The 57,671-nt window shown below is 63.4% G+C and carries 53 protein-coding genes and 1 tRNA gene (2 of these 54 only partly in view); 16 read left to right on the top strand and 38 right to left on the bottom strand.

The window, feature by feature from the left end:
• Positions 1-93, bottom strand: the beginning of a protein-coding gene (locus tag F8G81_RS06805) for a PhoH family protein (RefSeq protein WP_267278246.1). Its footprint begins 1,332 nt before the window's first position; only the first 93 of its 1,425 coding nucleotides appear in the window; its start codon is at positions 91-93; its stop codon lies beyond the left edge, outside the window.
• Between the two features lie 308 nt (positions 94-401).
• Positions 402-1,163 (bottom strand): isoprenyl transferase, encoded by a 762-nt coding sequence (locus F8G81_RS06800; protein WP_267279142.1) that lies wholly within the window; start codon positions 1,161-1,163, stop codon positions 402-404.
• A gap of 212 nt (positions 1,164-1,375) precedes the next feature.
• Here F8G81_RS06800 and trhA point away from each other — a divergent pair, with 212 nt between their 5' ends.
• Positions 1,376-2,038: a PAQR family membrane homeostasis protein TrhA gene (gene trhA / locus F8G81_RS06795; RefSeq protein ID WP_267279141.1), complete on the top strand. Its 663-nt coding sequence runs from the start codon at positions 1,376-1,378 to the stop codon at positions 2,036-2,038.
• An 11-nt stretch (positions 2,039-2,049) separates the two neighbouring features.
• On the opposite strand, the gene F8G81_RS06790 is transcribed toward trhA, so the two are convergent.
• The 3 genes from F8G81_RS06790 to mca all read right to left on the bottom strand — a co-directional run bounded on the left by F8G81_RS06790 (position 2,050) and on the right by mca (position 5,880).
• Positions 2,050-4,443, bottom strand: a complete 2,394-nt coding sequence (locus F8G81_RS06790) for a thioredoxin domain-containing protein (RefSeq protein WP_267278245.1) — start codon at positions 4,441-4,443, stop codon at positions 2,050-2,052.
• The gene (locus tag F8G81_RS06785) at positions 4,421-4,813 is read right to left on the bottom strand and encodes a hypothetical protein (protein ID WP_267278244.1); all 393 of its coding nucleotides are present in this window, start codon (positions 4,811-4,813) and stop codon (positions 4,421-4,423) included. The genes F8G81_RS06790 and F8G81_RS06785 overlap by 23 nt, the downstream gene beginning before the upstream one ends.
• Positions 4,814-4,974: 161 nt before the next feature.
• Positions 4,975-5,880, bottom strand: coding sequence for a mycothiol conjugate amidase Mca (gene mca, locus F8G81_RS06780; RefSeq protein ID WP_267278243.1), 906 nt, complete (start codon positions 5,878-5,880; stop codon positions 4,975-4,977).
• 134 nt (positions 5,881-6,014) lie between these two features.
• On the opposite strand from mca, the gene F8G81_RS06775 reads away from it, so the two are divergent.
• Both F8G81_RS06775 and greA read left to right on the top strand, forming a co-directional pair.
• Complete coding sequence (locus tag F8G81_RS06775; protein WP_267278242.1) at positions 6,015-6,482, top strand: DUF4307 domain-containing protein; 468 nt, start codon at positions 6,015-6,017, stop codon at positions 6,480-6,482.
• 142 nt (positions 6,483-6,624) lie between these two features.
• Positions 6,625-7,119, top strand: coding sequence for a transcription elongation factor GreA (greA, locus tag F8G81_RS06770; protein WP_267278241.1), 495 nt, complete (start codon positions 6,625-6,627; stop codon positions 7,117-7,119).
• 97 nt (positions 7,120-7,216) lie between these two features.
• Here the strand turns inward: greA and F8G81_RS06765 are convergent, their stop codons facing one another.
• The 4 genes from F8G81_RS06765 to F8G81_RS06750 are packed head-to-tail and all read right to left on the bottom strand — an operon-like array spanning position 7,217 to position 11,443.
• Complete coding sequence (locus tag F8G81_RS06765) at positions 7,217-7,834, bottom strand: rhomboid family intramembrane serine protease (protein WP_267278240.1); 618 nt, start codon at positions 7,832-7,834, stop codon at positions 7,217-7,219.
• Positions 7,835-7,842: 8 nt separating this feature from the next.
• Positions 7,843-9,081 (bottom strand): threonine ammonia-lyase, encoded by a 1,239-nt coding sequence (gene ilvA, locus F8G81_RS06760; protein ID WP_267278239.1) that lies wholly within the window; start codon positions 9,079-9,081, stop codon positions 7,843-7,845.
• 3 nt (positions 9,082-9,084) lie between these two features.
• Entirely contained in the window at positions 9,085-10,443 is a 1,359-nt protein-coding gene (locus F8G81_RS06755; protein WP_267278238.1) for an AI-2E family transporter, read from the bottom strand.
• Between the two features lie 40 nt (positions 10,444-10,483).
• Entirely contained in the window at positions 10,484-11,443 is a 960-nt protein-coding gene (locus F8G81_RS06750) for an aldose 1-epimerase family protein (protein WP_267278237.1), read from the bottom strand.
• Between the two features lie 133 nt (positions 11,444-11,576).
• Here F8G81_RS06750 and F8G81_RS06745 point away from each other — a divergent pair, with 133 nt between their 5' ends.
• Genes F8G81_RS06745 through galK form a run of 3 tightly spaced genes read left to right on the top strand, consistent with a single transcriptional unit; the run spans position 11,577 to position 14,835 of the window.
• Positions 11,577-12,455 carry a DeoR/GlpR family DNA-binding transcription regulator gene (locus F8G81_RS06745; protein WP_267278236.1) on the top strand — a complete coding sequence of 293 codons (879 nt, stop codon included), beginning with the start codon at positions 11,577-11,579 and terminating at the stop codon, positions 12,453-12,455.
• A 2-nt stretch (positions 12,456-12,457) separates the two neighbouring features.
• Entirely contained in the window at positions 12,458-13,648 is a 1,191-nt protein-coding gene (gene galT / locus F8G81_RS06740; RefSeq protein ID WP_267278235.1) for a galactose-1-phosphate uridylyltransferase, read from the top strand.
• Positions 13,645-14,835: a galactokinase gene (galK, locus tag F8G81_RS06735; protein ID WP_267278234.1), complete on the top strand. Its 1,191-nt coding sequence runs from the start codon at positions 13,645-13,647 to the stop codon at positions 14,833-14,835. The genes galT and galK overlap by 4 nt, the downstream gene beginning before the upstream one ends.
• A 152-nt stretch (positions 14,836-14,987) precedes the next feature.
• Here the strand turns inward: galK and F8G81_RS06730 are convergent, their stop codons facing one another.
• A complete protein-coding gene (locus tag F8G81_RS06730; RefSeq protein WP_267278233.1) occupies positions 14,988-15,932 on the bottom strand; it encodes a Bax inhibitor-1/YccA family protein in 945 nt (314 codons plus the stop codon).
• Positions 15,933-16,438: 506 nt separating this feature from the next.
• On the opposite strand from F8G81_RS06730, the gene F8G81_RS06725 reads away from it, so the two are divergent.
• From F8G81_RS06725 to F8G81_RS06710, 4 genes are read left to right on the top strand one after another with little or no spacing between them, the layout of a single operon-like run.
• On the top strand, positions 16,439-17,734 hold the full coding sequence (locus F8G81_RS06725) for a branched-chain amino acid ABC transporter permease (protein WP_267279140.1): 1,296 nt from the start codon (positions 16,439-16,441) through the stop codon (positions 17,732-17,734).
• Between the two features lie 9 nt (positions 17,735-17,743).
• The gene (locus F8G81_RS06720) at positions 17,744-18,712 is read left to right on the top strand and encodes a branched-chain amino acid ABC transporter permease (protein WP_267278232.1); all 969 of its coding nucleotides are present in this window, start codon (positions 17,744-17,746) and stop codon (positions 18,710-18,712) included.
• Positions 18,709-19,830, top strand: coding sequence for an ABC transporter ATP-binding protein (locus F8G81_RS06715; protein WP_267278231.1), 1,122 nt, complete (start codon positions 18,709-18,711; stop codon positions 19,828-19,830). The genes F8G81_RS06720 and F8G81_RS06715 overlap by 4 nt, the downstream gene beginning before the upstream one ends.
• Positions 19,827-20,612: an ABC transporter ATP-binding protein gene (locus F8G81_RS06710; protein ID WP_267278230.1), complete on the top strand. Its 786-nt coding sequence runs from the start codon at positions 19,827-19,829 to the stop codon at positions 20,610-20,612. Before F8G81_RS06715 ends, F8G81_RS06710 begins: the two co-directional genes overlap by 4 nt.
• A 215-nt stretch (positions 20,613-20,827) precedes the next feature.
• On the opposite strand, the gene F8G81_RS06705 is transcribed toward F8G81_RS06710, so the two are convergent.
• From F8G81_RS06705 to F8G81_RS06585, 25 genes are all read right to left on the bottom strand, one after another.
• A complete protein-coding gene (locus F8G81_RS06705) occupies positions 20,828-22,180 on the bottom strand; it encodes an ABC transporter substrate-binding protein (RefSeq protein WP_267278229.1) in 1,353 nt (450 codons plus the stop codon).
• 222 nt (positions 22,181-22,402) lie between these two features.
• A tRNA-Leu gene (locus F8G81_RS06700) sits at positions 22,403-22,476 on the bottom strand.
• Positions 22,477-22,496: 20 nt separating this feature from the next.
• Positions 22,497-23,441 (bottom strand): N-acetyltransferase, encoded by a 945-nt coding sequence (locus F8G81_RS06695; protein ID WP_267278228.1) that lies wholly within the window; start codon positions 23,439-23,441, stop codon positions 22,497-22,499.
• Positions 23,442-23,619: 178 nt separating this feature from the next.
• A complete protein-coding gene (locus F8G81_RS06690; protein WP_267278227.1) occupies positions 23,620-25,110 on the bottom strand; it encodes an NAD(P)/FAD-dependent oxidoreductase in 1,491 nt (496 codons plus the stop codon).
• Positions 25,111-25,144: 34 nt separating this feature from the next.
• Positions 25,145-26,524, bottom strand: a complete 1,380-nt coding sequence (locus tag F8G81_RS06685; RefSeq protein ID WP_267278226.1) for a S8 family serine peptidase — start codon at positions 26,522-26,524, stop codon at positions 25,145-25,147.
• Positions 26,525-26,542: 18 nt separating this feature from the next.
• Positions 26,543-27,490 carry a Ppx/GppA phosphatase family protein gene (locus F8G81_RS06680; RefSeq protein WP_267278225.1) on the bottom strand — a complete coding sequence of 316 codons (948 nt, stop codon included), beginning with the start codon at positions 27,488-27,490 and terminating at the stop codon, positions 26,543-26,545.
• Positions 27,487-28,179 (bottom strand): DUF501 domain-containing protein, encoded by a 693-nt coding sequence (locus F8G81_RS06675; RefSeq protein WP_267278224.1) that lies wholly within the window; start codon positions 28,177-28,179, stop codon positions 27,487-27,489. The genes F8G81_RS06680 and F8G81_RS06675 overlap by 4 nt, the downstream gene beginning before the upstream one ends.
• Positions 28,180-28,207: 28 nt before the next feature.
• On the bottom strand, positions 28,208-28,906 hold the full coding sequence (locus F8G81_RS06670) for an FtsB family cell division protein (protein WP_267278223.1): 699 nt from the start codon (positions 28,904-28,906) through the stop codon (positions 28,208-28,210).
• A gap of 128 nt (positions 28,907-29,034) precedes the next feature.
• A complete protein-coding gene (gene eno / locus F8G81_RS06665) occupies positions 29,035-30,315 on the bottom strand; it encodes a phosphopyruvate hydratase (RefSeq protein WP_267278222.1) in 1,281 nt (426 codons plus the stop codon).
• A 130-nt stretch (positions 30,316-30,445) separates the two neighbouring features.
• A complete protein-coding gene (locus F8G81_RS06660) occupies positions 30,446-31,042 on the bottom strand; it encodes a MazG nucleotide pyrophosphohydrolase domain-containing protein (RefSeq protein ID WP_267279139.1) in 597 nt (198 codons plus the stop codon).
• Positions 31,043-31,124: 82 nt separating this feature from the next.
• Entirely contained in the window at positions 31,125-32,279 is a 1,155-nt protein-coding gene (locus tag F8G81_RS06655; RefSeq protein ID WP_267278221.1) for an adenosine deaminase, read from the bottom strand.
• 39 nt (positions 32,280-32,318) lie between these two features.
• Entirely contained in the window at positions 32,319-33,047 is a 729-nt protein-coding gene (locus F8G81_RS06650; RefSeq protein WP_267278220.1) for a DedA family protein, read from the bottom strand.
• Positions 33,048-33,102: 55 nt separating this feature from the next.
• Positions 33,103-33,234, bottom strand: coding sequence for a hypothetical protein (locus F8G81_RS06645; RefSeq protein WP_267278219.1), 132 nt, complete (start codon positions 33,232-33,234; stop codon positions 33,103-33,105).
• A 9-nt stretch (positions 33,235-33,243) separates the two neighbouring features.
• Positions 33,244-33,873 carry a DedA family protein gene (locus F8G81_RS06640; protein ID WP_267278218.1) on the bottom strand — a complete coding sequence of 210 codons (630 nt, stop codon included), beginning with the start codon at positions 33,871-33,873 and terminating at the stop codon, positions 33,244-33,246.
• Positions 33,874-33,878: 5 nt separating this feature from the next.
• Positions 33,879-35,201: a thymidine phosphorylase gene (locus tag F8G81_RS06635; protein ID WP_267278217.1), complete on the bottom strand. Its 1,323-nt coding sequence runs from the start codon at positions 35,199-35,201 to the stop codon at positions 33,879-33,881.
• Positions 35,198-35,623 carry a cytidine deaminase gene (locus F8G81_RS06630; RefSeq protein WP_267278216.1) on the bottom strand — a complete coding sequence of 142 codons (426 nt, stop codon included), beginning with the start codon at positions 35,621-35,623 and terminating at the stop codon, positions 35,198-35,200. Before F8G81_RS06630 ends, F8G81_RS06635 begins: the two co-directional genes overlap by 4 nt.
• A 5-nt stretch (positions 35,624-35,628) precedes the next feature.
• Positions 35,629-36,954: an ABC transporter permease gene (locus tag F8G81_RS06625; protein ID WP_267278215.1), complete on the bottom strand. Its 1,326-nt coding sequence runs from the start codon at positions 36,952-36,954 to the stop codon at positions 35,629-35,631.
• Positions 36,951-38,324 carry an ABC transporter permease gene (locus F8G81_RS06620; protein ID WP_267278214.1) on the bottom strand — a complete coding sequence of 458 codons (1,374 nt, stop codon included), beginning with the start codon at positions 38,322-38,324 and terminating at the stop codon, positions 36,951-36,953. Before F8G81_RS06620 ends, F8G81_RS06625 begins: the two co-directional genes overlap by 4 nt.
• Positions 38,317-39,936, bottom strand: a complete 1,620-nt coding sequence (locus F8G81_RS06615) for an ABC transporter ATP-binding protein (RefSeq protein ID WP_267278213.1) — start codon at positions 39,934-39,936, stop codon at positions 38,317-38,319. The genes F8G81_RS06620 and F8G81_RS06615 overlap by 8 nt, the downstream gene beginning before the upstream one ends.
• A 175-nt stretch (positions 39,937-40,111) precedes the next feature.
• On the bottom strand, positions 40,112-41,218 hold the full coding sequence (locus F8G81_RS06610) for a BMP family lipoprotein (protein ID WP_416377110.1): 1,107 nt from the start codon (positions 41,216-41,218) through the stop codon (positions 40,112-40,114).
• A gap of 310 nt (positions 41,219-41,528) precedes the next feature.
• A complete protein-coding gene (locus tag F8G81_RS06605; RefSeq protein WP_267278211.1) occupies positions 41,529-42,563 on the bottom strand; it encodes an NADP-dependent oxidoreductase in 1,035 nt (344 codons plus the stop codon).
• Complete coding sequence (locus F8G81_RS06600) at positions 42,560-42,991, bottom strand: organic hydroperoxide resistance protein (protein WP_267279138.1); 432 nt, start codon at positions 42,989-42,991, stop codon at positions 42,560-42,562. The genes F8G81_RS06605 and F8G81_RS06600 overlap by 4 nt, the downstream gene beginning before the upstream one ends.
• Before the next feature lie 73 nt (positions 42,992-43,064).
• Positions 43,065-43,499 (bottom strand): MarR family winged helix-turn-helix transcriptional regulator, encoded by a 435-nt coding sequence (locus F8G81_RS06595; RefSeq protein WP_267278210.1) that lies wholly within the window; start codon positions 43,497-43,499, stop codon positions 43,065-43,067.
• A 111-nt stretch (positions 43,500-43,610) separates the two neighbouring features.
• The gene (locus tag F8G81_RS06590; RefSeq protein WP_267278209.1) at positions 43,611-44,810 is read right to left on the bottom strand and encodes an amidohydrolase; all 1,200 of its coding nucleotides are present in this window, start codon (positions 44,808-44,810) and stop codon (positions 43,611-43,613) included.
• A gap of 72 nt (positions 44,811-44,882) precedes the next feature.
• Entirely contained in the window at positions 44,883-46,016 is a 1,134-nt protein-coding gene (locus F8G81_RS06585; protein WP_267278208.1) for a mannose-1-phosphate guanylyltransferase, read from the bottom strand.
• Between the two features lie 301 nt (positions 46,017-46,317).
• Here F8G81_RS06585 and sdhC point away from each other — a divergent pair, with 301 nt between their 5' ends.
• The 6 genes from sdhC to F8G81_RS06555 all read left to right on the top strand — a co-directional run bounded on the left by sdhC (position 46,318) and on the right by F8G81_RS06555 (position 54,840).
• Complete coding sequence (gene sdhC, locus F8G81_RS06580) at positions 46,318-46,653, top strand: succinate dehydrogenase, cytochrome b556 subunit (protein ID WP_323809237.1); 336 nt, start codon at positions 46,318-46,320, stop codon at positions 46,651-46,653.
• A gap of 3 nt (positions 46,654-46,656) precedes the next feature.
• Complete coding sequence (locus F8G81_RS06575; protein WP_267278206.1) at positions 46,657-47,136, top strand: succinate dehydrogenase hydrophobic membrane anchor subunit; 480 nt, start codon at positions 46,657-46,659, stop codon at positions 47,134-47,136.
• A 104-nt stretch (positions 47,137-47,240) separates the two neighbouring features.
• The gene (gene sdhA / locus F8G81_RS06570) at positions 47,241-49,049 is read left to right on the top strand and encodes a succinate dehydrogenase flavoprotein subunit (protein ID WP_267278205.1); all 1,809 of its coding nucleotides are present in this window, start codon (positions 47,241-47,243) and stop codon (positions 49,047-49,049) included.
• A 1-nt stretch (position 49,050) separates the two neighbouring features.
• The gene (locus F8G81_RS06565; protein ID WP_267278204.1) at positions 49,051-49,833 is read left to right on the top strand and encodes a succinate dehydrogenase iron-sulfur subunit; all 783 of its coding nucleotides are present in this window, start codon (positions 49,051-49,053) and stop codon (positions 49,831-49,833) included.
• Between the two features lie 180 nt (positions 49,834-50,013).
• Complete coding sequence (locus F8G81_RS06560; RefSeq protein ID WP_267278203.1) at positions 50,014-50,784, top strand: alpha/beta hydrolase family protein; 771 nt, start codon at positions 50,014-50,016, stop codon at positions 50,782-50,784.
• A gap of 165 nt (positions 50,785-50,949) precedes the next feature.
• Complete coding sequence (locus tag F8G81_RS06555; RefSeq protein WP_267278202.1) at positions 50,950-54,840, top strand: galactose oxidase-like domain-containing protein; 3,891 nt, start codon at positions 50,950-50,952, stop codon at positions 54,838-54,840.
• A gap of 9 nt (positions 54,841-54,849) precedes the next feature.
• Here F8G81_RS06555 and F8G81_RS06550 read toward each other — a convergent pair whose 3' ends face one another.
• From F8G81_RS06550 to trpS, 3 genes are all read right to left on the bottom strand, one after another.
• Positions 54,850-55,842, bottom strand: a complete 993-nt coding sequence (locus tag F8G81_RS06550) for a YihY/virulence factor BrkB family protein (RefSeq protein ID WP_267278201.1) — start codon at positions 55,840-55,842, stop codon at positions 54,850-54,852.
• Positions 55,843-55,936: 94 nt separating this feature from the next.
• Complete coding sequence (locus F8G81_RS06545) at positions 55,937-56,530, bottom strand: 2'-5' RNA ligase family protein (protein WP_267278200.1); 594 nt, start codon at positions 56,528-56,530, stop codon at positions 55,937-55,939.
• A 4-nt stretch (positions 56,531-56,534) separates the two neighbouring features.
• Positions 56,535-57,671 carry the 3' portion of a tryptophan--tRNA ligase gene (gene trpS / locus F8G81_RS06540; RefSeq protein ID WP_416377109.1) on the bottom strand. Its footprint extends 9 nt past the window's final position, so only the last 1,137 of its 1,146 coding nucleotides appear in the window; the start codon falls outside the window, past its right edge; it ends in the stop codon at positions 56,535-56,537.

The raw sequence follows: 57,671 nt of genomic DNA, 5'->3' as shown, positions 1-57,671 counted from the left end.
CGCACCGGTCTTTGAGGTAGCTCGCATGGCGCGAGAGGAAGCTTTCTCTCCCTGGTCGGATACGACCTCGGGCAGTTGCTCAGAAGTAGCCACATCGACTCCAGCCCCGGGCGAACCCGGATTTGTTATTGGTGAGGCGGCTCGGCCTGAAGGCCGGGCTCGGCCTCCCATACAATCGGTGCGAAACTTCGCTCCATGTATTGGCCTCCCCGATCAGCCGGCGGTTTTGCCTGCTGATGGTTACAACGTAAGACCAGCTCGAGGAATTTCCGACTTCATCCGTCGGCGATTCCTGTTGCCGTCGTGTGAATTGCGGATGAACGACGGCGGCAGGCGCCGCAACAAGAGCAGGCTACAGATCTCCAGCGGCCGGATTCGGCCAGGACTGCGTGCGAAAGGCCTCAGGCTCCGAAGCGGCGCTGCCTGCCTGCATAGTCGCGGAGCGCGCGGAGGAAGTCCACCTTGCGGAATGCGGGCCAGAGGGCCTCGCAGAAATAGAACTCGCTGTACGCGCTTTGCCACATCAGGAAGCCGGAGAGCCGCTGCTCCCCCGAGGTCCTGATGACGAGGTCCGGATCCGGCTGGCCCCTGGTGTAGAGAAAGCGGGATATGTCGTCGACGCACAGGTTGTCCGCCAGGGTGGTGATGTCGGTCCCTTTGGCGACGGCGTCATGCAGCAGTTCCCGGACGGCATCAACGATTTCGCGGCGGCCGCCGTATCCCACCGCCACATTGACATGGATCTTTTCCCGCACCGGCGTGCGGGCTGTGAGTTTGTTGAGCCGCTCGGCCAGGTAGTCGGGGAGCAACTCGGGGGCACCCATCGCGTGGACGGAGATGTTCACGTCCTCGTCGAGCCGGTCAAGGGTGTTGGCAATGATCCCCATGAGGAGGTCGAGTTCTTCGCTGGACCTGTTCATGTTGTCCGTGGACAGCATGTAAAGCGTCACCACCTTGACGCCCAGTTCCTGGCACCAGCCCAGGAACTCATGGATCTTGTCCGCTCCGGCCTGGTGGCCCTGGCTGGTGGGTGCGTTGAACTGCCTGGCCCAGCGCCTGTTGCCGTCCACCATTACGCCGATGTGTTCAGGGATGCGGCCTCCGGAGAGGTCCCTGAGCAGCCTGCGCTCGTAGACGCCGTAAAGGAACCCTGGCAATTCCACCCGGAGACTCACCTGACTTCCTTGCTGTACGACGGCATTGCACATCCTAGGCTACCGTCCGCAGCAGGATGGACCGCCTCCGTGAACGCGCTCCCGGGACTCCCACTTGTTACTGGGCGGTAACTTACTGACGCGTAGGTTATTCTGGAAGCATGACCAGCGAGACTCCACCAGGCCCCCGCAACCCGGAACTGGAGCCAGGACAGAGCGCTATGGATGATGCCGCGGTCCGCCTTGCAGAACTCCTGATGATCAAGCCCAAATGGCGCGGCTGGATCCATACTGTTACGGCGCCGCTGGCGCTAATCGCGGGCGTTGTCCTGGTGGCGCTGGCCCCCACAGCAGACCGAAAAATCACCTCAGCGATCTACGCTGCCACGGGCGTCCTGCTCTTCGGGATCAGCGCGGTGTATCACCGGGGCAACTGGACTCCCGGTGTGAAGATGGTGCTGAAGCGGCTGGACCACACCAACATCATGCTGGTCATCGCCGGAAGCTACACGCCCCTTGCCTGGTCATTGCTGGACCGGCCCAAAGCCATCCTGTTGCTCTGGGTCATTTGGTCTGGAGCCATCCTGGGAGTCCTGTTCCGGCTCCTGTGGACGAACGCGCCCCGGTGGCTGTACGTACCCATCTACATCGCGCTGGGCTGCGGGTCCCTCTTCTACCTTCCGGAGTTCTTTGCTGCCAGTGTCCCGGCTGCTGTTCTCATCTGCGCGGGAGGGGTCCTGTACATCGCCGGCGCCATCTTCTACGCCCTCAAGAAGCCCAACTTCAGCTACCGGCACTTCGGTTTCCACGAACTCTTCCACGCCCTCACGGTCCTTGCCTTCGGAGCGCACTTCACCGCCATCGCCATCGCGGTGCTCAGCTGACTCGTTGGGTGTTACAGCACCCCGCCGGGGCCTGGAACCGTCATCGCCGCCAGTCGTCGCCGAAGCTCTGCCACACTGCTGACCGGCATCTCACAGACCATGTTCCGGCACAGGTAGACCAGAGGGGTGCCGCCGGGCCCACCGGCCCTGCCAGCGAGCAGGGGCACCTGCACGTCCCCTGAAGGCGTACCGGACGGACTCGCCGGCCCACCGCCGTCGTCCCCCACCGCGATCACCAGCCCCGGACTTGGAGAGTTGAGCAGTTCACGGTGCAGCGCAGTCCTTTCAGGACTGTCAGGCCCGACGACGGCGGCCTCCACCGGTCCCGCCAGCGCCGCCTGGGCGGTGGCCAGCAGCCAACCGACGGCGCCCGGCGCCCGGACCGCAAGGGGCGGCAGGAGGGACAGAATGTGTCCGGCCATGGCCCGGTGTTCGGCAGATCCGGAGAGGGCAGCGTAGCTGAGGAGGACTCCGGCGAAGGCTGATGCACCGCTCGGGGTAGCCCCGTCATAGGGCTCGAGCCCCGACTGGCCTCCCTGTGCTGAACTGACCTGCGCCGCCCCCTCGGAGGTATCCACCAGCCGGCCGGAGACGACAAAACGGCTGCACGCGGCCTGAACCAATTGTTCGGCGAACCCGTACCAGTAGGGCTGGCCGCTGACGGCGTACAGCGCGAACATACCCTCGGCACAGAAGGCATAGTCCCCAAGGAGTCCGCCGATCCCGCGGGCTGTCCCGGCATGCGAAACCCGCATCAGCAGCGGTGGAACGTGCGCAGGATCTTCCTGGCCGCTTATTGGTGCGGGCGGGCTGGGCTGCCAGTGGACGCGCTCCAGGTATGCAGCGATGGATTCGGCCGCGGACACAAAGTCCCTTCGGTCAAGCACCGCGCCCGCTTCGGCCAGCGCGGCAACAGCCAACCCGTTCCAGCCGGCCACAATTTTTTCATCGCGCGCGGGCTGGGGGCGGAGCCGGCGGGCGGCCAGGAGCGCGGGCCGGGCCTGGTCCCACAGCTTCGCCTCAGTCGCGGTTAAAGCCCGGGCAGGGTGGAGGGGCGAGCCGAACTCCGAGACAGTGCCTTCCGGTCCCACGTTCATCAGCTGCGCCACAGCCGCGCCTGCGTCCGGGCCGAGCACGTCCTGGAGCGCGTTGATGGTCCAGAGGTAGGTTGCCCCTTCATGGTGTTCGCCGTCCACCACTGAATCGGCGTCAAGCGAAGATGCCAGCGCGGCGACACGCGGTTCCTGCGCTCCCGCTCCTTCCGCCGAACCGGCGTCCGGCAGGCCCAGGGAGTCCAGCATCCACTCTGCGGTGCGGGCGGCCACTTCCGCCGCCTCGCCGGCCGGAAAATCCTCGTTTCCGCCAAGCCGGATCCAGTGCACGTAGACGCGCAGCAGCTGGGCATTGTCGTAAAGCATCTTCTCAAAGTGAGGGACGGACCAGTCCCTGGTGACCGAATACCTGGCAAAACCGCCGTCCAGCTGGTCGAACAGGGCCGAACGTGCCATGGCGGCCAGTGTCCTGCCTGCCATACTCCCGGCGGCATCAGCGGTATCGGAATGGGCAGTATCGGAAGGGCCCGGACCGGACGGATCGGGATCAGGTTGGGCCGCTTTGGATTGGGCCCCTTCGGATCGGGCCGGATCAGACTGGACGGCATCATGGGGGACGGCAGCATGCCGGAGGAGGAACTCCAGCACCGCCGACGGCGGGAACTTGGGCGCGGCGCCGAATCCGCCGTCGTGCTGGTCTTCAGTCCGTGCCAGCGATTCCACGGCGCCTGGCAGTAGCAGGGAATCAACAAGCGGCGGAGTGCCCTCCAAACGCACCGCTGCAGTCAGCTGCGCCTCGCCCATGCTTTGCGCCAGTGTTTGGGCGTTCTGCTCCACTGCGTCGCGCCGTTCCTGCCATGCCTCCCAAACGGCTTCCAGGACCTGGCGGAAGGAGGGCCGGCCAGGCATGGGACGGGGCGGGAAATATGTGCCTGCGTGGAATGCACGGCCGTCCGCGGTGAGGAAGACCGACATGGGCCAGCCGCCCTCGCCGCTGATAGCCTGGGTGGCCGCCATGTAGACGGAGTCCACGTCCGGACGCTCTTCCCGGTCCACTTTGACCGCCACGAAGTGCTCATTCAGGTAGTCCGCAGTCTCCTGGTCCTCAAAGGACTCGTGGGCCATAACGTGGCACCAGTGGCAGGCTGCATAGCCGATCGAAAGGAATACGGGGACATCCCGGGCTGCAGCCTCGGCAAAGGCCTCATCACCAAACGGACGCCAATGCACGGGGTTTCCAGCATGCTGGCGCAGATAGGCGGACGGCTCCCGCTCCAGCAGGTTCTGCCTGATGTGACCGCCTGGGAATTCGCCGGGTGCGCGTCCGGCGTCAGCGTTGTGAGCGTCCCGCATCGCCGTTCGGCTCCGGAAGGATTGCCTCCGAATGGCCACGCTCGGAAGTTTCAGGTTCTGAAGTGGCTGGTTCTGAAGTGGCAGGTTCTGAAGTGGCAGGCGTGCGGCCGTAGGAGCCGGCGTCCTCCGCCTCGACGTCGGCCGCCGCTGCCGCCGCCATGCGCTCCTCCTCCACCTGGGCCCGGTACCGGACACGGCGGATGCGTCGCACCATATCAACGATCAGCAACGTCGTAGCCAGCACAAAAAAGGCCGTCATGATGAAGCCCCACAGCCCCGGGGTGATCTGGTCCTCGGAGATGCCCTCACGCAGGCTGGGCGTGGGCAGCGGCGTCGGAGTGGTGGCCAGGGCGACGAGCAAGTGTTGCACGGTTCAAACCTTCTGTGGAAACGATGGCAGCAGGGGCGTGGATTCCGGGTTCGTTGGCGGCACCGGTCCGGTCTTTTCTACTCTTCTGTTACGTATTTTCTACTGTTCCGTAACTTCTACTGTTCCGTATTTCTACGGGGCATAGAAATTGCCTGCTGTCTCTATCTTAGCCCCGCAAAGAGATCCTTTTCCGGCAAATGGGCCGGAACCCGGGACTGGATCAGGGAGTAGTCCTCCCATGGCCAGGCGCGGCGCTGCATCTCGGCCGAGACAGCGAAGAAGAAGCCCAGCGGATCCACCTGGGTGCGGTGCGCGCGGAGGGCGTCGTCGCGGGCTTCGAAGTAGTCGCCGCAGTCAATCTGGGTTGTGGTGGGGTGCGGGGCAGGCGGCGGCGTATGGCCTTCAGCATCAGTTTCCAGCCAGGCCGCCAGCCGCTCAGCATAGGGAGACTGCAGCCCTGCCTCTTCCAGGGCAAAATGCAGGGCCCGGAACCGCTCGGGGCTGAAGGCGCGGTCATAGTACAGCTTGCCGGGCTCCCAGGGCTCGCCTATTCCCTGGTAGCGGTTGGGATCGCCGGCCGCTTCGAACGCTTCCACAGCCACCCTGTGCGCCATGATGTGGTCAGGGTGGGGGTAGCCGCCATTTTCGTCATAGCTGATCATGACGTGCGGCTTGAACCGCCGGACCAGCCGTATCAGGGGCGCGGCTGCACGCTGGAGGGGCTGGGTGGCGAAGGACCCCGCCGGCAGGGGCGGGAGGGGATCGCCCTCAGGAAGTCCGGAGTCCACAAAACCAAGCCATCGCTGCCGAATACCCAGGACCTTGGCGGCGTTGTCCATCTCAAGCCGCCTGGCACCTGCCATGTCCCGCTTGGGATGCGGCTCCCCGTCCACTGCAGGGTTTTGGATATCGCCCCTCGAACCGTCGGTGCACGTTGCCACCATGACTTCCACCCCGGCAGCGGCGTACATGGCCATGGTGGCCGCGCCCTTGCTTGACTCGTCATCGGGGTGGGCGTGGACTGCGAGCAGCCGGAGCGGGGCCGAGGTTGTACTGGACGCTGTCATCGGGGACGGCTCCTTTTCCTTCTAATGCTGCTGCTCCGGCCGCTCGGGCCGGAGATATGTGGACGGGGTGGGTAAGGGGCGGCGGGAAACCACGGCCGGAGAACCAACACCCGGATCCGCACTAAACTGAACTGGTGACGTCCCAGGATCAGCCAGCCCTTCCCCCGCCGGCAGACACTAGCCTAACCAATCGTTATGGCAGCCAAAAGCCGCGGCTCTCCCCGGGGGCCAAGCGTGCCATCGGAATCACAGCACTGGCTGCAGGAATCGGTTTTATGGCGTGGGTTTCGACGTCCTCAGCCACCTCGGGAGTGACCTTCAAGGACATCGGCTTCAACGTTGCCGATGCCACCCAGGCAGAAGTGGATTTCCAGGTGACCCGGGAACCTGGCACGGCCGTCAATTGTGCGGTCAAGGCCCTGGACTCCAAGTTCGCGGTGGTGGGCTGGAAAGTGGTTGACATCCCGCCCGGCCAGCCGGATGGGACCGCGGACAACGGGCGGACCGCTTCCCAGCGGGTGGTCCTGAAAACGGAATCCCTTTCTGTCTCCGGCGTGGTGGACAGCTGCTGGGTTCCGGAGTCCGGCAGTCCGAAAATGTGATCTGCGCCGCTCCGGTGTTGGGTTTATTCCACAGGATTGATTACAATGGAGCAATACCTTTACCCCGCTGAGCTGGTTACTGAGTTCCACAAGTGGCCACCATGGCGGGGTCTTTTGCTGTATGACCCAAGAGGAGAAGTCCGTGTCTACCACCAACAGCGCGCCTGCAGCCTGGCTCACCCAGGAAGCTTTTGATCGCCTGAAGGCAGAGCTGGACCACCTTTCCGGCGCAGGCCGGGCGGAGATTGTCCAGAAGATTGAAGCAGCCCGCCAAGAGGGCGACCTCAAGGAAAACGGCGGATACCACGCGGCCAAGGAGGAGCAGGGCAAGATTGAAGCCCGCATCCGCCAGCTGACAGCACTCCTGCGCGATGCCCATGTGGGGGCGGCCCCCGCCGACGACGGGATCGTCGAACCGGGAATGATTGTTGTGGCAAAAATCGCCGGCGACGAGGAGACGTTCCTTCTCGGATCCCGTGAAATCGCCGGTGATTCAGACCTCGACGTTTTCAGCGAAAAGTCTCCACTTGGTGCCGCCATTGTGGGCCACAAAGAGGGCGAGAAACTGAGCTACACCGCACCCAACGGTAAGGACATCACGGTGGAGATCCTCTCTGCCAAGCCCTACGCCGCCTAGCTCTTCCGCTGCAACGACAAACACCGGCCATCCTCACGGGTGGCCGGTGTTTTCGTTATCCGGCGCCTGCCGAAGTCCCTACAGCACGGAGGTGCGGCTACCCCTGAAGCGTCCCGGAACTCCGGGGACGCAGCAGCATGGCGGCGATAACGCCGCCGGCCGCGCCACCCAGGTGTGCCTGCCAGGAAATGTACCCGGCCACGATGGGAAGCGCGCCCAGCAGGATGCCGCCGTACGCCATAAACAGCACGATCGAAAGCAGGATCTGCCCCCAGCTGCGGTTGAAGAAACCGCGCACCAGAAGGAAGGCGAACAGCCCGAACACGAGGCCGGAGGATCCCACCGTGATGCCACCGTCACCGATCAGCCACACCGTAAGGCCTGACCCGAGCCAACTGAATGCCAGCGCTGTCAGGAAAACGCGCAGTCCTGACAGGAACACCAGGAAGCCAAAAATGATCAGCGGCAACGTATTGGAGAGCAGGTGGTTCACGCTCGCATGGAGCAACGGAAAAGTGAAAATGTCCAGCAGGCCGTCCAGGCTCCGCGGCCGAAGACCGAACGTCCTGTTCAGTGCATGAAAAGTGAGCATGTTGATCACTTCAATCACCACCAGGACCAGGGCGAAGCTGCCCACCACGAGCAGCCCGCCTTTGGCCCGGGAGGCAGTGGTCTCACGGTTTCTGGGAACTCCGTCTCCTGCAGCGCCGAACATTGCCCCTCCTAGTGCACCACTATGGGCTGGAAGCCCTCTGCGCGGAGGGCACTGAGTACCTGTTCGCAGTGCTCGTGGCCCTTGGTTTCGAGGTTCACGGTGATGGAAACGTCTCCCATGCTGATGGAGCCCCCCACCCGGGTGTGGTCCAGGCCAGTAACGTTGGCATCGTTCTCCGCGATGATGCGGGCGATCGTGGCCAGCGAGCCCGGCCGGTCATCAAGCATCATCCGCACTGTCATATAGCGTCCGGCGGCCGAGAGGCCCCGCTGGATGACTTTGAGCATCAGCATGGGGTCAATGTTTCCGCCGGAAAGAATGACAGCAGTTGTGCCGGGATTTTCGATTTTGCCGTCCAGCAGGGCAGCGACGCCCACGGCACCAGCCGGTTCGACCACCAGTTTGGCCCGTTCCAGCAGGAAAATCAGCGCCCGCGCGAGGGAATCCTCGCTGACTGTCACAACATCGTCCACCAGTTCCCGGATGATGCTGAACGGCAACTGCCCGGGACGTCCGACGGCGATGCCGTCCGCCATGGTTGATACCCGCTTCAGCGGAACCAGGGCATCTGCCGCAAGAGACGGCGGATACGCGGCGGCATTCTCCGCCTGGACGCCGATGATACGGATTTCCCGGCCCAGTTCCTTGGCCCGTGCCTTCACGGCGACGGCGACTCCGGCGAGGAGCCCTCCGCCGCCAACGCCCATCAGGATGGTGTCCACGTCCGGGATCTGTTCCAGGATCTCCAAGCCGACAGTCCCTTGGCCGGCCACAACGTCCACGTTGTCGAAGGGGTGGACAAAGACTGTTCCTGACTCGTTGGCGTATCGCTGCGCCTCCGCGAGCGCCTCATCAACGTTGTGCCCATGCAGGATCACCTCGGCGCCGTGGCTGCGGGTGGCCGCCAGCTTGGGGAGCGCCACACCCATCGGCATGTAGATGCGCGCCTTGATGCCAAGGCTTTTGGCAGCAACTGCCACGCCCTGGGCATGGTTGCCTGCGGACGCAGCAACCACTCCGCGCTTCTTTTCCTCCGGTGAGAGCCGGGCCATGCGCACGTAGGCTCCGCGGACCTTGAATGAGCCGGCCCGCTGCAGGTTTTCGCACTTGAAATAGACGTCTCCGCCCACCATGCTGCCCAGGGCCCGGGACGATTCCACCGGTGTCCGCGCAATAATCCCCTCGAGCAGCTTCTGCGCCTCCAGGACATCGTCCAGCGTGACGGGAAGGGTTTCAAGGATGTTCACGGACTATTCTCCTTTGGCGGGTTCGGCTCCGGTGCCAGGGCCTGTTGGTACGGGCGGGACATCCGGATTGGGTGTTTCTGTGCTGGCAGCGGCGTCCTTGCCGCGCCTGGACCTGACGCGTGGCAGGGTGATGTCCTTGAACGTGTCGTCGTGCCCCGCGCCAACTGTCACCACCCCTCCGGGTGTTGCCAGCACTTGTTCATGTTCCCACGTTCTGCCGGCGATGTAGCGAATCGCCGAGTTTGCGACAGCAAGAATGGGCACCGAGAAAAGTGCACCAGGGATTCCGGCGAGGTAAGACCCTGCTGCCACGGACAGGATGACAGCCACCGGATGCAGGGCCACCGCCTTCCCCATGACCAGCGGCTGAAGAATGTGGCTCTCCAGTTGCTGGACCAGCAGGACGATCGCAAGCATGATGAGGGCGTTGACCGGTCCGTTGGCCACCAGGGCCAGCAGGACGGCGATGGCGCCAGTCACCAGGGCACCCACCACCGGGATGAAGGAGCCGATAAACACCAGCACACTCAGGGGCAGCGCAAGGGGGACACCGATAATTGCCGCGCCCACGCCGATGCCAACAGCGTCCACGAACGCCACGAACATCTGGATGCGCGCGTAGCTGACCATGGACGTCCACCCGCGGCGCCCGGCACCGAACGCCGCGGCGCGTGCTTTCTTCGGGAGCAGCCGGACCAGGAAGGCCCAGATCCTGTCACCTTCGAGCAGGAAGAAGATCAGGATGAAAAGCGCCAGAACAAGGCCAGCGGCGAAATGCCCGGCGGTGCTTCCAAAGGACAACGCGCCGCTGAGGATGCTGCTGCTGTTGTCCTGGAGTGCGGTAGTGGCTTCCCGGAGGTATTGGTCGATCTGGTCCGCCGTGAGATGCAGGGGGCCCTCAGCCAGCCAGTCCTGGATCTGCCTGACGCCCGCAAGTGCTTCGGACCAGAGTTCGCCGAATCCTGAGATGAGCTGCCTGCCCACCAGGGCCAGGGATCCTGCGATCAGGCCAAGGAAGGCAAGCACCGTGACTGCCACGGCCGCGCCGTTGGGCAGTTGGCGCCTCCGCAGCCAGCCCACAACGGGGCTCAGCAGCCCTGCCAGCAGCGCAGCCACCATAACCGGAATGATCAGGAAACTGATCCGGCTGAGCAGCCAGATCAGGGCTCCGCCCACCAGCAGAATCAGTCCAAGCCTCCATGCCCAGGCTGCCGCAATACGGACACCGTAAGGGATGTCACGGTCAAGTTCCCGGTCTGCCAGGACCCGCACTGGCGGGGCCTGTTCTGTCCTGAGCGCGCTCCCGCCCTGCGAAGTGGCGGCGGATGTGCTGGATGGAGTGGCGTCCTCGGCTGGCGTCATAGCCCTAATACTTCCCCAGCGTTGGCCTTATGGGAAACCGCTACCCGGCATCGCCCAGCGTGGCATCGATGCCCCAGGAGATGGTGAAGCTGTCCCCCGGCGGCAGCCACCTGAGCCCGTCACCCGAGTTGAAGGCGTTCGCAGGTCCGGTCATGGGCTCAATGGCCACCGCGCGGGTCCTGCCCGGATATTGGTCCGTGACAAAAACATGGACATAGGAGCACGCTTCGTCCTGCCACAGCGAGACGCTGCGTCCGTCCGGTGAGCTGAGCGTGTGGCGGGACACGCCGCCGTCGAACGCCAGATCCGTCAGGGCGACGTCGATGTCCAACGCCCCCACGTTCTTGCCCTGGCGCAGGTCCGTGTCTCCGCTGACTGGCTCCGAGGAGCGCGGGATCAGCCGCTCGTCCGCTACCAGCTGGGTAGTGGCCCCAACCGTCAACAGCAGGTCACCGGGGTCGGTGTCTCCCAATCGCAGATAGGGATGAGCGCCCAGGACAAAGGGAGCGGGCGCTTTGGAGCTGTTAATGAGTGTCTGCCTGACCACGAGGCCCAGGTCCTCCGCAAGAGCGTACTGAACCTGGTGGCGCAGCAGGAAGGAATAGCCATGCTGGGGAAAAATCGTCGCCTCGAGAGTCACCGAGAACTGCGACTCATCAACCAGCGCATAGGACGCGTTGCGCAACAACCCGTGGCTCGCGTTGTTCCGCTTTACCTCCGTAATGTCCAGCTGCTGTTTCTTCCCGTCGAGATACCAGACCCCGTCCTCCACCCTGTTAGCCCACGGGGCAAGGGTGATCCCCGCAGCCCCAGGCGGGATATCGGAATTCCCGTACGTCTCGGTAAGCAGCACACCGGAGCGGCTGTAGAGGCGGAGGCCGGCGGCGAGCTCGGTGACGATGGCGACGGCGTTTCCCCGCCGGAGCTCGTACTGCCGTCCGGTGGCAAAGGACCGGAATCCGTCGGAAGAACCGGAGTCTGCGTTTGAACTGGGAGTCATGGGCACCACGGTACAGGGCACCGCGAGGGTGCAGCCAACAGACGTGCCTTGTTCTATTTTGTTAGAATCTATTCTTTTCTGAGCTATATATGCCACACTTAAGGACGACAGTAAAAATATCTCAGGAGGGTCCATGCTGGCAGCACAACGGCAGCACCTCATTCTCCAGGAGCTTGAGGCGGCCGGAACCGTCCGGGTGGCTGCCCTGGCGGAACTCCTGGACGTTTCCGAAATGACCGTCCGCCGGGACATTGATGCCCTGGATGCCGGCGGACTCCTGCTTCGGGTCCATGGAGGTGCGGCACGCACGGATAGTTTCAGTGCCCTGGAACCCGCCTTTGCCAGCAAGTCGACCCGGGAACTGGCGGCCAAGGCAGCCATCGCAGCAGAGGCAGTTCGGCTCATTGAACCCGGCATGACGTTGTTGATTTCGGGCGGCACCACTACTTTCGAACTGGCCAGGATCCTGCCGGGGAACATGGGACTGACTGTCGCCACCAATTCCCTGATGGTGGCCAACTCGCTGGCTTCAGGCGTGGAAGAGGACGGAAGCGATATCCGGACCCTGATCCTGGGCGGTGAACGCACTCCCTCGGAAGCCCTGGTCGGCCCCCTGGCTGCGCAGGCTGTGCGGACGCTGGAAGCTGACCTGTGCTTTATGGGAGTCCACGGCATGGACCCCCAGGCCGGCATTACGTCCCCCAACCTGCTCGAGGCAGAGCTCAACGCAGCCATGATCTCAGCGTCGAGGAAGCTCATTGTGTTGGCCGATGCCACCAAATATGGGCTGGTTGGCCTTGCCGGCATTTCGCCTTTGTCCGCCATCCACACCCTCATTACCGATGTCCGCATCACCGAGGCGGCCGGAGACGCCCTGGCCGCCCTCCACCAGGCAGTGGGTGACATCCGGATCGCCGGGCTTGAGCCTGGCCCGGACGGGCCAGCAGCCGGAGCCCTCATTCCACCCCCTGGGGCGGAACACCTTTCCCCACCCGCATCCAAAGGACAATAGCCATGACAGGTATTACCAACACCACGCTTGCCGACGGCCGCGAGCTGATCTATTTCGACGACGCCGCTACCCCCAAATACCGCACGGCTGAAACCACCACCGATCACCGTGACCTGCCCGCACGCGGCGAGCCCGGCGAGGTCCGGTTTGATGCGCTGACGGAAGAATGGGTTGCGGTGGCTGCCCACCGGCAGACGCGGACCCACCTGCCTCCGGCAGACCAGTGCCCCATCTGCCCCACCACGCAGAACAACCCGTCGGAGATTCCCGCGCCGGACTACGACGTTGTGGTCTTTGAAAACAGGTTCCCGTCACTCGGCCCCGCACTGGGCCCGGTGCCGGCCAACCCGGCATGGGGAACCACAGGCCCGGCCTATGGGCGGTGTGAGGTGGTGTCCTTCACCCCGGAGCACACGGGATCATTCAGCGGCCTGACGGAGGCCCGGGCACGGACTGTAGTGGAGGCCTGGGCCCACCGCACGGAAGCATTGAGCGCGCTGTCCGGCATTAAGCAGGTCTTTCCGTTCGAGAACCGTGGAGCTGACATTGGGGTGACCCTCCACCACCCCCACGGACAGATCTACGCCTACCCCTACGTCACCCCGCGCGCGGGAGTCCTGGGCGCGGCCGCACGTAAATTCTATGACCAGGCAGATGGGCAAAAGACGCTCACCGGCTCGCTGTTGAGCGCCGAGCGGGAAGACGGTAGCAGGATGGTGATGGAAAGCGAGAACTTCAGCGCCTACGTGCCCTTCGCCGCGCGCTGGCCACTGGAAATCCACCTTGTCCCCCACCGCCAGGTCCCGGACCTGGCCGCCCTCAGCGGCGAGGAAAAGGACGAACTGGCCCACGTCTACCTGGATTTGCTCAAGCGCCTCGACGCTCTCTACCCCACACCCACGCCATACATTTCGGCGTGGCACCAGGCCCCTCTTGACGACGTCCTGCGGCCGGCAAGCTATCTGCACCTGCAGCTGACCTCGCCGCGCCGGGCTGCGGACAAACTCAAGTTCCTTGCCGGCTCCGAGGCGGCGATGGGCGCCTTCATCAACGACACCACTCCGGAAAGTGTGGCGGAGCGGCTTCGCGCCGTGAAGGTGCCCGCGTCCACCCCCTCCCCCGCCGAATCCCCGCTTAACATCCCCTCCCCCGCCGCCAGCCTGGCGGCCGCAAGCAAAGGAGCCTCCGCGTGACCGCCGCCCCAGACCCGCTGACAACCACAGCGGCCCCGCCCACCACCGCCGAACTCACCAGCCGGTTTGAGCGTGCATTCGGCAGGCTTCCCGACGGCGTCTGGCAGGCACCGGGACGGGTGAACCTGATCGGCGAGCACACAGACTACAACGAGGGCTTTGTGCTCCCGTTTGCCATCGACAAGACGGCCCGTGTTGCCGTTGGAGTCCGCGCCGATTCCACTATTCGGCTGCTCTCCACGTACGGGGACCAAGGCATGTTCACCACTGACGTGCAAGGGCTGGATGCCTCGGCGGCCAAGGGCTGGACCAAGTATCCGCTCGGAGTGATGTGGGCGCTGCAACAGCGTGGCATAGCAGTACCCGGCTTGGACCTGCTCCTTGATTCGAATGTTCCGCTGGGTGCCGGCCTGTCCTCTTCGCATGCGATCGAGTGCGCCGTCGTCTCAGCCCTGAATGAACTGACAGGAGCCGGCCTGGCCGCGGAAGAGATGGTTCTCGCCACGCAGCAGGCGGAAAACGACTTTGTGGGCGCCCCCACCGGCATCATGGACCAGTCGGCCTCGCTGCGTGGATCAAAGGACCATGCAGTTTTCCTCGACTGCCGGGACCAGAGCGTGCGCCTGGTGCCGTTTGAGACTGAGCCCGCGGGACTGGTGATGCTGGTGATCGACACGAAGGTGTCCCACTCCCACGCCGACGGCGGCTACGCATCCCGCCGTGCTTCCTGTGAACTTGGCGCGGAGGTCCTCGGCGTCAAGGCCCTCCGCGATGTTCAGGTGGCCGACCTCGAAGAAGCCAGCGGACTCCTGGACGAGCTGACCTTCCGCCGCGTCCGCCACGTGGTCACCGAAAACGACCGGGTACTCCAGACTGTGGACCTGCTGGCCAGCGAAGGCCCTGCCTCCATCGGTGCGCTGCTGGATGCCAGCCACGTATCCATGCGGGACGACTTCGAGATCTCATGCCCGGAACTGGACCTCGCCGTTGATACCTCCCGTATGCACGGCGCCATCGGCGCCCGGATGACCGGCGGCGGCTTTGGCGGCGCGGCCATCGCCCTCACACCGGTGGGCTCTGAGCAGCAGGTGCGCAACGCCGTCGAACAGGCTTTCTCCGACGCCGGGTTCAAGGCCCCGGATATCTTCACTGTGGCGCCAGCTGCCGGCGCCATGCGCATTTCTTAAAGGACACGAACCTCACCCAGGACAGTGGTCCTTGGGACACCCCGGAAAAGCAGGAGAGGCCCCATCAAATGATGGGGCCTCTCCTGTTGAACCACAGCTCCTGTGAACTACAGCTCCTGTTGAACTACGACGGCGGGGTGTCCGCCGGGGATTTATTCGTCGCCGCGCAGGATGGCCAGCAGGCGGATGATCTCCACGTAGAGCCAGACCAGCGTTACCGTCAGGCCAAATGCCGCCGTCCACGAGAAGCGCTGCGGGGCGCCGCTGTTTACTCCGGCCTCAATGCTGGTGAAGTCCATGATGAGGGAGAAAGCGGCCAGGCCGATGGCCAGGATGCCAATGAAGACGCCCAGCGGGATCCCGAGGATTTCAACGCTGGTGCGCAGGCCGAACGGCTCCTGAACAGCGCCGGTCCACATCATGACCATGTTGATCAGTGAGAAGACGGCATAACCGATGAGCGCGATCATAAAGAAGCGCATGGCCTTGGGCGTTGCCCGGACCTTGCCGCTCCTGAACAGCACCAGGGTGACTGCAAAGACGGACAGCGTTCCGATGACGGCCTGCAGGCCTACGCCGGGGAACATGCCGTCCAGGATGCGGGTCAGGCCACCAAGGAACAGACCTTCCAGGCCGGCGTACGCGAGGATCAGCGCGGGAGATGGCTGCTTCTTGAACGTGTTGACCAGGGCAAGCACAAAGCCGCCCAGGGCGCCAACAATCATCAGCATGTAGGCCAGGCTCAGGCCAACGAACAGTGTCACGGCAGCACCGGCCACCACAACCGCCAGGCAGGCAGCCGTCTTGACGATGACGTCGTCATAGGTCATCCGGCCGATGTCAGCCGGGCCGGCGGCCGGCTGGTTGTACATCTGCTGCAGCTGCTCATTGGTCATGTTCTGCGGCTGGGACCCCCAGCCGCCCTGCGGACCTGCGGTCATGCCGGGAGCCTGCTGGCCATACTGGCCATAAGGCTGCTGGCCATAGGGGTGCTGGCCATAGGGAGCCTGACCAAAAGGCGCCTGCGGGACAGGCGGTGCCTGGGTGGCTCCACGGAAATTCTTTCCGTTGAAGATCGGGTTTCCGCCAAGTGCCATTGCGGGTGTCCTCCAGATAAGTGATGGGTAGTGAACTTAAGGTTCACGTTACCAATTTCCACGTGCTCGCGCCTCTGATAGTTCCGCGTGGGCGGGCGCCGCAACACAACTGTGACGTGCACGGCTCCCCGTCTTTTCAGCGAAGGCAACGACCGTTAAGAAATACCGTGGATCAACAATTGTTTCTTTAGCTGGTCTAACCATTACTCTCGCCATCCCTACATGGTTGTTATCCGATCGCTACCAGACGGGGCCTCCCAGCTGCGAATAATCGCCCTGACGGGCTGTAACATTGGCCACACACGGTGACCAACCTCACAGAAACTGCTGCTTTTTCTGTTCAAGTCAAAGCTTTTGCAGGGAGCAGTTTTCCAAGATGCAGCACAGCGGTCAGTCCCCGTGCCGTTCGCAGCGGTTGCAAAGGCGCAGCCAGCCCACCCCCCAAGTGGAGGTTTTTCAATTTGAGAAGTACATCCAAAGGCCGGCCGCCGAAGCGGCGCGGCGGAATGCTGAAGATGCTGGGGGCTGTCTCAGCCTCAGTGCTGGCAATCCTGCTCGTCGTTGCTCCGGCATCACTGGCCACATCCCCGTCACCGACACCATCCCCGTCACCTACGGCGTTCCAAAACAGCATCAGCGGCTTCCTTCGGGATGACGAGCGCAAACCCATCGCAGATGTCACCATTACCGCCAAGAGCGGCGATTTCACTGGAACAGCAAAGTCCGCCGCCAACGGCGCCTGGACTATTGGCGTACCTACTCAGGGAACCTACGAAGTGGAGCTGGACGAGTCCACGCTTCCGGAGGGCATCAAGCTGGCTGAAGGCCAGGAAAACCCGCGCAACGTAACGTTCAGCCAGACCTCCAATCTCTCGGTGATCTTCGCCTTTGGTGAAGGAATCGTCGTCCAGGAGCAAAACTTCGCCCAGAATCTCCTCAACCGTTTGGTTGCAGGCCTCAGCTTCGGCCTCCTGCTGGCCCTGGCCTCAGTAGGGCTCTCACTGATTTTTGGTACTACCGGCCTCACCAACTTTGCCCACGGTGAAATGGTGACCCTGGGCGCCGTCGTGATGTTTGGCCTCAGCGCCATGAACCTGCCCTTCTGGCTCGCGGGAATCCTGGCCCTGCTGCTCGGCGGCCTGTTCGGTTACATTCAGGACGCCGGCCTCTGGAGGCCGCTCCGCAGCCGCGGGACAGGCCTTGTCCCCATGATGATCGTCAGCATCGGCCTTGCCTTGGCCGTCCGCTATGTCATCCAGTTCAACTTTGGCGGCGCCACCCAACAGCTGCCCTTTGCCCAGTCCCCCGAGATCCAGCTGGGCGCGGTGTCCATCTCGCCCAACAACCTGTGGTCCCTCATCATCAGCGCCGTTGTCATACTCCTGATAGGCATCGTCCTGCTCAAAACGCGTTTGGGAAAGGCCACCCGCGCGGTGGCAGACAACCCGGCATTGGCGGCCGCTTCAGGCATTGACGTCGATTCCGTCATCCGCATCGTCTGGGTCGCCGGTGGAATGCTGGCAGCGCTGGGCGGCATCCTCTGGGCTTACTACCGTCCTGGCGTCACTTTCGACATGGGCTCGCAGATCCTACTTCTTATTTTCGCCGGAGTCACGCTGGGCGGTCTGGGAACAGTCTTCGGTGCTTTGGTGGGATCCATCATCGTCGGAATCTTCGTCGAACTAACCACTGTCTTCGGACTGGCTGCCGACCTGAAGTACGTGGGCGCCCTCTTCATCATGATCATCGTCCTCTTGTTCCGTCCGCAGGGTATCCTCGGCCGGCGCGAGCGTGTGGGTTAGGAGACAGCCTTGGACTTCGGATTCATTCTTTCCAGTGCCCTCAGTGAGCTTTTCACTCCGACGACGGCGGCATACGCTTTGGCCGCTTTGGGTCTTGCTGTTCACTTCGGCTACTCAGGCCTGCTGAACTTCGGTCAAGCCGGGTTCATGGCAGTGGGAGCGTATGGCTTTGCCATCTCCACGCTGACCTTCGGCGTTCCGTTCTTTGTTGGACTGCTCATTGCCATCCTCTGTTCCTGCCTGTTTGCCCTGCTGCTGGGTATCCCCACCCTTCGGCTCCGGGCAGACTACCTGGCCATCGTTACCATCGCCGCCGCCGAAATTGTGCGATACGTCGTTACCACTAACCAGCTGGACGCAGTGACTGGATCAGCGGACGGCCTGGGCGCCTTCGAAGGCGGATTTTATGGCATGAACCCTTTCCCTGAGGGCTCATATCTGGGCATGAATAACCGGGACTTCTTCATCCGCGTCGTGGCGTGGGCCTTGGTCATCATTTGTTGCGTTGTCATCTGGCTGCTGATGCGCAGCCCCTGGGGGCGTGTACTCAAGGGCATCCGCGAAGACGAGAACGCTGTCCGTGCCCTCGGAAAGAATGTCTACGCCTACAAAATGCAGGCACTGGTCATCGGCGGCGTGCTCGGCGCCCTGGCCGGCATGATATTCACGCTTCCCCGCGGCGCCGTGCAGCCGGCCAACTACGGCACCGAACTCACCTTTTTCCTCTGGACGTGCCTCCTCCTCGGTGGCATGGCCACTGTGCTGGGACCCGTCGCCGGTGCGATGATTTTCTGGGTGGTGCTTTCGCTTACCCAGGGCATCCTCTACGGCCTGATCGAGTCCGGCGCCGTGACCTGGCTGACCACAGTCCAGGCGGGCCAGCTGCGTTACATCCTTGTAGGGGTGGCGCTGATGCTGCTGATGATCTTCAGGCCGCAAGGCGTCTTCGGCAATAAGAAGGAGCTGGCGTTCGCATGAACCAAAGCGCGCATTCAATAGACAACACAGGCAAACAAGTCAGCGTCGACTACATGACGGACACCAGTCCAATTGCCGTTGGCGAGGCGGCTCCCGGCTGCCAGAAGAGGGATCCCATCGTGGTGGCCGAAAACATCACCCGGAGCTTCGGTGGCATCAACGCCGTTGACGTGGAGTACCTCGAAATCCCGCGACATAAGATCACCGCCCTCATCGGCCCCAATGGAGCCGGAAAGACCACACTCTTCAACCTCCTGACCGGCTTCGATGCGCCCAACTCCGGAAAATGGAAGTTCGAGGAAAAGGACATCCAGGGTGTGCCCTCGTACAAGCTTGCCCGTATGGGAATGGTGCGCACTTTCCAGCTCACCAAGGTCATGGGCAAGCTCACGGTGATGGAGAATATGCGCCTTGGCGGCTCCGACCAGCCGGGTGAACGCCTCTCGAAGGCCCTTTTCAAAGGAATGTGGGGCAGCCGCGAGAAGGAAATCACCGCCCAGGCCGAGGTCCTGCTGGAGAAATTCAAGCTCGACGCCAAGAGGGACGATTACGCTGCTTCCCTGTCTGGCGGCCAGCGCAAGCTCCTGGAAATGGCACGCGCCCTGATGGTCCGGCCGAAGCTGGTGATGCTGGATGAGCCAATGGCCGGTGTCAACCCGGCCCTGACCCAGTCCCTGCTGGACCACATTAAGAACCTCAAGGCAGAAGGCATGACCGTCCTGTTTGTGGAGCACGACATGAACATGGTCAGGCATATTGCCGACTGGGTTGTTGTGATGGCCGAAGGAAAAATCGTGGCAGAGGGTCCCCCTGGTGAGGTGATGAAGAACCCGGCCGTCATTGACGCCTACCTGGGCGCTCACCACGATGTCGATCTTGGCGACACCGAGGGGATCAAGGAACTGGAAGCAGTACTGGAAGCGGACGAGGAATCGATCGTCGGTACGGAGAACGCGGGCATCATTGCTGTTGACGCAGTGGCCCCAAATCTCCGGGGCGCGGACCTGGAGCAACCTGGCCTCAGCCCGGAAACCCTCCAAGTGCCGGATGCCGATGAACCCAACTCCCCCGAGTCCGGTTTGGCGGAGCCTGGCTACAAAGACAAGGACAAAGAATGAGTGCCACCAGCGCAGCCCCCGCAGCCCAGCACGCATCGGAGGATGGCGTCGTCGTCAGGGTCACGGACCTTGTGGCGGGTTACCTCCCGGGTGTGAATATCCTCAACGGATGCAGCATCGAAGCCCGGAAAGGCGAGCTGATCGGCATCATCGGCCCCAACGGCGCCGGTAAGTCCACCCTGCTGAAGGCCATGTTCGGCCTGGTAAAAGTACATTCCGGCTCAGTTGTTGTGCGCGGTAAGGACATCACCGGGCTTAAGGCCAACAAGCTGGTCACCCAGGGTGTCGGCTTTGTGCCGCAAAACAACAACGTGTTCGCGACCCTCACCATCGAAGAAAACATGCAGATGGGGATGTTCCAGCGGCCCAAGGACTTTGCCGAGAGGTTTGACTTCGTCACCAGCCTGTTCCCGGAGCTTGGCAAGCGGCGGGCCCAGCGTGCAGGGTCGCTGTCCGGCGGTGAACGCCAGATGGTGGCGATGGGGCGGGCTCTGATGATGGAGCCTGCGGTCCTGTTACTCGATGAGCCGTCCGCAGGCCTGTCACCGGTCAAGCAGGACGAAACCTTCCTGCGCGTGCACGAGATCAACAGGGCCGGGGTCTCGGTCATTATGGTGGAACAGAATGCGCGCCGCTGCCTGCAGATCTGTGACCGTGGCTACGTCCTGGACCAAGGCAAGGATGCTTACACCGGCACCGGCCGGGAACTCATGAAGGATCCCAAGGTCATCCAGCTCTACCTTGGGACTTTGGCTGACACGGTGGAGGAGGGCCAGGGATAGGGCTCCGATAGCAAGTTTCGTTGGAGGGCCGTCACCTGCCGGTGGCGGCCCTTTAGCGTGCTCCTTCCCCATCGGTCGCCCACGTGGGCAACCGATGCAGGGCAGGCCTATGCAGCGCAGGATAAGGCGGCTCAGGCGCCTGGCCTGTCATCTGGTTTAGGTCCTGACACAACAAAGGCTCCCGTCCATGGACGGGAGCCTTTGCTGGTTATGCCTTACAGCTTGCCGAATTCTTCCTTGACAGGCTGCGGCTTGTTCGAGTCGTCGTATTCGTAGATGCCGATAAAGGCTTCCGTGGGGTCACCGGCATCCGAGAAGGTGATCGGACCCGACTGGCCGTCGTAGTCGATATCCTTGCCGTCTCGGAGCAACGTCACGCACGAAGCGAAGTTGCTGCATTTCTCGCCGCCCTCGGAGACTTCCTTCAGCTTGGCCGCGATATCAGCTCCCTTGGTGCTCTTTGCTGCTTCCGAGGCCAGTGAAATCAGGTTCACAGCATCGTAGGACTCACCGGCGTAGTTGTAGCTCACCAGTGCGGGATCCAGTGCCAGGAGCTTTTGCTTGAAGTCTTCCTTGGCGAACGTTCCGGGCTGCGTGCCTTGGGTTCCCTTCATTGTTCCCGGTGAGAGATCCTTGCTGTAGTCAAAGAGGTTGCCGTCCACCATGAACATCTGCGGTGCCTTGATGCCCTTGCTGGTGAAGAGCGGATAGATGCTCTTTGCTTCGTCGAAGGTGATCAGGGCGATTGCGTCCGGTTTGGCAGCTACGATCGCGTCAACCTGGCTGCTGAACTGTGAATCGCCGGTGTTGTAGAGCTGTTCGGCGACGACCTTCCCGCCGGCAGCTTCGAAGGCTTCCTTGACGTTCTTCTGCAGGCCTGTTCCGTAAGCGTCGTTCAGGACCATCATGCCGAGTGTCTGGGCGCCACAGGCAACGATGTAGTTGCCCAAGACCTTGCCCTGGAGCACGTCAGAGGGGGCCGTGCGCCAGTAGAGGCCCTTGTCATCCCAGGTGGTGAAGTCCGGCGAGGTGTTGGCCGGGGAGAAGTGGAGGACGCCTGCACCGGTGATCTGGTTGATCACGGTCTTGGAGACAGACGAGGAAGCTGCGCCGATAACCGCGCTGACTCCCTGGCCCAGCAGGGCGCTGGTGGACTGCGTGGCGATGTCGGTCTTCGTGTCGCCCGAGTCGCGGTGGGTGACTTCAATCGGCTTGCCCAGAACACCGCCAGCATCGTTGACCTCTTTGACGCCGAGGTTGACGCCAGCAATTTCGGGTGGGCCCAGGTACGCCAGGTTGCCGGTTGTGGGCAGCAGCGATCCGAGCTTCAACGGTGTGTCCGTAGTGGTGCTGGACGGCGGAACGGCTCCTGTGGGAGCTGCCGCCGCTGAGGTGCTGGCACCGGCACCGGCACCTGCCGGGCAGGAGATTGCTCCTGAAGGCGCGGTGGTGGTCTCCGTCGCGCTTGGGGTGGTGGTGCCACCACAAGCGGTAGCCAGAAAAGCGACGCCGACGCTAAGCGCTGTGAGCTTGGCGATACGGGACGACGCAGGGGGGAGTGAAATCATTGACAAACTCCTGGATCGAAAGGTGCGAACGGCCTTTGATGCGGATGGTCAGGTGTTCCTGACTTAACTTCAAGCTAATCCATATCCGGCGCGAACATAAGTGACTGAGGTCACATCCTTATAACAGTCGTTGCATATGCGAAATTAAGTGACAAGATGCCCTTCACGCACGCGCGGCGGCTCTCAAAGCCCGGCCCACCCCGGCGGGAAAGGGGAACGTTGTGCCCCAGGCGAGACTCGAACTCGCAACACGCGGATTTTAAGTCCGCTGCCTCTGCCAATTGGGCTACTGGGGCGCCCGGTCAATGATATCCCGTCACAACCCCGCAAAAGGGGCGGCATAGCGGAAGGTGCCGTGAACTCCTCCGGGCCACAACGCCAGCGGCAGGAGCTGGAAGCTGTCGGCCCAAATTTCTTCGGGAGGCAGCACACCCAGTGACGTGGCGGGCACAAAGCCGAAGCGCGGGTAGTACTCGGTACTTCCCAGCAAAGCGATGCCGCTCTCCCCCGCAGCGTTGGCACGCGCGATGGTTTCATTCATCAGCGCGCTTCCGATGCCGTGCCGTTGGAGCCTGGGGGTCACGCCAATCGGGCCGAGTCCCAGCAATTCATGCTCGCCCACCCAGCCGCGGGTACTGATGACGTGGCCCACCACCTCGCCGTCAAGGACAGCCACAATGCTGAACTCGGGCAGGTACTCCTCACACTCGAACAGTTGGCGGAGCACGTCCACTTCAATCGGCTCTCCCTTGGCCGGCAGGCCTGTTGCCGGCGATATGGCAAAGGCCTCCGCCGTCAGGGCAAGGATCTTTTCCCGGTCCTCGGCCGTTTCGTTGCGCAGCACCAGTTCGGGACGGGGCTGGTGACTGTTTTCCGCTGCCAACTCAGCCAAAACTTCCAGGGCACGGGCAGCCTCTCCGGCAGGAACCAGCAGATGGTCGTGGTGGAACCCTGCCAGCACGTTGCAGCTGATCTTGGCGTCTGTCAGGGCCCGGCTCACCGCGGCTGTCAGGCCCACGGCCTCCAGCTCAGAATGGATCTGCAGGGTGATCCAGGCCGCCACGAAGTCGTAGGGCAGGCCCAGGCCGTCCGCTTCGGAGCGGGGAAGGACCACCGTCAGCCCCTCAGCCTCACGCACTGCGGCCTGGATCCCCGCGGCAAGCGGCCTCCCATGGGGCCAGAGGACATAGACATACTCCCCTTCGCGCACTACAGGGTGGATCGCTGCCAGCAGGGCCTGGAGGTTCTTGTCGCCAGTCATGGTGCCAGTCTAGAAGGACGGGGCGTCCACAACGCGAATGGCGCCCCGCACCCAAACAACGTCAGCGGTCAATAAACGACGGCGCTTAAACAGCGACGGCGGCCGTCCCCCTGAAAGGGACAGCCGCCGTCGGGCGTTGCTGCATCTGCATCCCGGGACGTGATCCGGGCAGGCAGCGCTACTTGGCGTTCGCGCTGACTGACTGCTTGGGATCAAAGCTCGCCGCGGCCGTTGATCCGGGCTTGCCGGCCTCGGGAGCGGCGCCCGGGCTTCCGGCCGGCGGTGCCGCCGCAGGCTTGGGAGCAGGGGTGGCCGCTGCAACGAAGGCTCCGCGCGGGTTGTCGAGGTCCAACAGCTGCGTGGTGTCGCGGCCTGCGAAGAAGCTGATGATCCAGTTGAAGATCACACGGAACTTGCGCTCGAACGTAGGCATGGCCATACCGTGGTAGCCGCGGTGTGCCAGCCAGGCCAGCGGGCCCTTGAGGCCGATGCTGCCGACCAGGTTGATGTTGGCGACGCCCTTCCATTCGCCGAAGCCGGCAACGGCACCGAGGTTCTTGTGCTTGTAGTCCTTCAGCGGCTTGTCCCAGCGGGAAGCCCACAGGTTCTTCGCGAGGCGCTTGGCCTGGCGCAGGGCGTGCTGGGCGTTCGGTACGCAGGTACCGTCCGGCAGGCCACTGCCTGTGAGGTCCGGCACGGCTGCGATGTCGCCGGCAGCCCAGGCGTTCTCAACGATTCCCTCGTCCCCTCCGATGCGCATGTCAGGAAGGGTGCGGACGCGGCCGCGCGGCTCGAGCGGGAAGTCGGTGGAGCGGACCATCGGGTTCGCCTGCACGCCGGCAGTCCACACCAGGGTATCTGCTTCAAAGTCCTGCGCCGGCGTCTTGTCCGGGAGGTTGATGAGCTTGATGGAGCCTTCGGCGTTGTCCAGGGAGGTGTTCAGCAGGACCTCGATGCCACGGCTGCGCAGGTGCTCCACCACCCATTCGGCCTGCTTGGCCGTGACCTCGGGCATGATGCGACCCATTGCCTCAACCAGGACGAAGCGAACTTCCTCCTGCTTGATCCGCGGGTTGTTGCGGACCGCGGCACGGGCCAGGTCCTCCATCTCGGTGATGCATTCAATGCCGGCGAAGCCGCCGCCGACTACCACGAAGGTGAGTGCCTTGGCCCGGGCTGCGGGATCGGTCATGGTGGAGGCAACCTCAATGCGCTCCAGGACCTTGTTGCGCAGCGCAACGGCTTCCTCAATGGTCTTCAAGCCGATGCCCTTGTCCGCGAGGCCCTTGATCGGGAACGTGCGGGTGATGGCGCCTGCGGCCAGGACGACGTCGAAGTAGGGAATCTCGAACGTGTCGCCGCCGTCCGCGGGAGCCACTACGGCCGTGCGGTTGGCGTGGTCAATCGACGTCACACGCCCCTGGATCAGTTCGGTCTGCTTGAGGTGCTGGCGGTGGGAGACCACTGCGTGGCGGGCCTCGATGTTGCCACCGGCAACTTCGGGCAGGAACGGCTGGTAAGTCATGTAGGGCAGTGGATCCACGAGGGTGACGATGCCACCGGCATTCGCGATCTTCTTCTGCAGTTTGAGTGCTACGTACAGGCCGACGTATCCGCCGCCGACGACGAGTACCCGGGGACGGTCCTGGAGCTCTGGGGTGGTTGCCATGATTTAAGAGTACAGCACTTTGTGAAAATCTTCACTAACTAGCTTTTCCGCCTGAATCAACGGAATCCAAGACCCCTGTATCCGGCTCTTCCCGGGCCAGCCGAGGGTTTCGGGCAGCGCGGCGCAGCTGGAACACTGCTGCCGCGATGATCGCTATGAACAGGATGGCAAAGCCGATGACGACGGCGGCGCCAAGGGCGGAGTCACGCTGCGAAGGAGCCTCCACCGCGGGCACTGTCGCTTCGGGAAGGGTGGGGACGGCGCTGGCCACACCGGAGGTGGGAGCAGGTGCGGGCGAGGCAAGGTTTCCACCCCGGCGGTGTACACGGATCCAGTCCGAGATGGAGCCCAGCGGATTGGCCGCAGCCTCGGGCACAGGGTCCTTCAATGCCGCTTCGGCGTTCAGCACACCAAAGCCGTAGAGCGGGTCCTTCCCCGGTGCACCGGCGTCCTTCGCGGTACTGACGATCCTGTTGATGACCTGCCGGGCGCTCATCTCCGGCCATTTGGAACGGATGAGGGCCGCAACGCCGGCAACGATGGGAGCCGCTCCGGATGTTCCGGCCCACTCGGCGTAGCCTCCGCCCGGCAGTCCCCCGAGCAGGTTTTCCGCCGGAGCGGCCACCCCGATACTGATCCCCTGGGAGGACGAATCAATGCTCGCCACTCCCTTCCGGTCCAAACCCGCCACTGTCAACACGCCCGGGATGGTGGCGGGTGCGCCCACCTGGATGTTGCCGCCCACCCGGTTTCCGGCGGCGGCAACGATCACCACGTCCTTCTGCTCGGCATAGAGGAAGGCCGCATCCCAGCTTTGCGGCCACTGGGGCGTGGTGCTGCCCAGTGAAATATTGATGACTTTGGCGCCATTGTCCACTGCCCAGCGGACAGCCTCAGGAATCTGGTCCTGGTCGCTTTTTCCTGCCGGGTTGGGCGAACCCAGCCAGGTGGAGACGGACAGGATCTGTGCTTCCGGTGCCACGCCCACGATGCCATCCGGGCCCGTGCTGGAGGTGCCCGGGCTGGGTGAGGCCGTGGAAGTCGCCGGCTGGTGTCCGCGGCCTGCCAGCATGGTAGCCACGAGGGTGCCGTGTTCGGGCTTGCCGCCGATGCTCTTCTGTCCGTCAGGGCTTCCGGCACCTGAAACGTCGCGGCCGCCCGCCACAGCGCCCTTGAGGTCCGGATGCTGGGCGTCTACCCCGCTGTCGATCACAGCGACCTTGACGCCGGCACCTTTGGAGACCTCCCAGGCCTTCGTGATGCCGGACTCGGCCAGCCAGTACTGTTTGTCGCGCCATGAGTCGGCGTGGGCTGCAGGCGCTCCGGCAAGACCGGCAGCCAGGCTGCCGCCGGCAAGCATCATTGCGAGAAGAGCCGTGGCGGTCCGGCGGAGCCGGGCTGTTGCTCTGGTCATGTCGGGTCCCATGGTCGGTTAGCTGATGCTCAGGGCAATGCCGTCGAGAATGTCGTGTTCGCTGGCGGTGGCCGTGACGATCCGGCCTGCACTGAGCTCGTTAAGGCGTTCCAGGATACGCGCCCACACCAGCCCGCCGGCCCCAATCACATCCACCCTGCCGGGGTGCATGTACGGCAGCTGGGCGCGTTCGGTCCTGGACATTTCCAACAGGTCTTTTGCTGCGCCCCGGACCATTTCCAGAGGTAGTTCAGTGCCGTGGATCGCTTCAGGGGAATACTCCGGAAGTCGCAGCGCATGGGCTGTGATGGTGGTGATCGATCCGGCCACCCCCACGACGGCGGTGGCGCGTTCGAGCGGAACGTCCAGTCCCGCCAATGAAATGGCAGCGTCCACATCAGCCTCGGCAGCGGCAATCTGTTCCGGCGTCGGCGGGTCATCGCGGAGGTGCCGCTCCGTCAAACGGACGCAGCCGATGTCCACGGATTTGGCTGCCGTGACTCCGTCCGAGGTTCCGAGGACAAATTCCGTGCTTCCGCCGCCAAGGTCGACCACCAGCACCTGCTGGCCGTCAAGGACCGGCAGGACGCTGGCTGCCCCGGCAAAGGACAGCTCCGCTTCTTCTCCGCCGGAGATCACTTCGGGCTCAACCCCGATCAAGCCGCGGATCCCGTCCACGAATACCTGGCGGTTCCGTGCGTCCCTGCTGGCCGATGTGGCCACAAAGCGCACCCGTCCGGCACCGTGTTCGCGGATCATCCTGGCGTAATCGGCTGTGGCTGCGAAGGTACGTTCCAGCGCCTCCGGGGCGAGCTCGCCGGTGGCGTCCACGCCCTGGCCGAGCCGCACGACCCGCATTTCACGGACTACGTCCGTGAGTTTGGCGGACCCGTTGCTGCGGTCAATGTCGGCAATGAGCAGACGGATGGAATTGGTACCGCAGTCAATGGCGGCGACCCTGCTCATTCGGCGGCCCCGGCATGCCCCTGGCCATCCGCTGTCGCGCCCGCAGCGGTCCTGCGGACAGGAGCCGGCCGGCCCACAATCTCCGGCAGGCCCTGAGGCCCATGACGGCTCAGGTCCCTCGAGGGTGCCTCCCCCGCTGTGTCCCAGGCGCCGTCGCAGTAGCAGCGGTCGGTCGTCCACCATTCGCTAATGCCTGCGATGGCTTCGTCCCCCAGGGGATTGACTCCCGGTCCGGCGGCGAGGGAGTGCCCCACCAGGACGTGGAGGCACTTGACCCGGGTGGGCATGCCGCCTGCGGAGATCCCGTCGATTTCGGGGACCGCGCCGATGCCCGAACGCCCGCCAATCGCCTCACGTGCGGCCAGGTAGGCGTCGTGCGCTGAGCGGTAGGCTGCGGCCAGGGGCTCGTCGGCAGCGAGGCGTTCATTCATGGTGTTCATGAGACCAGCGGCCTCGAGCCGCGAAACTGCTGACGTGATCACCGGATGCGTCAGATAGAAGGTGGTGGGAAAAGGGGTGCCGTTGCTGAGGCGGGGCGCCGTGGCAGCCACCAGCGGATTGCCGCAAACGCAGCGGGCCGGGATTTCCACCACGTCGCGGACGGGCCGCCCCAGCTGCCGGCTCAGTACTTCAAGATCATGTGCCGATGGCTGACGTGAGTCCTCCGGCGCTGTTGTGTTTTCTCCCACTGGCGCGGGCCATCCTTCCTCTAGCGGTTCAGTCTGTGGCCGCACGCCTGATGGACTCCCACAGGGAATCCACCCACGGCAGATCGGCGGGGTCTTGTGATGCTGCACCGGTCTGGCCACTGCCTGATCCGGCCGGCAGGTCGCTGCCGAACACCCAGTAGCTGGTTTCACCCGGCATTACCATGTTAATGCGGTCGCGGGCCTGCTGTTTCACATAGTTGGGGTCCTGCCAGCGCGATACCTGCTGGCGCAGGCTGGCCTGCTCGGCCTGGCTTGCGGCGATGTCGGCGTTGAGCGCAGCGATTTCAGCCCGCTTATCAAAGAAAATCTTGACGGTGGGTGCCAGCATGATGGTGATGGCGATCATCACCACGGCGAGTGCAAGCATGCGCCCGGAAAATGCCTTGGCAGGAACCGGCTGCGCCTCATCCTCAGGCTCGTTGCCCTTGGCCTGGCTGCCTGATCCTGCGCGGGCAGCGGGGGCTTTGCCCTGATCCTTTGAGGGGCTGCCTGGGGAGGAGCCGCCGGGCTGGCCCTGCGCGGCGCCCTTTAGCGAGGATGCTCCGGCACGCGCGGCTCTGTCCTGTGACGTTCTGTCGTGTGAAGCCCGGGCACTGCCGGCATGCGCCGTGGAACCGCCAAATTGGCCCCGGATGATGTCGGCGGTGTCGGCTGTTTCCTTCGCTGGCCCGGAGGCCTTGGGAACTTTTGGACGGCGGGTAGCCATGACACTCCTGAAACGTACGGCCTGCCTGTGGCCGCAACTGTGTGGGCTGAAACAAAAACCAGGCTGAAACAAAAACCGGTGGCTATGGTCTTTCAACCATAGCCACCGGTCAGATGAGATTGCGGCTACTAGCCCTTGAAACGCGGGAAGGCGCTGCGTCCGGCGTAGCGTGCGGCGTCATCGAGTTCCTCTTCGATGCGCAGCAGCTGGTTGTACTTGGCTACACGCTCGGAGCGGGCCGGGGCACCTGTCTTGATCTGCCCGGCGTTGGTTGCCACGGAGATGTCGGCGATGGTGGTGTCTTCGGTTTCGCCTGAACGGTGCGAGGTGATGGTGGTGTAACCGGAGCGCTGGGCCATGCTGACGGCGTCGAGCGTTTCGGTCAGCGAACCGATCTGGTTGACCTTCACCAGCAGCGAGTTGGCGGTCTTGGTCTCAATGCCGCGCTGCAGGATGGAGGGGTTGGTGACGAACAGGTCATCGCCCACCAGCTGGACCTTGTCACCGATGGTGTCGGTGAGGGTCTTCCAGCCGTCCCAGTCGTTCTCGTCCAGCGGGTCCTCGATGGAGACCAGCGGGTAGTCGGCGACGAGCTCGGCGTAGTAGGCGCTCATCTCGGTGGAGCTGAGGGCCTTGCCTTCGAACTGGTAGGCGCCGTCCGTGAAGAACTCGGAGGAGGCAACGTCCAGTGCCAGGGCGATGTCCTGGCCCGGGGTGTAGCCGGCGTTCTTGATGGCTTCCTGGATCAGGTCCAGGGCTGCGCGGTTGGACGGGAGGTTCGGCGCGAAGCCGCCTTCGTCGCCGAGGCCGGTGGAGAGGCCCTTTTCCTGCAGCACGGCCTTGAGGGCGTGGTAAACCTCAACGCCCCAGCGCAGTCCCTCAGAGAAGGTTTCTGCGCCGAGGGGGACAACCATGAATTCCTGGATGTCGACGTCGGAGTCGGCGTGCGAGCCGCCGTTGAGGATGTTCATCAGCGGTACGGGCAGCACGTGGGCGTTCGGGCCGCCCAGGTACTTGTACAGCGGCAGGTCAGCGGAAGCGGCGGCTGCGTTGGCTACGGCGAGGGACACGCCCAGGATGGCGTTGGCGCCGAGCTTGCTCTTGTTGGGCGTTCCGTCCAGGTCGATCATTGCCTGGTCGATGCTGCGCTGGTCTGTGGCGTCGAAACCTGTCAGGGCCGGTGCGATCTGGTCGATGACCGCGTCAACGGCCTTCTGGACACCCTTGCCGAGGTAGCGGCCCTTGTCTCCGTCGCGGAGCTCAACGGCTTCGTGCTCACCGGTGGAGGCGCCCGAGGGGACTGCCGCGCGGCCGATCTGGCCATCGGAAAGCAGGACTTCAACTTCTACGGTCGGGTTGCCACGGGAATCGAGGATCTCGCGGGCGTGGATGGCATCGATAAGCGCCATGAATATGCTCCTTATGGGCGTTAACTGGGAGTCTGACAGCGGGAAAACTAGCGGAAAACTCGACGTCCTCGTCAGGACTAGCGTAGTCGAGAGTGGCGCGGGTTACGGAAACCTATCCATCACCCGGACGTCATTGTTCACGGAAACCCTCCTGGTAGCGGCCGACGGCACCGCGCAGGGCGCGCTCGGCATCAAATCCCCGGGCGCGGGCGGAGCGGACGATCGCGAACAGCACGTCGCCCAGTTCCTCTTCAGTTTCGGGGTCTTCAGTGCCGGGGCCAGGAACCGCAGCCTGGGGAAGATGCAGGCCGAATCCGCCGCGCTCGGCCCGGTCCAGGGACTTCTGCGCCCGGGCCAGCGCGGGCAGCGCCTGCGGGATACCTTCAAAAGGACCCTTTCGTTCCGGGCGTTCTGCCATCTTCACGGCATCCCACTTCTGCACGATCTCCTCCACCGTGGCGGGAAAGCTGTCCTGCAGTGACCCGTCCGGACGGAAGACGTGGGGATTCCGCCTGATCATCTTGGCACTCAGACCGCGGGCGACGTCGTCGAAAGTGAAGGTTCCACGTTCCTCGGCGAGCCGGGAGTGCAACACCACCTGGAGGAGTACGTCTCCCAGCTCGCCCTGGAGCTCCGCTTCATCCGCTCCGGTCTCGATGGTTTCCGCGACCTCGAAGGCTTCCTCGAGGAGGTATTCCACCAGTGAGGCGTGGGTAAGCGCTCCCATCCACGGGCAGTGCTCGCGGAGCGCAGCGATGATAGCGATGAGTTCCGCCGTCGGTGAATGCCCGGCGGAGGTGGAGGATCCGCTAGCCAAGGTTGGCGTAGGCGTCGTTGATGTACTCCACCAGGGCTTCCTTCTCTTCAAGGGGCAGGAAGGATGCTTCAGCGGCATTGAGCGTCAGCTCGAGCAGGTCATCGAGATCGTAGTCGAACGTCTCCACGAGCAGTTCAAACTCATCGGTCAGGGTCACGCCGCTCATCAGCCGGTTGTCCGTGTTGATGGTGACGTTGAAGCCCAGCTGGTAGAGCATGTCCAGCGGGTGGCTTTCGATGCCTTCACCAAAGCCGGCGATGGCACCTGTCTGAAGGTTTGAGGAGGGGCAGATCTCCAGGGCGATGCCGCGGTCCCGGATCCAGCTTGAGAGGTCACCCAGGGTGACCAGGCCGATGCTGTCCTCCGCATCCTCGCTACCGGATGCGTCATCGTCATCCTCGAATTCCACCATGATGTCTTCGGCGATTCGGACCCCATGGCCAAGGCGGAGGGCGCGCCCGTCCACCAGGGCTGACTGGATGCTCTCCAGGCCCGCAGCCTCGCCGGCATGGACGGTGGCCGGGAAGTTGTTCTGAGCCAGGAAGGTGAACGCATCCTTGAAACGGGCCGGCAGGAAGCCGTCCTCCGCGCCGGCAATGTCGAAGCCCACGGCACCCCTGTTGCGGTGCCGGACGGCAAGTTCAGCGATCTCCTGCCCGCGGTCCGCGTGCCGCATGGCCGTGATCAGCTGGCCCACCTGGATTTCCCGACCACTTTCGGCCACGGCGTCCACGCCCGCTTCCAGGCCCTCCTGGACGGCCTCCACTGCTTCATCGAGCGAGAGGCCGTTCTGAAGGTGCTGCTCGGGTGCCCAGCGCACTTCACCGTAGACCACGCCGTCATCGGCGAGGTCCTCCACAAATTCCTTCGCTACGCGGAACAGGCCTTCCTTCGTCTGCATCACGGCGACGGTGTGGTCAAACGTTTCCAGGTAGCGGACCAGTGAACCGGAGTCGGCGGACTCACGGAACCACTCCCCCAGGGCCACAGGATCGGTGGAGGGAAGGGTGTGGCCAACGGACTCAGCCAGCTCAATGATGGTGGCCGGACGGAGTCCCCCGTCCAGATGGTCATGAAGGGAAACCTTCGGAAGGCTCTTCAGGTCAAAATCAAGGGCAGGGGCAGTGTCAACAATAGGCTCAGTCACGTTCCAACCTTAGGGTCGGCGGGCGCCTAAAGCCAGCCGCTACTTGGTCCCGGGCTCGGCATCCAGAGCGCCGGCCGCGAGCAATGGGGATGGGCCGGGGGCGCCGACGGAGGCACCTGCCGGGCCGCCATCCAGCCACTCGTCCACTACCTCGGCGTCGTTGCGGGCGAGGTGCTTGTGCCACCAGCGCAGGAGGTGGTCGATGAGGATGCCCAGCACAATGGCGAACACCACGGCAATGCCGGCGCTCAGCAGCGGATTGTGATGGAGCCAGGGGAAGGAACTGGCCAGGATGCCAATGCCGATGGAGTAGCCCACCCAGGTGATGCAGGCAAAGGCGTCGAGCAGGAAAAAGCGGCGGTGCGCAAACCCCGTGCTCCCTGCCACATAGTTGACGGCAACCCTGCCCCACGGAATGTACCTGGCCGTGAAGATAAGCACCGCGCCCCGTTTTTCGAGCTCGTACCGTGCCCAGCCGAAGGCTTTCTGGACCTTGGCGCGGCGCATCCACTTCCAGCGGTTGAGGCCGATCCTGCGTCCCAGCAGGAAGGCCATGTTGTCACCGGCAATTGCACCCACCAGGGCGGTTGCACCCAGGATCCACAGGTTGGGCTCTCCGCTGTGCCGGGAAAAGGCCGCCAGAGCCACGATCAGGGTCTCGCTGGGGACCACCATGGCGAAGCCGTCCACAAAGAAAAAAACCAGCAGGACGGGGTAGATCCACCACTGACCCGCTGCATGGAGCACGGCCTCATTAATAAACTCCACGCGGGTCTTGCTCCTAGAGGAAAATGACGCAGCCAAAAGTGACGTAAATCGCTATTCAGTGTCCCACGGCCAGGGCGTCGTTCGCTACGCCCCGGCCGGGGGAACACTGAGCCAACGCTATCCCGGCGTGATGGTGCGGGTCGTCGTCCTGGGGGCTGATTTCCGGCGCCCACCGGGCTCCACCCACGGGTGGATTCTAGGGTTCCGGTTCTTTCATGCGCTCCACTACGGGGACCTTCCCGCGCAGCCGGTTGATGACCAGGTCCACTACGATTCCGAGCCCTACCGCACAAATGATGGCGATGACCGCCCCAAGCAGATGGTTGTCCTCAAACCACTGTCCAAAGAACAGGCCTATCCCGACTGAGTACGCGGCCCACAGCGTGGCGGAGAGGACCGTCAATCCGATAAAGCGCGGCCGCGGGTAGTGGGTCACTCCGGCGGTGAGGTTGACAGCTACCCTGCCGATGGGGATGAACCGCGCCACCAGGATGAGCGACGCCGGCCGCTTCCGCAGTTCAACGCCCGCCCACCGGAAGGCACTCTGCATCCGCGGACCGCGCATCCACCGCCAGCGGCGCGTTCCCACCGTGCGACCAATCAGGTACGCAATGTTGTCTCCTGAGAAGGCACCCACGGCAGCCACAAGCATCAGCATCCAGGGGTTGGGAACGTCAGCCGTCGCGGCCACAGCGGCCAGCCCCACCACCACGGATTCGCTAGGGATGGGAGGAAAGAAGCCGTCGATCAGGCAGCAGGCGAGGACAAGGAAGAGCACCCAGGGCTGCCCGGCCGCAGCGAGGATGAATTCATTGATGGCCTGCATTGTCGCTATGCTATTCGATCGATGATGAGCTGCTGGGCCGGCCGGGACCCGGGAGGTGCGATCACCACGGCATGCTCCAGCGATTCCCTGGCCCGTGCGAACTTCTCCGGGGTGTCCGTCAGCAGGGTCATCAGCGGTTCACCCGCGCGGACCACCGCCCCTGGCTTTGCATGCATCCGGACACCGGCACCCGCTTGGACAGCGTCCTCCTTGCGGGCACGGCCGGCCCCCAGACGCCAGGCCGCGACGCCCACCGCCAGGGCGTCCAGTTCCACCAGCACGCCGTCAGCGGGCGCATAGATGACTTCTGATTCCCTGGCTACCGGCAGCTTGGCCCGCGGGTCACCGCCCTGCGCCCCGATCATCCGGTTCCACACATCCATGGCCCGGCCGTCCTTCAGGGCCGCACGGGGATCAGCATCATGGACACCGGCGCACGCCAGCATCTCCTCGGCCAGCCGCACCGTCAGCTCCACCACGTCTTCAGGCCCTCCGCCGGCCAGGACTTCCACGGATTCCTCCACTTCAATGGCATTGCCTGCAGTGAGCCCCAACGGTGTATTCATATTGGTCAGCAGGGCTACCGTGTTGACGCCGGCGTCCTGGCCCAGGGCAACCATGGTCTCAGCCAGTTCCCGGGCCTGGGCCTCATCCTTCATAAACGCCCCGCTGCCCACCTTGACATCAAGGACCAGCGAACCGGTGCCCTCAGCGATTTTCTTGCTCATGATCGAGGAGGCGATGAGAGGGATGGCTTCCACGGTGCCGGTGACGTCGCGGAGCGCATAAAGCTTTTTGTCTGCCGGCGCCAGCCCGGCGCCGGCTGCACAGATGACAGCTCCAACGTCCTGGAGCTGCGCCAGTATTTGATCGTTGCTCAAATTGGCCCGCCAGCCGGGGATGGATTCCAGCTTGTCCAGGGTGCCGCCGGTGTGGCCCAGCCCGCGTCCGGAAAGCTGCGGGACAGCGACGCCGAAGACGGCCACCAGCGGAGCGAGCGGAAGCGTGATCTTGTCCCCCACTCCCCCGGTGGAGTGCTTGTCGCTGGTTGCCTTGATGCCGCCGTCGGGCCTTCGGAGGCTGGAGAAGTCCATCCGCTCCCCCGAGGCGATCATGGCGGCGGTCCAGCGCGATATCTCGCTTCGGTCCATGCCGTTGAGCAGGATGGCCATGTTCAACGCAGCCATTTGCTCGTCCGCGATAACGCCGCGGGTGTAGGCGTCGATGGTCCAGTCGATCTGTTCAGGACTGAGAACGCCTTTGTCCCGCTTGGTGCGGATGATGTCGACGGCGTCGAAAGCTTCAGTCTGTCTCGGGGCGGCTGTCACCGGGTCTCCTCCAGGTGTTGGGGGCCAAATGCATCGGGCAGCACCTGGTCCATGGTCTTGATGCCGGTTGTGGTCATGAGTTCCATATCAGGCGCCCGGAACTCATAGAGGAGCTGGCGGCACCTGCCGCACGGCATCAGCACATTGCCGCCGGCGTCGACGCAGTAGAACGCGCGCAACAGTCCGCCACCGGTCATGTGAAGATTGCCCACCAGTGCACATTCAGCGCACAGGCTCAGGCCGTAGCTGGCGTTCTCCACGTTGCAGCCGCTGACGATCCGTCCATCGTCTGTGAGGGCTGCCGCCCCCACCGAAAATCTTGAATACGGTGCGTAGGCGTTCTGCATGGCGTCGACGGCGGCGGCCTTCAGCGCCTGCCAGTCCTCAGCGCTTAGTTTTTCTCCCCGGCCGTAGTTTCCCATGCGGTTCAGCCCTTGACGTAGGGGATGCCGCTGGCGGCCGGGGGCCTGGACCGGCCCACCAGCCCTGCCACTGCAAGGACCGTCACCAGGTATGGCAGCATTGCCATGAACTGGCTGGGTACCGGCGTCCCGATGATGGTCACGATGCTCTGCAGGTTATCCGCGAAGCCAAACAGCAGGGCCGCGAAGAAGGCACCAATGGGGTTCCAGCGACCAAAGATCAGGGCGGCCAGGGCGATAAAGCCACGTCCACCGGAAATTTCCTTGGTAAAGCTGTCGATGGCCACCAGGGTGAAAAAGGATCCGCCGATTCCGGCAATGGCACCGCCAAGGGTGACGTTCCAGAAGCGGGTGGCGTTGACCTTGATTCCCATGGTGTCGGCGGCCTGCGGGTGTTCGCCCACCGCGCGGACCCGCAGGCCCCATTTGGTCTTGAAAAGGCCCACCCACACAACAAGGACGGCGACGTACATCAGGTAGCCCACCAGGGACTGCTTGAACAGGATGGGTCCGATGATGGGGATGCCCGACAGAACCGGAATTTCGATGTTGTCCAGGCCCGGCGGCGAGTTGAACTGCGCCTTGTTGGCCTGCATGACGGTACTGAACAGGAAGCCGGTGAGGCCGGAGACCAGGACGTTGAGGACTACGCCCACAATGATCTGGTTGACCAGGTACTTGATGCTGAAAAAAGCCAGGACCATGGAGACGACGGCGCCGGCCACGGCAGCGGCCACCAGCCCAAGCAACGGACTCCTTGTCATGCTTGCCACCATGGCGGCGGTAAAGGCACCGCCCAGGAGTTGCCCTTCGATGGCGATGTTCACGACGCCGACGCGTTCACACAGGACACCTGAGAGGGATCCAAAGACCAGCGGCACGGCAAGCGTGACTGATCCGGCGATGAGGCCTGCCAACGAGATGCTGGGAGTGCGCGCTCCGCCAACAACCCAGATCAGGAACGCTGCTGCAAAAACGACAGTGAAGGTGATCGGCAACCAGGTAGGTGCAGACTGGTCCTTGGTTTTGAGGAAGACCGCATACGCTGCGAGTCCCAGCAGGATCAGGGAAAGCACCATGCCACCGAGGAACGCGGGCACTTCAAGGGCGGGGAGCTGGAAGAAGTCGCCGGCGGTGGAGATGCCGAACTTCGCGGTCTGGTTCGGTCCCATCAGGCCAAAGAAGATGAAAGCGGCGAGTCCGAGGACGCCGAGCATCGCCGGGGTCTTCCAGGTGGCCGGTCTGGCCGAAACTGCAAGGGACTGGTCGGCGGCCCGCGGGGTGCCCGGCTCCCGCTTTCCCGGCAGGGGCGATGTTGCTGTTGTGCTCATGCTGCACCTCCGGTGGCTGCTGCCTGCTGGGACTTTCCGGCTTTCGCCGGCTTTTTGCGCCGCGGATTCAGCCCAAAGACCGCCCGCACCAGTGGCGGGGCCGCGATGAAAAGCACGATCAGTGACTGGACGACGAGGACGATGTCGATGGGGGTGCCGGTCTGGATCTGCATCTGGACTGCTCCGGCGCGGAAGGCGCCGAACAGGAGACCGGCTGCGAAGGTGCCCCACGGCGTCGAGCGTCCCAGCAGCGCCACGGTGATGGCGTCAAAGCCGTACGTTGCGGCTACGCCGTCCGTCAGGACTTTTTCCGTCCCCGCCACTTGGGCAACACCTGACATTCCGGCGAGGGCACCTGCCATGGCCATCACCAGGATGGTGGAGCGGGATACATTGATGCCCGCTGTCTGGGCCGCCTTGGGGTTGGCCCCGACAGCCCGGAATTCGAAGCCGACCGTGGAACGGTTCAGCAGCCACCACACCAGGACGGTAGCGGCGATGGCCAGGATGAACCCCAGGTGCAGCCGGTACTGTGAGCCGAGAATCTGCGGGTACACGGCCGTAGGATCCAGGATGGGGGAGATCGGGTTGGATTCCCCCGGCCGCTGGAAGGCCGGCGTATTCAGCAGGTATCCCAGGAAGTACAGCGCCACGTAGTTGAACATGATGGTCAGGATGACCTCGTGGGCGCCTGTCCGTGCTTTAAGGAGCCCAACGAGCCCGCCCCATAGCGCGCCGCCAACGATGCCGGCCACGAGGACCAGCAGCAGGTGCAGTCCAACAGGCAGGTGCAGTGCAAAGCCAACCCAGGCGGCGAGGATGCCCGCCATGATGATCTGCCCTTGGGCGCCGATGTTAAAGAGGCCCGCGCGGAAGGCCAGCGCCACGCCAAGACCGGCGGTGATGAGGGGCGTTGCGATGGTCAAGGTTTCCATCAGCGGGGCGAACTGGGCAGCCAGGCCGGAAGCCCTCGGGTTGAAGACTGCCCCTTGGAACAGGGCGATATAGGAGCCGGTAGCCGCGCTCCATACAGCGGAGAGGAAGTCAGTGGGCCGGGCGAGCAGATAAGAGGAGGTTGCTCCCACCCGCTCGTCGGTGCTGGCGATCAGCAGGCCGCCGATGACGAGGGCCAGCAGCACGGCCAGGACCGAAACCATGCCGCTGCCGGTGAAGATCCTCCGGGCCACGGAGTCCGGAGCACCGGGCAGTTTGCCGCTCTGCGCGGTGGCCGGAACCGCGGAGGGCTCCCTGGCTCCCCCGGCGGTATCCAGCGCAACCACCGCCGCTGTTTCTTCGGCTGCCGGGCTGGCTTCATGGGGTTTGCCTGCATGCTGCCCGGCAACGTGTTTGTGGGGATGCTTGTCAGTCATGGTCGCCTCCTTCGGCGGTGGAGGCTTGGGTGGTCCCAGGAATGTCCGGCGCTGTTCGCCTCTTCTCGGCGAGCGGCTTCTCCCCCGGCGCAGCGTCCGTCCGGGCCGCGTCCTCCGGGGAGATCCCGGCCATCATGAGGCCAAGGACGTCCCGGCCGGTTCCGGCCGGGACGATGCCCACCAGCTTTCCCTTGTACAGCACGGCAATGCGGTCAGCGAGTTCCATGACCTCATCCAGCTCCGTGGAGATGATCATGACCGGCGTCCCATGGTCGCGTTCAGCCACAATCCGGTTGTGCAGGAATTCGATGGACCCAACATCGACGCCCCGGGTGGGCTGCGAAGCGATGAAGAGCCGCAGCGGCCGGGACAGCTCCCGGGCCATGACCACTTTCTGCTGGTTGCCTCCGGACAGCGTCCCAGCTGCCAGGGATCCTGACTGGGTCCGGACGTCGAACTCACCGATCCGTGACTTCGCGTTCTCAAGGACTTTCGCCGGGCTCATACTGATCCCCTTGGCGAACGGAGGCTGGTCGTAGCGGTCCAGGATGAGGTTTTCGGCGATGGAGAACGTGCCGATCAGCCCGTCCACTGACCGGTCCTCGGGAACAAAGCCGACACCGGAGTTCAGGATTTCCTTGACGCTCCGGCCCAGGATCTCTTCCCCGTCGAGCATGATCGAGCCGTGAACCCGTTCCTGGAGGCCAAGGATCGCCTCGGTCAGCTCGGTCTGCCCGTTCCCCTGGACCCCTGCCACGGCAAGAATCTCGCCGCGCGCAATATCGAAGCTGAGGCCGTCCACCACGTGTTGGCCGCTCGGGGCGATGACGGTGAGGTCCTTGACCTGGAAAGTCTTCTCCTGGGGTTTTGCAGGGGCCTTGTCGAGGGTGAGGTTGACGGCCCGCCCCACCATCATCGATGCCAGTTCCGAGGTGGAGGCCCCGGGCTCGGCGGTGCCCACCACTTTGCCCCGCCGGATCACCGTGATGGTGTCTGACACAGCCTTAACCTCACGCAGCTTGTGCGAGATAAAAACGATCGAGGTTCCGTTGCCCTTGAGCTGGCGCATGATATCCAGCAGCTCATCGGTGTCCTGGGGCGTCAGCACCGCCGTCGGCTCATCCAGGATCAGGACGCGGGCCTCGCGAACCAGCGCCTTGATGATCTCCACCCGCTGCTGTACCCCTACGGGGAGGTCCTCCACCAGGGCGTCGGGGTCGACGTCGAACCCGTAGCGGTCGGAAATCTCGTTGATTTTTCGCCGGGTGTCATCCAGGTTGAGGAAGCCGCCGGCTTTGGTGGACTCGGCTCCGAGGGCAACGTTCTCGGCAACAGTAAATACCGGAACGAGCATGAAGTGCTGATGCACCATGCCGATGCCGGCGGCCATGGCGTCGCCCGGGCCGCGGAAGGAAACTGGTTTCCCATCGATGAGGATTTCACCCTCGGTGGGCTCGTAGAGCCCGTACAGCACATTCATCAGGGTGGACTTGCCGGCCCCGTTCTCGCCCAGCAGGCAGTGGATCTGTCCGGGTTCAACCACCACGTCGATGTGATCGTTGGCGAGCAGGGAGCCGAAGCGTTTAGTGATCCCTCTGAGTTCAAGTTTCAAAACTCTGACCAATCTCGAAGCGTCCGTATACCGACTGGACGGGATATGTGGCTGCAGCACCAGCCTAGTGCGTGCAGTCTTGGATGGGCGGTCGCGCCGGTCCGTAAAACTCCAACGAAAAGCGCCACCCCCGGCCAGTGGATGACTATCCGGGGGCGGCGCTTGGCCAGGATGCCTAAGCCTTGGGGCTTACCGGCGACTCGACCTTCAGCTTGCCGTCGATGATGTCCTTCTTGATCTGCTCCAGTTCCGACTTCACTTCCGCCGGGACCTGGGAGTCGAAGTTGTGGAAGGGTGCCAGCTGGACGCCGTCGTTCGCCAGAGTGCCCACGTAGGGCGTATTGGTGAACTTGCCGTCTTTATCGTCCTTAACCACTGTTTCAACGGCTTCGCCCATCAGCTTCATGACTGAGGTCAGCATGATGTCCTTGTATTCCGGTGCGGTCAGGAAGCCGTCGGAGTCAACCCAGATGAGCTTGACGTCTTTACCCGCCGCTTTCGCCTCCATGAGGGCTGCGCCGGCGCCTGCACCCACCGGGCCGGCGACGGGCATCACGATGTCCGCACCCTGGTCCAGGAAGTTCTGGGTGAGCTGCTTTCCGACGTCCTGCCTGACGAAGTCGCCGGTGAAGCTGCCGTCCTGGGCCGCCTTGTCCCAGCCAAGGACCTTGATGTCCTTACCCTTCTGCTCGTTGTAGTACTTCACGCCATCGACGTAGCCGTCCATAAAGATCGTGACGGTGGGAATCTTCATGCCGCCGAAAGCGGCCACCGTTCCGGTCTTGGTGCTGGCGGCAGCGAGGTAGCCGGCCAGGAACGCGGCCGGGGCGGTGTCGTAGACGATCGGCTTGACGTTGCTGAGTGGCGGGTCGTAACTGAAGTCAATGATGGCGAAGTGGTTGTTCGGGTTGGCCGTGGCCTGGGCCTTGGTGGCGTCACCGAGCAGGAAGCCCACGGTCAGGGTGAGGTCGCAGTTGGCGGCGACCATGGCACGCAGGTTCGGCTCAAAGTCATTGTTTGTCTTCGACTCGACCTGGTTGACCTTGATGCCAAGCTCGGCTTCAGCCTTCTTCAGTCCGTCGTAGGAAGACTGGTTGAATGACTGGTCGTTGAATCCGCCGGAGTCCGAGACGATGCAGCCGGTGTAGTCGCTGGCCGTCGCGGTCGGGCTGCCGGCTTCGGGAGGCGCACCGCAACTGGTCAGCAGGAGTGCGGTAGCACTCATGGTGGCCATGCCTACGACTGAACCGCGCTTAAGTTGTGCACGCAGTGATGTCTTCAAAATTCCTCCAGGATGAAGAGAGATGCGCTACGACGGGGATTCAATGAGTGTCTGTTTCAACCCTGAAATTCTGTTTTCACTGACGATCCGCAGCACTGCGCCGAAGCGCTCTGATACCAGTTACTTTAGTGGCCTGCGACACGTCAGCTAACACATCCGGGGCCCATTCTGAAGATTGTTGAGATTTTGTTACCAACGAGTAGGAGTTACCGCAATTCCCACTCCCCTGCCGTGCAAATTGAGCGCGAACGTACACTTGCGGCCCTGGGGAACTGGGGCCTCAAGTGTTCGTTCGCGCTGGCGTTGGGGACTAGAGACGGACCAGCATCTTCCCTGTATTGGCGCCGTCGAGGAGGTCAATGAAGGCCTGGGGCGCGTTTTCCAAACCATCCACCACTGTCTCGTCGTAGCGGACCGAACCATCGGCCAGCCAGGCTGCCATCTTCTCGGCGAACTCCGCACCGTGCTGACGCTGGCCCCCCACCAGGAAACCCCGGAGGGTCAGCTGCTTGCCGATCGCGAGCATGAGGTTTCTCGGGGCAGGCGTGGCCTCGGTGGCGTTGTACTGCGAGATGGCGCCGCACATGGCCACACGTCCGCCAACGTTCAGTTCGGCCAGCGCAGCCTCCAGGTGCTCACCGCCGACGTTGTCGAAGTAGACGTCAATCCCGTTACCGCCCGCTGCCGCCTTGAGCTGGTCCCGGACCGGAGCGTCGCGGTAGTTGAAGGCAACATCGAAGCCCAGGTCCAGGAGACGCGCCACTTTCTCCGGTGTGCCGGCACTGCCGATGACCCGGGAAGCTCCCATGGCCTTGGCGATCTGGCCAACCAGTGAGCCCACCGCACCGGCGGCGCCCGACACAAACACAACATCGCCAGGCTTGAATTCGGCCACCTTGAGCAGGCCTGCATAGGCCGTCAGGCCGGTCATGCCCAGTGCCCCCAGGAACGCCGACGGCGGAGCCAGATCCGTGCGGGCCACGGTGGTGGCGCCGGCATCCAGGACGGCGTATTCGCGCCAGCCCAGTTGATGGACGACGACGTCCCCCACCTTGCGCAGGTCAGAACTGGACGCGATCACCTCGCCCACCGCGCCGCCGTCGAGCACTGCATCCAGCGCGAACGGCGCTGAATAGGATTTAACGTCATTCATGCGGCCGCGCATGTAGGGGTCGACGGAGATATAGCGGTTGCGGACCAGGATCTGGCCGTCCTGGAGTCCGGGCAGCGCAGATTCGTCCAGCCTGAAGTTCTCCTGCGTGGGACGCCCTGAAGGCCGCGACGCAAGGCGGATCTCACGGGTTGAAGCGGGCAGGGCGGCTCCGTCCCATTCAGCGGTGCTCATGCTGCAAACTCCAGGATCTTGATGTCCACTGCCATGTTGCCGCGGGTGGCGTTGGAATAGGGACAGATTCGGTGGGCCTTGGCTACGAGCGCTTCGGCCGTGGCAAGGTCAAGCGCGGGGACCGCGATCTCCAGCTCCGCCGCGAGGCCGTACCCTTCACCACCTTCAAGGGCACCAAAGTGGATACGGGCAGCTACGGCTGAATCAGTGAGGTCGGCGCGCTCCTTCCGCCCGACAAGGCGGAGCGCGGAGTGGAAGCAGGCTGCGTAGCCGGCGGCGAAGAGCTGCTCGGGATTGGTGCCGGCACCGTCTCCTCCGAGTTCCACGGGGCTGGCCAGGGTGACGTCGAGCTTTCCATCCTTTGTGCGTGCAGTTCCGTCGCGGCCTTCGCCGGATGCAAGTGCTTCGGCGGTGTAAAGGGTTTTCACGGTGGTGTCCGTCCTGTTGGGAATAAAGGTGAAATTCATGGGCTGATTTGGCGCCGCTGTTGCGGGACGTGATTCAGCGCGGGTTGTGGAGTGCCTTGGTGAGCCTGTCCAGGGTGTCGCGAAGCTGCTCCAGTTCGTTGGCGGACAGTCCTGCCGCGTCGGCAAGGTGCTGGGGAATCCCGGTGGCCTTGGTGCTGAGGTCCAGGCCGGCGGGAGTCAGGTGGATGGCAACCCGGCGCTCGTCCTCGCCCGACCGCCGCCGCTCCACCAGGCCAAGTGCTTCGAGGCGCTTGAGCAGGGGTGAGAGGGTGCCGGAATCGAGTCCGAGCTCCTCACCCAGTTCCTTAACTCCCCTTGGCTCGCTTTCCCACAGAACGAGCATCACCAGGTATTGAGGGTAGGTGAGGCCCAATTCGTCCAGCACGGGCCGGTACACCGCGGTTGCCGCGCGGGACGCCGAGTACAGGGCAAAGCACACTTGGCGGTCAAGGCGGGGGGCTTCAGTCATGACTAAAACGATAGCGCACAACTAAATTGTGCACAACTTGGTTCTACAAAAGAAGCGCGAACGAACACTTGGGGCCCTTCGAAGGAGCTTAAGTGTTCGTTCGCGCGGGGGTTAGAGGTCCCGGATGGTCCTGAGGGCTGCGGCGGTGAGCACCTGGATTCCGTAACTCAAAGCGCGTTCGTCAACGATGTAGTCGCCGCGGTGCAGATCGTACTCTTCACCGCCCGGCGTCTTGGTGCCCAGGCGCATCATGGCGCCGGGACGTTCGGCCAGGAACCACGCGAAATCCTCGCCACCCATGGACTGCGGTGTCAGTACTACTGCACCCTCCCCGATTTCAGCCCTTGCCGCAGCTTCAATGAGCGCTGTTTCATGCTCGGAGTTCACTACCGGGGGTACTCCCCTGGTGTGTTCCAGGTGGACATCCACGCCGTAGGGAGCGGCCACCTGCTGCACTACTTCATCCAGCAGCTCGCCGGCGTCGTGCCAGGCGTCACGGTCCAGGCAGCGCATGGTGCCGGACATGTAGCCCGTGCCCGGGATTGCATTCGGGGCCGAGCCGGCGTTGATCTGTCCCCACACCACGGATACGCCGCTGCGGACGTCAACCCGGCGCGACAGCACAGCCGGCACATTCACGGCGATCTGGGCGAGGGCGAACACCAGGTCCTCGGTGAGGTGAGGGCGGGACGTATGGCCGCCGCGACCGCTGAGTTCGATCTTGATGGTGTCCGAGGCGGACGTAATGGCGCCGATGCGCGTACCGATGCGTCCGACGTCGATCCTGGGATCGCAGTGCAGCGCAAGGATCCGCGGCACACCATCCAGGACCCCTTGTTCAATGCAGGACAGCGCGCCGCCGGGCATGGTCTCTTCAGCAGGCTGGAAGATGATCCGCACGGTGCCGGCCAATGGGGACACCTGGTGCATCTCCTGGAGGACCAACGCCACACCAAGCATCGCGGCCGTGTGGATGTCATGGCCGCAGGCATGCGTCACGCCGTGGTTTTTCGAGGCGAACGGAAGCCCGGTCTCTTCAATGATGGGCAGGGCATCAATATCGCCGCGAAGGGCCGTGGCGATTGGGCCCACACCCACGTCCACCGTCAGCCCGGTACCTTCAAGCCGCCGAGGCTTGAGACCCGCCGCTTCGAGCCGTTCCACGAGCTTGTCGGTGGTGCGGAACTCCTTGAAAGACAGTTCGGGGTGCGCGTGCAGGTCCCGGCGAAAATCGATCAGTTCCGGGAGGAGCGGCTCCAGCCATGGCTCCACCAACGCGGTGGGTTCAGCTTCAGTAGTGTAATTGCGCACAGATTCACTCTAGCGAGCGTCTACAAAATAGCGTCATCACAGTCTGCGCATTACGGTTTGCGGGCAAGGAACCTAGAGAACGTCGGTGTCGCCGCTGGCCTTGAGCGCGTCAACGGCACCCTTGACCCGCTGGGCGTGCTGCTTGGTGGTCACCAGCAGGGCGTCCCCGGTGTCCACGATCACCACGTCCTTAATACCAATCAGTGCAATGACGCGCTTGGTGTCCGACACCACCACGCCGCTGGCGTTTTCGGTGAACACGCGTGCGCCCTCACCGATGACGGTGACATCATCCACTTCCCGTGCACTGTTGAGCCTGCCTACGGACGCGAAGTCCCCGACGTCGTCCCAGCCAAAAGTGCCGGGCACAACAGCAACGTCACCAGCGGCGGCGGCAGGTTCAGCCACCGCATAGTCGATGGCGATCTTGGGCAGCGTAGGCCAGACCCGTGCGGTGACTTCGTCACGTTCGGGGGTGTCCCAGGCCTGGGCGATCTCCTGCAGACCCTTGAAGAGTTCCGGCTGGTTGGCCTCAAGGTGCTTGAGCATCAGGGCAACGGGGGCCACGAACATGCCGGCGTTCCAGACGTACTCGCCGCTATCTACGTACTGCTGGGCAACGTCTTCGTCCGGTTTTTCCACGAACTCAACCACGGCCTGCGCGCTGGGGGCACCTTCAATATGGAGTTCCTGCCCGGCACGGATATAACCGAAGCCAGTGGACGGGTGCGTGGGCTTGATGCCGATGGTGACAATCTTGCCGGCAGCAGCCGTATGGATCGCCTCGCGGACAGCGCTTTGGAAGAGGTGGTCCGGGCTGATCACTTGGTCGGCGGCGAAGGAACCCATGATGGTGTCCGGATCCCGCTCATGGAGGATGGCCGCGGCCAGGCCGATGGCGGCACCGGAGTCCTTCGGTTCGCTTTCGAGGACAAGGTCCGCGTCCTGCACCTCGGGCAACTGGCGGCATACAGCTGCCCGGTGCGCGGTGCCGGTGACAACCAGTACACGCCGCCCTGCAAGGGGCTCCAGCCGGTCATAGGTAGCGCGCAGCAGGGTGCTGCCGGAACCCGTGAGGTCGTGGAGAAACTTCGGGGCTGCTGCACGCGACAGGGGCCAGAGGCGGGTCCCCACTCCGCCTGCCGGAATCACCGCTATAAAGCGGTTCAGGGGTGAAGCCGGGCTTGTCACTTTGTCTGTATTCATCACGGCCTACTTTAGCGGACCGGCTCGAACAACCTTTTTAAGCGCTTGCCCGGGGCACCCAGAACCGCCGGATCATGTGGCGTTCGTCTCAAACGGGCGGAAAACCGCGTCAGTACGGGTCACCAAGGAACCCCTAAATTGAATAAGCTATGAGCGAAGCCTAGATTTAGGCCTGAGCTACGAGTGCTCTCGCAGCAGGCGTTCCCCCCGCGTGGATCTCATGCCAGCGCCGCTGTGTTGCAGGGAGGTTTATTCAGTGCCGACAAAACCAGCTGGCACCTTGTACCGCGGCCGTGAAGGCATGTGGTCCTGGGTAGGACACCGTATTACCGGTGTTGTGATCTTTTTCTTCTTGTTGGTCCATGTGCTGGACACGTCACTGGTCCGGGTATCCCCTGAGGCCTACACCGCTGTCATCGGTACGTACCAGAATCCCCTGATGGCCCTGGGCGAAACGGGTCTTGTTGCAGCAATCGTGTTCCACGCCTTTAACGGCCTGCGCATCATTGCAGTTGATTTTTGGAAGAACGGCGCCAAGTACCAGCGCCAAATGCTCTGGGCCGTTCTCGGGCTTTGGGCCGTCACCATGGTGGCGTTCTCCATCCGCCACCTGTCCCTCGCTTTCGGAGGTCACTAAAACATGACTGCGACAATTCAGAACCCACGCAGTGGACAGAACAGCAGTGGAAAGATTGCCCCCCAGTACCGCCGCACAGGCGCATCCAGGGGCAACTTCGAGATGCTGGCCTGGCTGTTCATGCGCTTGTCCGGCGTGGTGCTGGTGGTGCTGATCTTTGGCCACCTCTTTGTGAACCTCATGGTGGGTGAAGGCATCCACGCCATCGACTTCGGCTTTGTGGCCGGCAAGTGGGCTGACCCGTTCTGGCAGGTCTGGGACCTGGCCATGCTGTGGCTGGCCATGCTGCACGGCACCAACGGCGTCCGCACCATCATCAACGACTACGCCGAGAAGGACTCCACCCGTCTCTGGCTCAAGATCGTCCTCTACGCGGCCACCACCGTCATCATCGTCCTGGGCACGCTGGTGATCTTCACCTTCAACCCGTGCCCCATGGTGGACGGTGTTCCGCTGCCCGGCGGCTTCTGCCCCGCTGCGTAACAGCTTTATCCGGAGCCCGCGGCCTCGCCGCGGGCCCAGTTTTGCGGAGCAGGCAACGCCCGCCCGTTGTTTTATAGCGAATTTTGAGAGAAAGAGCGTCTGGTATGCAGGTCCATAAGTACGACGTCGTCATCGTCGGTGCCGGTGGCGCTGGCATGCGCGCCGCGATCGAATCCGGTCAGCGCGCCCGCACAGCAGTACTGACCAAGCTCTACCCCACCCGCTCGCACACAGGTGCGGCGCAGGGTGGCATGTGTGCGGCCCTTGCCAACGTCGAGGAAGACAACTGGGAATGGCACACGTTCGACACCATCAAGGGCGGCGACTACCTGGTTGACCAGGATGCCGCTGAAGTCATGGCGAAAGAAGCCATCGACGCCGTCCTGGACCTGGAGAAGATGGGCCTGCCGTTCAACCGCACGCCTGAGGGACGGATTGACCAGCGCCGCTTCGGCGGCCACACCCGCGACCACGGCAAAGCCCCCGTCCGCCGGGCCTGCTATGCAGCAGACCGCACGGGCCACATGATCCTGCAGACGCTCTACCAGAACTGCGTCAAGCACAACGTGGAGTTCTACAACGAGTACTACGTCCTTGATCTCCTGACCGTCGAAGAAGACGCAGTCCGTGAGGACGGAACGCCGTACAAGCAGAAGCGCGTTGCCGGCGTCGTGTCCTACGACCTCGCCTCCGGTGAGCTGCACGTCTTCCAGGCGAAGTCCGTGGTGTTCGCCTCCGGCGGTGCGGGCAAAGTCTTCAAGACCACCTCGAACGCACACACCCTGACCGGCGACGGCATGGGCATCGCGTTCCGCCGTGGCATCCCGCTGGAGGACATGGAGTTCTTCCAGTTCCACCCGACAGGCCTCGCGGGCCTGGGCATCCTCCTTTCCGAGGCAGCCCGCGGTGAAGGTGCCATCCTGCGCAACTCGGAGGGTGAACGCTTTATGGAGCGCTACGCCCCCACCATCAAGGACCTTGCACCGCGTGACATCGTGGCCCGCTCCATGGCCAACGAAGTCCGGGAAGGCCGCGGCTGTGGCCCCAACAAGGACTACGTCCTCCTTGACCTGACCCACCTGGAACCGGCGCACATCGACGCCAAACTCCCGGACATCACCGAGTTCGCCCGCACCTACCTCGGTGTTGAGCCCTACACCGAGCCGGTTCCGGTGTTCCCCACCGCGCACTACGCCATGGGCGGCATCCCCACGAACATCACCACCGAGGTGCTCCAGGACAACGACACTGTGGTGCCGGGCCTGTACGCCGCGGGCGAGGTTGCCTGTGTTTCGGTCCACGGTTCCAACCGTCTCGGCACCAACTCGCTCCTGGACATCAACGTGTTCGGCAAGCGTGCAGGCATCGCCGCAGCTGAATACGCCAAGACGGCCGACTTCGTGGAGCTTCCCGAAGACCCGGAGGCCTACACGATCGAGCTGCTGAACATCGCCCGCAACGGCAACGGCGACGAGAAGGTGGCCGTGATCCGCAAGGAACTCCAGGACACCATGGACGCCAACATGCAGGTTTTCCGCACGGCAGACACGCTGAACCAGGTCCTGCGGGACATCGCTTCCTTCGAGGAGCGGTACCGGCGCATCACGGTCCAGGACAAGGGCAAGCGCTTCAACCTGGACCTGCTCGAAGCCGTTGAGCTCGGCTTCCTGCTCGAGCTTGCCAAGGTGATGACCGTGGCGGCCCTGCACCGCGAAGAATCCCGCGGCGGCCATTTCCGCGAGGACTTCCCGGACCGCAACGACGAAAAATTCATGAAGCACTCCATGGCGTACAAAGACATCGTTGCCCCGGCCGGGGGCACGGACGGAACCGCAAAAACAACAGCGGGCATCCGGCTCGATACCAAACCGGTTGTCTTTACCCGCTACGAGCCGATGGTGAGGAAGTACTAAGATGTCAGCTGAAATTGCTGAGCCAGCCTCAAAGATTGAGCTGCCTGCCCATGTTGGAGGCGGCGGCGAAATCCCCACTTTCGACGTCACACTGCGGGTCCGCCGCTACAACCCCGAAGTCTCCGAGGACGCCACCTGGGATGACTTCACGCTGACGATGTACGGCACGGACCGGGTCCTGGACGCCCTGCACAAGGTCAAGTGGGAGATCGACGGCAGCGTCTCGTTCCGCCGCTCCTGCGCGCACGGCGTCTGCGGCTCCGATGCCATGCGCATCAACGGACGCAACCGCCTCGCCTGCAAGACCCTCCTGAAGGACCTGGACACGTCCAAGCCCATCACGGTTGAGCCCATCAAGGGCCTCCCCGTGGAGAAGGACCTGATCGTGGACATGGAGCCCTTCTTCCAGTCCTTCCGCGAAGTGATGCCGTTCCTGATCAACAAGGGCCACGAGCCCACCAAGGAACGCCTGCAGTCCGCCGAGGACCGTGAGCGCTTCGACGACACCACCAAGTGCATCCTCTGCGCCGCGTGCACGTCCTCCTGCCCTGTGTTCTGGACCGACGGCCAGTACTTTGGGCCTGCCGCGATCGTCAACGCCCACCGCTTCATCTTCGATTCCCGTGATGACGCCGGCGACATGCGCCTGGAGATCCTCAACGACAAGGAAGGCGTGTGGCGCTGCCGCACCACCTTCAACTGCTCCGAAGCGTGCCCCCGCGGCATCCAGGTCACGCAGGCAATTGCCGAGGTCAAGCAGGCCATCCTGTCCCGCAAGATCTAAGTTGCTGTTTACTTAAGGCACAAATACGACGGCGTCACCTCCCAACAGGGCCCCAGACAGAGGGTCCCCTGCCCGAGCTTGCGAGGGTAGGGAATGTAGGGGGAGGGGCGCCGTCGTTTTTTCCGATATTCGGGTTCCAACATTCGGGTTCAGGCGGGCCCCCCAACGAAAGCGAGCGTCATGTCACGTTCCGAGCGAGTCAGTTTCGAAGGATCCACGGGCGAGCTCCTGTCCGGCATCCTGGACGTACCCGAGGGCCCGGTGAGGGGCTGGGGGGTCTTCTCGCACGGGTTCACGCTGGGCAAAGACAGCCCCGCGGCCTCGCGGATGTGCAAGGCGCTGGCAGACACCGGCATCGGCATGCTCCGTTTCGACAACCTCGGATTGGGCGATTCCGCCGGCCTCTGGTCCGAGGGTTCCTTCAGCCACAAGGTAGCTGACACAGTCAAAGCCGCCGAGTTCATGCGGGACCAAGGCAAGGAGATCTCCCTGCTGGTGGGCCACTCCTTCGGCGGGGCCGCCGTGCTGTCGGCCGCCCGCCTGATCCCCGAACTCGACGCCGTGGCCACAGTTGCTGCCCCCTTCTCACCCAAGCATGTGGCGCACGTCTTTGACGCCGCCCTGGACAAGATCCTCAGCGAGGGCAGCGCTGAAGTGGACCTCGGCGGCAAAAGGGTAGAGATCCGCAAGCACTTTGTGGAGGACCTGGAGAACGCTGACCTCACGGACTGCATCCGGCAGCTCCACAAGCCCCTGATGGTGCTGCACTCCCCCACCGACAACACCGTGGGCATCGAAAATGCCAGCACCATCTTCCAAACGGCCCGTCATCCCCGCAACTTCGTTTCGCTCGAGGGCAGCGACCACCTGCTGACGGGCAAGGGCCAGGCAGCCCGTGCCGCCAGGATCATTTCTGCCTGGGCGGACCAATACCTCGACGCCGGGAAGTAGCCGCTCAGACAGCGTTGCCGCTGTAAAAAGGCAGGCGCAATGGCGGCCGCACTAACAGTGGGCCCCAGCGTCTTTACTTTCCTGCCTGACAGGTCCAGAGTCAAGGGATATCCGTGACTTTGCGAGGACATCATGAAGCACAGCGCCTTGACTCGATCTTCGTACATGGCAACTGTGCTGGTGATCAGCCTCTTCGCCTTCGCATTCGCGGTTATTCTCCCCCCGCCGGCCAACGCCGCGGGCCTCGCCATAGACAAGGTGGTCAGCCGGCATCAGGCGTCGCCGTCGAGGAGCATTGTTTCCCCCGCGTTCACCACCAGCCAGGCTGGCGAACTCCTTATCGCTTTTGTTTCTGCTGACGGTCCGGCGGTGAGCCGGGGCCAACAATTCACCGCAGTCACAGGAGGCGGCCTCACCTGGCGGCTTCGCCAACGCACCAACGTCCAGTACGGGACAGCCGAGGTCTGGCAGGCCGTGGCCACCGGAATCCTCACCAATGCCCGCATCACGGCGACCCACCCCGGCAACTATCAGGCATCGATGACAGTGGCCACATTCACAGGAGCCGACATCAGCTCCGACGGGGCCGTGGCGGGGGCAAGCGGTCCCACCGGTGCACCCACTGCGGCGCTGACAACAACCCGGGACGGTTCATGGGTCTGGGGCGTCGGCAACGACTGGAGCAGGGCGGCGGCCAGGACTGTGGGCCCCGGGCAGACCATGGTGGATGAATACACGTCCAGCCACGGCGACACGTTCTGGACCCAACGGCAGACGCAGCCCACGGCGACGTCGCCCACTTCAGTGACCATCAACGACACCGCCCCCACCAACGACATGTGGAACCTGTCACTGATCGAAGTCCGCCCGGCCAGCGGCGCAACGGACACCACACCTCCCGTCCTGACAGGTGTGTCCGCCGGAACCCCGGGCCAGACCGGGGCCACCATTACCTGGACAAGCGACGAGCCCTCCACAAGCCAGGTCGAATACGGCACCACAGCGTCCTACGGTTCCAGCACCAGCCAAGAATCAACGCTGACCACGTCACACAGCCAGGCACTTGGCGGCCTCAGCCCGGGCACGCTGTATCACTTCAGGGTGAAATCCGTGGATGCAGCCAATAACGCCGCCACTTCACCGGACGCCACGTTCACCACCACAGCCCCGGCGCCCGACACCACACCGCCCACTGTTAACATCACTTCTCCGGTGAACGGTGCCACCGTGTCCGGGCAGGTGAGCGTTGCGGCAACAGCCGCTGACAACACCGGTGTTGCCGGCGTCCAGTTCAGAGTGGATGCGTCCAATCTGCAGGCCGAGGACACTGTTGCCCCCTACGCAGTGACATGGGATACCACAGCGGCCACCGCCGGAACGCATACCATCACGGCTGTGGCCAGGGATGCGGCAGGCAACACCACCACCTCAGCCAACGTGGCTGTAACGGTCAGCAACGGCGGGCAGGACCCCGCCGTGGTGGGATCGTGGGGCCCGCTGCAGCCGTGGCCACAGGTGTCCATCCATGCTGCCCTTACTCATACCGGAAAAGTCCTTACCTTCGAAGGCGATTTTTCACAGCGGGGCGAGCAATACCTGCTTGACCCCGGGACTGGGGCCTTCGAGCAACTTCCCCCTGCGCCCGCGGACCTGTTCTGCGCGGGGCAGACAGCCCTCCCGGACGGCCGGATCATGGTGCTCGGTGGCACGTCAACCACCGGCGGCCTTGGCATTCGCGACATCACAGCGTTCAACCCACTGACAAAATCATGGCAGCCGCTGGCTCCCATGCGCTATGCACGCTGGTATGCAACAGGGACAACGCTGAGTGACGGCAAGGTGCTGGTCACGTCCGGTGCCAACCTCAATTCGACTGACATCATCCGCATCCCCGAGTTGTATGACACGAAGAACAACGCGTGGAGCGAGTTGACCTCAGCCAGCCGCAACATCCCGTATTACCCCTTTATGTACCAACTCCCTGACGGACGAGTACTTCAGGCGGGCGCTTCCGAACAGGCAACCTCAACCATCGCCCTGGACCTGGCCACACAGCAATGGAGCACGATCGACAGCCGCATCATCGACGGGGCTTCCATCGCCAACTACGCGCCGGGAAAATTCCTGAAAGCAGGATCCGCGGCTGACAGCGGCTTTACAGGCCCCTCCTCAAACACGGCTTTCACCCTGGACATGAATGCCACAACCCCCACATGGCTGCCAACGTCCAGAATGCAATTCCCCCGCAGCTTCATGAACCTCACAAACCTCCCGAATGGCTCCGTACTGGCCACAGGAGGCGGCACCGACAAATCCAGCTTTGATAACAGCAAGGCGGTAAAAGCGGCGGAAATCTGGGATCCCACCACAGGGCTGTGGCGAACGGTTTCGGAAATGGCAGTGCCCCGGCTGTACCATTCGACGGCGCTTCTGCTCCCGGATGGCCGGGTCTTTATGTCCGGAGGCGGCGGAGACTCAGGGGTTACCGACCAGAAAAACTACCAGATCTACTCTCCGCCATACCTGTTCAAGGGTCCCCGGCCGGCCATAACCTCGGTTCCCGACACCGTGACTTACAACGCCAGCGTGTTGGTGGAAACGCCCAATGCCGGCTCCATTCAGTCCGTTTCACTCATCAGGACCGGAGCAGTGACCCATGCCTTCGATCAAAACGAGCGTGCCCTGTCCCTGTCTTTCACCCAGACGCCAGGCGGGCTGAGCGTGCAGATGCCAGCAAACGGCAATTACGCCCCGCCGGGACATTACATGTTGTCCTTAGTCAACGGCGAGGGCGTTCCGTCGGTTGCGTCCATGGTCCGGTTTCCTGCTCCTTTCGAGGATGCTGAGGCCCCGACAGCCCCAACAGCGTTGTCTGCGGCGGGGTCGATGGGACAGGTGGACCTCGCGTGGGGCGCATCGTCGGACAATATCGGCGTGGCCAAGTACACGATCTACCGCTCAGCCACGGCAGGTTTCACTCCAGGCCAAGCCAACCAGGTCGGCCAGGTTGCAGGGTCGGCCACGTCCTATCGGGATTCCGGTCTGACGGCGGGCACTTACTACTATCAGGTTAAGGCCGAGGATGCCGCCTCCAACCTGAGCCCACCATCCAACGAAGCGAGCGGCGAGGCATCGGGCGATACCATCCCGCCCAGTGCCCCCAGCGGCCTCTCCGCAACGGCTGCAGCCGGTCAGATTTCGTTGGCTTGGACTGCCAGTTCCGACAATGTCGGGGTGGTCCGGTACAACATATCCCGGAACGGATCGGCGCTGACCAATGTTTCCGGCACGTCCCATGTGGACAGTTCAGTCACAGCCGGCACGGAGTACACCTACACCGTGAACGCTCAGGACGCTGCCGGAAATATCAGCGTGGCCTCGAATACCGCCACTGCGACAGCCACCGGCGGCCCCAAAACCGTGACCGTGGACAGCATCGTCACCCGGCATCAAGGCACGAATTCCTCAACCGTTTCCGTGACCGGCTTGACCACCACCGCATCCAACGAACTGCTATTGGCATTCATCAGCTCCGATGGACCAAGCACCGGCGGAACGGCCTCCATCCGTTCCGTAGCCGGAGCTGGCCTGACATGGTCACTGCGTCAACGCACCAACACCCAGGCCGGTACGGCGGAAATCTGGCAGGCCGTTGCGCCTGTTGCGCTAACGAATGCCACAGTCACCGCGACTCAAAACTCCGGCACGTGGCAGTCATCCATGTCCGTGGTGGGCTTCCTCAATGCCGATACAGCCAACGGTGCAGTCGCCGGCGCCAGCGCAGCAACCGGGGCCCCCACGGCCAGCCTCACCACTACCCGTGCAGGCTCCTGGGTCTGGGGAGTGGGTACTGACTGGCAGTCACCCGTTGCCCGCACAGTCGGTCCGAACCAGACCCTCGTGGACCAGTTCCTGGCCCCGGCCGGCGACACATACTGGGTGCAGCGGCAGAACACTCCCACGGCGGCGTCGGGCACATTGGTCACCATCAATGACACCGCACCCACCAACGACATGTGGAACCTTGCCGTGATCGAGATACTCGCCACACCGTAAGGGCCAGGGCTATTTCTGCCTGGGCCGACCAATACCTCGACGCCGGGAAGTAGCCGCTGCGGCTCCAGCATGCTCTACGGGGACCTTGCCAGGCTGGACCTGCCGCGGCCCCCAGCGGACCTTTTCATGCACAGCGGGAACGCTCCTGAGGTCTTCTTCACGGATCGCTGCCCAGCCTGCGGAAACCAGGTAAACCTGGCTGACCAGGTTGAACCAAATCAACAGCCCAATGATGATGGCGAACGGCGCCAGGATGGGATTCCGCCCAGCCCCGGCGAGCAGTTCGGTGCTGAAGACCTGGAGCACTGTGGTGCCCACCGCGGCAAGGATTGTCCCCTCCAGGAGTGCCCGCCGGGACAGCTTCAGGCCGGCAGCCAGGCGGAACATGATGAAGGCGGTGACCCAGCTCAAAACCAGCGGGACGCCGATTTTTACTGACGTCGTGAGCGGTCCTGCCAGCAACGGATCGAGCCGCAGGAAATCCGCCACCCACCCTGCGGCAGTGCCAAAGACCAGGGAGGCTCCGGCGCTGATCACCACGGCGACGCCCAGCAGCAACAGTGTTCCGGCGTCGCGCAGCTTGAGCAGCACGGGGTTGGTCCTGGGGGGCGGCAGCTGCATGACCACCCGCAGCCCTGCCCGGATGCCGTCGATCCAGCCGAGGGAGATGACGAACGTGACAACACCGGCGATCACCGCCGCCCAGCCCAGTCCCTCGGGATTCAGCAGCTCTGCCGGGTCCACCAGGCCCTCGCCGCCGTCCACCTTGAGCAGCCCCGGCGCGCTCTGGGCAACCGTGTTGATCGCCTGTTCCAGGAGCGCAGGTTGGCCCCGAAGCACCAGCCCGGCAACGGAGAACCCCGTGGTCAGGAGGCCGGTGATGGAGAAGAACATCCTGAAACCGATGCCAGCGCTCAGGAGCGGACCACGCTGGAGGTTGTAGTGCTGCCATGCCCTGACCGGCCGCAGTGTGCTGAGCCTTGCCGCCAGCCATTGCATCATGGCCAGCAAACTCGCTGCAGGACCCTTGTTGGATCGCCTGGCCTTTCCCCATTCCATTCGCTTTCGAATGGCCGCAAGCCTTAGCTGGGCAAGGTCAGTGGGAAGCGGTGGCTCCGTCGGCGTCGGCTGAGAAGGCGGGGGCGTCGTCGTCGGTTTCGGTCCCAAAGTCCAGCTCTTCCCGTAGCTGCCAGATGCCGTTGGCATCGTGCTCGTAAAGTCCCATGCTAACCACGGGGAAGGTTGCCCTGTAGTCCTTGAGCACCGTTTCGGCTTCATCGAGGCTTTCCGGAGCGACATCGTGGGCGATGGTCACATGCGGATGGTAGGAAAAGGGCAGGTCCCTCTCAAGTGGGCCGGTCTGGAGTTTCTCGTGCAGGTCTACGCACTCGCCGAAGCCTTCCTCAACATTGATAAACACCACGGGCGACACCGGCCGGAACGATCCGGTTCCGGCGATCGTGACCATAAACGGCGCCTGCCGCCGGGCCACCTCCCGCACATGGGCATGTGTTGCCTCCCAGTCCAGGGTGGGAGTTGTGGTGACCAGCGTGATGTGGGCAGGGACAACACCCGCCATGGGATCCCCGAAGGACGCCCGCCATCGCTGGAGTTCCTCGGCGATGGCAGGGGGAAATCCAAGAATGACGCCTACGCTCATTCCTTCACTGACACTGCTGGAGGCCGGCATCGGGTTAGCGGGCTCCTGGTGCGCCGCCGTAAGGCAGGAAACCCACCTTGGCATAGACGTCACTCAAGGTGGCCGATGCGATCTCCCGGGCCTTGTCAGCGCCGTGGGCCAGGAGTCGGTCCAGCTCGGCGGGGTCCGCAAGCAGCTGGTTGGCGCGGTCGCGGATGGGTGACAGATGCGCCACCACCGCTTCGGCCAGGTCTGTTTTGAGGTGCCCGTACATCTTGCCCTGGTACGCAGCGACAAGTTGCTCGATGCTCTGGCCCGTGACGCCGGAGAAGATGGTCAGCAGGTTGGAAACGCCGGGCTTGGCCTCGCGGTCGAAGCGGATTTCCGTCTCGGCATCGGTAACAGCCGATTTGATTCTCTTGGCAGTGGTTTTCGGTTCATCCAGCAGATTGATGAGGCCCGCGGGTGACTCCGCTGACTTGGACATCTTGGCAGTGGGGTTCTGAAGGTCGTAGATCTTGGCCGATTCCTTCTGGATGAACGGCTGCGGAACGGTGAAGGTCTCGCCGAAGCGGGAATTGAAACGGGTGGCCAGGTCGCGGCTCAGCTCCACGTGCTGCCGCTGGTCTTCACCCACGGGAACGCCCTGCGGCTGGTACAGGAGGATGTCGGCTGCCTGCAGCACGGGGTAGGTGAAGAGCCCCACGCTGGCGAAATCTGAGCCCTGCTTCTGCGCCTTGTCCTTGAACTGGGTCATCCGGGAGGCCTCGCCGAACCCCGTGATGCAGTTCAGGACCCATGCCAGCTGCGCGTGTTCGGGCACCTGTGACTGCACAAAGAGAGTGCACTTCTCCACATCCACGCCGCCTGCAATGTACTGGGCGGCTGTCACCCGGGTCCGCCGCGCCAGCTCCGCAGGATCCTGCGGCACAGTAATGGCGTGAAGGTCCGGGATGAAGAAGATGGCATCGTATTCGTCCTGCATCCGCACCCAGTTCACCAGTGCGCCCAGGTAGTTGCCCAGGTGCAGCGAGTCAGCGGAAGGCTGCATGCCGGACAGGACACGGTGCCGGACTCCGGCAGCCGGCTGGCCTGCTGAATCCTGGTCCGTCCGGACTGAGGCGGCAGTGGCTGTACCGGCGGACTCAGCAGCGGGATCCGCTGACGAGGCAGGACCGGTCACGGTGGAGGA

It is taken from the genome of Arthrobacter sp. CDRTa11, from assembly GCF_026427775.1.
GTDB lineage: Bacteria > Actinomycetota > Actinomycetes > Actinomycetales > Micrococcaceae > Arthrobacter.
Note: the sequence above shows the minus strand (reverse complement) of the source record. Positions and strands in the feature narration are given on the sequence as shown.

Bases quoted from the DNA above. Each gene is read 5' to 3' on its own strand.
- F8G81_RS06765 (WP_267278240.1), bottom strand. From the start codon at position 7,834: ATGTTCGGCGCTGCAGGAGACGGAGTTCCCAGAAACCGTGAGACCACT.
- sdhA (WP_267278205.1), top strand. From the start codon at position 47,241: ATGCAGGTCCATAAGTACGACGTCGTCATCGTCGGTGCCGGTGGCGCT.
- F8G81_RS06725 (WP_267279140.1), top strand. From the start codon at position 16,439: ATGCTGAAGATGCTGGGGGCTGTCTCAGCCTCAGTGCTGGCAATCCTG.
- F8G81_RS06695 (WP_267278228.1), bottom strand. From the start codon at position 23,441: ATGACTGGCGACAAGAACCTCCAGGCCCTGCTGGCAGCGATCCACCCT.
- F8G81_RS06755 (WP_267278238.1), bottom strand. From the start codon at position 10,443: ATGACGCCAGCCGAGGACGCCACTCCATCCAGCACATCCGCCGCCACT.
- F8G81_RS06550 (WP_267278201.1), bottom strand. From the start codon at position 55,842: ATGATGCAATGGCTGGCGGCAAGGCTCAGCACACTGCGGCCGGTCAGG.
- F8G81_RS06605 (WP_267278211.1), bottom strand. From the start codon at position 42,563: ATGAGCACCGCTGAATGGGACGGAGCCGCCCTGCCCGCTTCAACCCGT.
- trhA (WP_267279141.1), top strand. From the start codon at position 1,376: ATGGATGATGCCGCGGTCCGCCTTGCAGAACTCCTGATGATCAAGCCC.
- mca (WP_267278243.1), bottom strand. From the start codon at position 5,880: ATGACAGCGTCCAGTACAACCTCGGCCCCGCTCCGGCTGCTCGCAGTC.
- F8G81_RS06730 (WP_267278233.1), bottom strand. From the start codon at position 15,932: ATGGCACTTGGCGGAAACCCGATCTTCAACGGAAAGAATTTCCGTGGA.
- F8G81_RS06630 (WP_267278216.1), bottom strand. From the start codon at position 35,623: ATGGGAAACTACGGCCGGGGAGAAAAACTAAGCGCTGAGGACTGGCAG.
- F8G81_RS06575 (WP_267278206.1), top strand. From the start codon at position 46,657: ATGACTGCGACAATTCAGAACCCACGCAGTGGACAGAACAGCAGTGGA.
- F8G81_RS06685 (WP_267278226.1), bottom strand. From the start codon at position 26,524: ATGACCAGAGCAACAGCCCGGCTCCGCCGGACCGCCACGGCTCTTCTC.
- F8G81_RS06595 (WP_267278210.1), bottom strand. From the start codon at position 43,499: ATGACTGAAGCCCCCCGCCTTGACCGCCAAGTGTGCTTTGCCCTGTAC.
- F8G81_RS06560 (WP_267278203.1), top strand. From the start codon at position 50,014: ATGTCACGTTCCGAGCGAGTCAGTTTCGAAGGATCCACGGGCGAGCTC.
- F8G81_RS06660 (WP_267279139.1), bottom strand. From the start codon at position 31,042: ATGGGAGCGCTTACCCACGCCTCACTGGTGGAATACCTCCTCGAGGAA.
- F8G81_RS06545 (WP_267278200.1), bottom strand. From the start codon at position 56,530: ATGCCGGCCTCCAGCAGTGTCAGTGAAGGAATGAGCGTAGGCGTCATT.
- F8G81_RS06625 (WP_267278215.1), bottom strand. From the start codon at position 36,954: ATGAGCACAACAGCAACATCGCCCCTGCCGGGAAAGCGGGAGCCGGGC.
- F8G81_RS06750 (WP_267278237.1), bottom strand. From the start codon at position 11,443: ATGACTCCCAGTTCAAACGCAGACTCCGGTTCTTCCGACGGATTCCGG.
- F8G81_RS06705 (WP_267278229.1), bottom strand. From the start codon at position 22,180: ATGATTTCACTCCCCCCTGCGTCGTCCCGTATCGCCAAGCTCACAGCG.
- F8G81_RS06710 (WP_267278230.1), top strand. From the start codon at position 19,827: ATGAGTGCCACCAGCGCAGCCCCCGCAGCCCAGCACGCATCGGAGGAT.
- F8G81_RS06585 (WP_267278208.1), bottom strand. From the start codon at position 46,016: ATGAATACAGACAAAGTGACAAGCCCGGCTTCACCCCTGAACCGCTTT.
- F8G81_RS06555 (WP_267278202.1), top strand. From the start codon at position 50,950: ATGGCAACTGTGCTGGTGATCAGCCTCTTCGCCTTCGCATTCGCGGTT.
- sdhC (WP_323809237.1), top strand. From the start codon at position 46,318: ATGTGGTCCTGGGTAGGACACCGTATTACCGGTGTTGTGATCTTTTTC.
- F8G81_RS06745 (WP_267278236.1), top strand. From the start codon at position 11,577: ATGCTGGCAGCACAACGGCAGCACCTCATTCTCCAGGAGCTTGAGGCG.
- F8G81_RS06690 (WP_267278227.1), bottom strand. From the start codon at position 25,110: ATGGCAACCACCCCAGAGCTCCAGGACCGTCCCCGGGTACTCGTCGTC.
- galT (WP_267278235.1), top strand. From the start codon at position 12,458: ATGACAGGTATTACCAACACCACGCTTGCCGACGGCCGCGAGCTGATC.
- F8G81_RS06565 (WP_267278204.1), top strand. From the start codon at position 49,051: ATGTCAGCTGAAATTGCTGAGCCAGCCTCAAAGATTGAGCTGCCTGCC.
- F8G81_RS06670 (WP_267278223.1), bottom strand. From the start codon at position 28,906: ATGGCTACCCGCCGTCCAAAAGTTCCCAAGGCCTCCGGGCCAGCGAAG.
- F8G81_RS06640 (WP_267278218.1), bottom strand. From the start codon at position 33,873: ATGCAGGCCATCAATGAATTCATCCTCGCTGCGGCCGGGCAGCCCTGG.
- eno (WP_267278222.1), bottom strand. From the start codon at position 30,315: ATGGCGCTTATCGATGCCATCCACGCCCGCGAGATCCTCGATTCCCGT.
- F8G81_RS06790 (WP_267278245.1), bottom strand. From the start codon at position 4,443: ATGCGGGACGCTCACAACGCTGACGCCGGACGCGCACCCGGCGAATTC.
- F8G81_RS06715 (WP_267278231.1), top strand. From the start codon at position 18,709: ATGAACCAAAGCGCGCATTCAATAGACAACACAGGCAAACAAGTCAGC.
- F8G81_RS06620 (WP_267278214.1), bottom strand. From the start codon at position 38,324: ATGACTGACAAGCATCCCCACAAACACGTTGCCGGGCAGCATGCAGGC.
- F8G81_RS06680 (WP_267278225.1), bottom strand. From the start codon at position 27,490: ATGAGCAGGGTCGCCGCCATTGACTGCGGTACCAATTCCATCCGTCTG.